General features: G+C 54.1%; 57 protein-coding genes (1 of these 57 running past the window's edge). 32 read left to right on the top strand and 25 right to left on the bottom strand.

Annotation, left to right across the window (positions count from 1 at the left end):
* Positions 1 to 304, bottom strand: partial view of a LysR family transcriptional regulator gene (locus tag JIN87_RS20340; protein WP_200357459.1) — the start only. Its footprint begins 590 nt before the window's first position; 304 of the gene's 894 nt are visible here — the first part of the coding sequence; the start codon lies at positions 302 to 304; its stop codon lies beyond the left edge, outside the window.
* 73 nt (positions 305 to 377) lie between these two features.
* On the opposite strand from JIN87_RS20340, the gene JIN87_RS20335 reads away from it, so the two are divergent.
* From JIN87_RS20335 to folK, 9 genes are read left to right on the top strand one after another with little or no spacing between them, the layout of a single operon-like run.
* Positions 378 to 1079: a YggS family pyridoxal phosphate-dependent enzyme gene (locus JIN87_RS20335; protein WP_200357458.1), complete on the top strand. Its 702-nt coding sequence runs from the start codon at positions 378 to 380 to the stop codon at positions 1077 to 1079.
* Between the two features lie 11 nt (positions 1080 to 1090).
* Positions 1091 to 2191, top strand: a complete 1101-nt coding sequence (locus JIN87_RS20330; RefSeq protein WP_200357457.1) for a Gfo/Idh/MocA family protein — start codon at positions 1091 to 1093, stop codon at positions 2189 to 2191.
* A 51-nt stretch (positions 2192 to 2242) separates the two neighbouring features.
* Positions 2243 to 2761, top strand: a complete 519-nt coding sequence (locus JIN87_RS20325) for an NUDIX domain-containing protein (RefSeq protein ID WP_200357456.1) — start codon at positions 2243 to 2245, stop codon at positions 2759 to 2761.
* 1 nt (position 2762) lies between these two features.
* Positions 2763 to 3335: an anthranilate synthase component II gene (locus JIN87_RS20320; protein ID WP_200357455.1), complete on the top strand. Its 573-nt coding sequence runs from the start codon at positions 2763 to 2765 to the stop codon at positions 3333 to 3335.
* Positions 3328 to 4650 carry an aminodeoxychorismate synthase component I gene (gene pabB, locus JIN87_RS20315; protein ID WP_200357454.1) on the top strand — a complete coding sequence of 441 codons (1323 nt, stop codon included), beginning with the start codon at positions 3328 to 3330 and terminating at the stop codon, positions 4648 to 4650. The genes JIN87_RS20320 and pabB overlap by 8 nt, the downstream gene beginning before the upstream one ends.
* Entirely contained in the window at positions 4640 to 5476 is an 837-nt protein-coding gene (locus tag JIN87_RS20310) for an aminotransferase class IV (RefSeq protein ID WP_200357453.1), read from the top strand. The genes pabB and JIN87_RS20310 overlap by 11 nt, the downstream gene beginning before the upstream one ends.
* A complete protein-coding gene (folP, locus tag JIN87_RS20305) occupies positions 5473 to 6318 on the top strand; it encodes a dihydropteroate synthase (RefSeq protein WP_200357452.1) in 846 nt (281 codons plus the stop codon). The genes JIN87_RS20310 and folP overlap by 4 nt, the downstream gene beginning before the upstream one ends.
* Complete coding sequence (gene folB, locus JIN87_RS20300; RefSeq protein WP_200357451.1) at positions 6311 to 6688, top strand: dihydroneopterin aldolase; 378 nt, start codon at positions 6311 to 6313, stop codon at positions 6686 to 6688. The genes folP and folB overlap by 8 nt, the downstream gene beginning before the upstream one ends.
* Entirely contained in the window at positions 6681 to 7523 is an 843-nt protein-coding gene (gene folK, locus JIN87_RS28845; protein WP_200357450.1) for a 2-amino-4-hydroxy-6-hydroxymethyldihydropteridine diphosphokinase, read from the top strand. Before folB ends, folK begins: the two co-directional genes overlap by 8 nt.
* Here folK and JIN87_RS20290 read toward each other — a convergent pair.
* Positions 7510 to 7980: a type II secretion system protein gene (locus JIN87_RS20290; RefSeq protein WP_200357449.1), complete on the bottom strand. Its 471-nt coding sequence runs from the start codon at positions 7978 to 7980 to the stop codon at positions 7510 to 7512. The genes folK and JIN87_RS20290 overlap by 14 nt on opposite strands.
* 208 nt (positions 7981 to 8188) lie before the next feature.
* On the bottom strand, positions 8189 to 10039 hold the full coding sequence (locus JIN87_RS20285) for an ATP-binding cassette domain-containing protein (RefSeq protein ID WP_200357448.1): 1851 nt from the start codon (positions 10037 to 10039) through the stop codon (positions 8189 to 8191).
* Positions 10040 to 10181: 142 nt separating this feature from the next.
* Here JIN87_RS20285 and JIN87_RS20280 point away from each other — a divergent pair, with 142 nt between their 5' ends.
* The 7 genes from JIN87_RS20280 to JIN87_RS20250 all read left to right on the top strand — a co-directional run bounded on the left by JIN87_RS20280 (position 10182) and on the right by JIN87_RS20250 (position 18081).
* On the top strand, positions 10182 to 12098 hold the full coding sequence (locus JIN87_RS20280; protein ID WP_200357447.1) for an AMP-dependent synthetase/ligase: 1917 nt from the start codon (positions 10182 to 10184) through the stop codon (positions 12096 to 12098).
* Positions 12099 to 12419: 321 nt separating this feature from the next.
* A complete protein-coding gene (locus tag JIN87_RS20275) occupies positions 12420 to 12956 on the top strand; it encodes a hypothetical protein (RefSeq protein WP_200357446.1) in 537 nt (178 codons plus the stop codon).
* A 14-nt stretch (positions 12957 to 12970) separates the two neighbouring features.
* Positions 12971 to 14299, top strand: coding sequence for a Gfo/Idh/MocA family protein (locus tag JIN87_RS20270; RefSeq protein ID WP_200357445.1), 1329 nt, complete (start codon positions 12971 to 12973; stop codon positions 14297 to 14299).
* A 10-nt stretch (positions 14300 to 14309) separates the two neighbouring features.
* Complete coding sequence (locus JIN87_RS20265; RefSeq protein ID WP_234033518.1) at positions 14310 to 14960, top strand: discoidin domain-containing protein; 651 nt, start codon at positions 14310 to 14312, stop codon at positions 14958 to 14960.
* A 37-nt stretch (positions 14961 to 14997) separates the two neighbouring features.
* Positions 14998 to 16482 carry a glycosyltransferase family 39 protein gene (locus JIN87_RS20260; protein ID WP_200357443.1) on the top strand — a complete coding sequence of 495 codons (1485 nt, stop codon included), beginning with the start codon at positions 14998 to 15000 and terminating at the stop codon, positions 16480 to 16482.
* A complete protein-coding gene (locus tag JIN87_RS20255; RefSeq protein WP_200357442.1) occupies positions 16469 to 17353 on the top strand; it encodes an FAD:protein FMN transferase in 885 nt (294 codons plus the stop codon). Before JIN87_RS20260 ends, JIN87_RS20255 begins: the two co-directional genes overlap by 14 nt.
* Positions 17353 to 18081 carry a glycosyltransferase gene (locus tag JIN87_RS20250; RefSeq protein WP_200357441.1) on the top strand — a complete coding sequence of 243 codons (729 nt, stop codon included), beginning with the start codon at positions 17353 to 17355 and terminating at the stop codon, positions 18079 to 18081. Before JIN87_RS20255 ends, JIN87_RS20250 begins: the two co-directional genes overlap by 1 nt.
* Here the strand turns inward: JIN87_RS20250 and JIN87_RS20245 are convergent.
* The 3 genes from JIN87_RS20245 to JIN87_RS20235 all read right to left on the bottom strand — a co-directional run bounded on the left by JIN87_RS20245 (position 18078) and on the right by JIN87_RS20235 (position 21966).
* Complete coding sequence (locus tag JIN87_RS20245) at positions 18078 to 20339, bottom strand: CRTAC1 family protein (protein WP_200357440.1); 2262 nt, start codon at positions 20337 to 20339, stop codon at positions 18078 to 18080. The genes JIN87_RS20250 and JIN87_RS20245 overlap by 4 nt on opposite strands.
* 135 nt (positions 20340 to 20474) lie before the next feature.
* Positions 20475 to 20930, bottom strand: a complete 456-nt coding sequence (locus tag JIN87_RS20240; protein WP_200357439.1) for a DoxX family protein — start codon at positions 20928 to 20930, stop codon at positions 20475 to 20477.
* Positions 20931 to 21036: 106 nt separating this feature from the next.
* Positions 21037 to 21966 carry a bile acid:sodium symporter family protein gene (locus tag JIN87_RS20235; RefSeq protein WP_200357438.1) on the bottom strand — a complete coding sequence of 310 codons (930 nt, stop codon included), beginning with the start codon at positions 21964 to 21966 and terminating at the stop codon, positions 21037 to 21039.
* A 149-nt stretch (positions 21967 to 22115) separates the two neighbouring features.
* On the opposite strand from JIN87_RS20235, the gene JIN87_RS20230 reads away from it, so the two are divergent.
* Positions 22116 to 22586 (top strand): hypothetical protein, encoded by a 471-nt coding sequence (locus JIN87_RS20230; RefSeq protein WP_200357437.1) that lies wholly within the window; start codon positions 22116 to 22118, stop codon positions 22584 to 22586.
* Positions 22587 to 22616: 30 nt separating this feature from the next.
* Here the strand turns inward: JIN87_RS20230 and JIN87_RS20225 are convergent, their stop codons facing one another.
* Together JIN87_RS20225 and JIN87_RS20220 are read right to left on the bottom strand one after the other, a co-directional pair.
* Entirely contained in the window at positions 22617 to 23858 is a 1242-nt protein-coding gene (locus JIN87_RS20225) for a LysM peptidoglycan-binding domain-containing protein (protein WP_200357436.1), read from the bottom strand.
* A gap of 10 nt (positions 23859 to 23868) precedes the next feature.
* Positions 23869 to 24450 carry an SET domain-containing protein gene (locus tag JIN87_RS20220; RefSeq protein ID WP_200357435.1) on the bottom strand — a complete coding sequence of 194 codons (582 nt, stop codon included), beginning with the start codon at positions 24448 to 24450 and terminating at the stop codon, positions 23869 to 23871.
* A gap of 233 nt (positions 24451 to 24683) precedes the next feature.
* Between JIN87_RS20220 and JIN87_RS20215 the strand changes: the two genes are divergently transcribed.
* Entirely contained in the window at positions 24684 to 25148 is a 465-nt protein-coding gene (locus tag JIN87_RS20215) for an ATP-binding protein (protein WP_200357434.1), read from the top strand.
* Positions 25149 to 25218: 70 nt separating this feature from the next.
* On the opposite strand, the gene JIN87_RS20210 is transcribed toward JIN87_RS20215, so the two are convergent.
* Both JIN87_RS20210 and JIN87_RS20205 read right to left on the bottom strand, forming a co-directional pair.
* Positions 25219 to 26046: an HDOD domain-containing protein gene (locus JIN87_RS20210; protein ID WP_200357433.1), complete on the bottom strand. Its 828-nt coding sequence runs from the start codon at positions 26044 to 26046 to the stop codon at positions 25219 to 25221.
* Positions 26047 to 26222: 176 nt separating this feature from the next.
* The gene (locus JIN87_RS20205; RefSeq protein ID WP_200357432.1) at positions 26223 to 27797 is read right to left on the bottom strand and encodes an HDOD domain-containing protein; all 1575 of its coding nucleotides are present in this window, start codon (positions 27795 to 27797) and stop codon (positions 26223 to 26225) included.
* A 240-nt stretch (positions 27798 to 28037) separates the two neighbouring features.
* Between JIN87_RS20205 and rny the strand changes: the two genes are divergently transcribed.
* Positions 28038 to 29573 carry a ribonuclease Y gene (rny, locus tag JIN87_RS20200; RefSeq protein WP_200357431.1) on the top strand — a complete coding sequence of 512 codons (1536 nt, stop codon included), beginning with the start codon at positions 28038 to 28040 and terminating at the stop codon, positions 29571 to 29573.
* A 9-nt stretch (positions 29574 to 29582) separates the two neighbouring features.
* On the opposite strand, the gene JIN87_RS20195 is transcribed toward rny, so the two are convergent.
* Together JIN87_RS20195 and JIN87_RS20190 are read right to left on the bottom strand one after the other, a co-directional pair.
* Positions 29583 to 30029, bottom strand: a complete 447-nt coding sequence (locus JIN87_RS20195) for a hypothetical protein (protein ID WP_200357430.1) — start codon at positions 30027 to 30029, stop codon at positions 29583 to 29585.
* A gap of 269 nt (positions 30030 to 30298) precedes the next feature.
* The gene (locus JIN87_RS20190; RefSeq protein ID WP_200357429.1) at positions 30299 to 31615 is read right to left on the bottom strand and encodes an MGH1-like glycoside hydrolase domain-containing protein; all 1317 of its coding nucleotides are present in this window, start codon (positions 31613 to 31615) and stop codon (positions 30299 to 30301) included.
* Between the two features lie 272 nt (positions 31616 to 31887).
* Between JIN87_RS20190 and JIN87_RS20185 the strand changes: the two genes are divergently transcribed.
* The 6 genes from JIN87_RS20185 to JIN87_RS20160 all read left to right on the top strand — a co-directional run bounded on the left by JIN87_RS20185 (position 31888) and on the right by JIN87_RS20160 (position 36715).
* Positions 31888 to 32880, top strand: a complete 993-nt coding sequence (locus JIN87_RS20185) for an aldo/keto reductase (protein ID WP_200357428.1) — start codon at positions 31888 to 31890, stop codon at positions 32878 to 32880.
* Positions 32877 to 33176, top strand: coding sequence for a VF530 family protein (locus JIN87_RS20180; RefSeq protein WP_200357427.1), 300 nt, complete (start codon positions 32877 to 32879; stop codon positions 33174 to 33176). The genes JIN87_RS20185 and JIN87_RS20180 overlap by 4 nt, the downstream gene beginning before the upstream one ends.
* A gap of 108 nt (positions 33177 to 33284) precedes the next feature.
* A complete protein-coding gene (locus tag JIN87_RS20175; RefSeq protein WP_200357426.1) occupies positions 33285 to 34595 on the top strand; it encodes a DEAD/DEAH box helicase in 1311 nt (436 codons plus the stop codon).
* Positions 34596 to 34967: 372 nt separating this feature from the next.
* On the top strand, positions 34968 to 35753 hold the full coding sequence (locus JIN87_RS20170) for a TSUP family transporter (protein ID WP_200357425.1): 786 nt from the start codon (positions 34968 to 34970) through the stop codon (positions 35751 to 35753).
* A gap of 15 nt (positions 35754 to 35768) precedes the next feature.
* Positions 35769 to 36236, top strand: coding sequence for a magnesium-dependent phosphatase-1 (locus JIN87_RS20165; protein ID WP_200357424.1), 468 nt, complete (start codon positions 35769 to 35771; stop codon positions 36234 to 36236).
* Positions 36237 to 36241: 5 nt separating this feature from the next.
* Entirely contained in the window at positions 36242 to 36715 is a 474-nt protein-coding gene (locus JIN87_RS20160; RefSeq protein WP_200357423.1) for an abscisic acid-deficient protein Aba4 family protein, read from the top strand.
* A 75-nt stretch (positions 36716 to 36790) separates the two neighbouring features.
* On the opposite strand, the gene JIN87_RS20155 is transcribed toward JIN87_RS20160, so the two are convergent.
* Positions 36791 to 37975, bottom strand: coding sequence for an AraC family transcriptional regulator (locus JIN87_RS20155; protein ID WP_200357422.1), 1185 nt, complete (start codon positions 37973 to 37975; stop codon positions 36791 to 36793).
* 71 nt (positions 37976 to 38046) lie between these two features.
* Here JIN87_RS20155 and JIN87_RS20150 point away from each other — a divergent pair, with 71 nt between their 5' ends.
* The 3 genes from JIN87_RS20150 to JIN87_RS20140 are packed head-to-tail and all read left to right on the top strand — an operon-like array spanning position 38047 to position 40873.
* Complete coding sequence (locus JIN87_RS20150; protein WP_200357421.1) at positions 38047 to 38835, top strand: D-glutamate cyclase family protein; 789 nt, start codon at positions 38047 to 38049, stop codon at positions 38833 to 38835.
* A 16-nt stretch (positions 38836 to 38851) separates the two neighbouring features.
* Entirely contained in the window at positions 38852 to 40162 is a 1311-nt protein-coding gene (locus JIN87_RS20145) for a Gfo/Idh/MocA family protein (RefSeq protein ID WP_200357420.1), read from the top strand.
* A gap of 3 nt (positions 40163 to 40165) precedes the next feature.
* Entirely contained in the window at positions 40166 to 40873 is a 708-nt protein-coding gene (locus JIN87_RS20140; RefSeq protein ID WP_200357419.1) for a ThuA domain-containing protein, read from the top strand.
* Between the two features lie 10 nt (positions 40874 to 40883).
* Here the strand turns inward: JIN87_RS20140 and JIN87_RS20135 are convergent, their stop codons facing one another.
* From JIN87_RS20135 to JIN87_RS20100, 8 genes are read right to left on the bottom strand one after another with little or no spacing between them, the layout of a single operon-like run.
* A complete protein-coding gene (locus tag JIN87_RS20135; RefSeq protein ID WP_200357418.1) occupies positions 40884 to 41852 on the bottom strand; it encodes a sodium-dependent bicarbonate transport family permease in 969 nt (322 codons plus the stop codon).
* Between the two features lie 3 nt (positions 41853 to 41855).
* The gene (gene mnhG, locus JIN87_RS20130) at positions 41856 to 42161 is read right to left on the bottom strand and encodes a monovalent cation/H(+) antiporter subunit G (RefSeq protein WP_200357417.1); all 306 of its coding nucleotides are present in this window, start codon (positions 42159 to 42161) and stop codon (positions 41856 to 41858) included.
* A 1-nt stretch (position 42162) separates the two neighbouring features.
* The gene (locus tag JIN87_RS20125) at positions 42163 to 42450 is read right to left on the bottom strand and encodes an MrpF/PhaF family protein (RefSeq protein ID WP_200357416.1); all 288 of its coding nucleotides are present in this window, start codon (positions 42448 to 42450) and stop codon (positions 42163 to 42165) included.
* Between the two features lie 3 nt (positions 42451 to 42453).
* Complete coding sequence (locus JIN87_RS20120) at positions 42454 to 42777, bottom strand: Na+/H+ antiporter subunit E (RefSeq protein ID WP_200357415.1); 324 nt, start codon at positions 42775 to 42777, stop codon at positions 42454 to 42456.
* On the bottom strand, positions 42774 to 44303 hold the full coding sequence (locus JIN87_RS20115; RefSeq protein ID WP_200357414.1) for a Na+/H+ antiporter subunit D: 1530 nt from the start codon (positions 44301 to 44303) through the stop codon (positions 42774 to 42776). Before JIN87_RS20115 ends, JIN87_RS20120 begins: the two co-directional genes overlap by 4 nt.
* Positions 44300 to 44647 (bottom strand): NADH-quinone oxidoreductase subunit K, encoded by a 348-nt coding sequence (locus tag JIN87_RS20110; protein ID WP_200357413.1) that lies wholly within the window; start codon positions 44645 to 44647, stop codon positions 44300 to 44302. The genes JIN87_RS20115 and JIN87_RS20110 overlap by 4 nt, the downstream gene beginning before the upstream one ends.
* Position 44648: 1 nt before the next feature.
* Entirely contained in the window at positions 44649 to 47474 is a 2826-nt protein-coding gene (mbhE, locus tag JIN87_RS20105; protein ID WP_200357412.1) for a hydrogen gas-evolving membrane-bound hydrogenase subunit E, read from the bottom strand.
* 7 nt (positions 47475 to 47481) lie between these two features.
* The gene (locus tag JIN87_RS20100) at positions 47482 to 48402 is read right to left on the bottom strand and encodes a universal stress protein (protein ID WP_200357411.1); all 921 of its coding nucleotides are present in this window, start codon (positions 48400 to 48402) and stop codon (positions 47482 to 47484) included.
* Between the two features lie 336 nt (positions 48403 to 48738).
* Here JIN87_RS20100 and JIN87_RS20095 point away from each other — a divergent pair, with 336 nt between their 5' ends.
* Positions 48739 to 49077, top strand: a complete 339-nt coding sequence (locus tag JIN87_RS20095; protein ID WP_200357410.1) for a hypothetical protein — start codon at positions 48739 to 48741, stop codon at positions 49075 to 49077.
* A gap of 215 nt (positions 49078 to 49292) precedes the next feature.
* Complete coding sequence (locus JIN87_RS20090; protein ID WP_200357409.1) at positions 49293 to 49616, top strand: winged helix-turn-helix domain-containing protein; 324 nt, start codon at positions 49293 to 49295, stop codon at positions 49614 to 49616.
* A gap of 92 nt (positions 49617 to 49708) precedes the next feature.
* Here JIN87_RS20090 and JIN87_RS20085 read toward each other — a convergent pair whose 3' ends face one another.
* Together JIN87_RS20085 and JIN87_RS20080 are read right to left on the bottom strand one after the other, a co-directional pair.
* Positions 49709 to 50017: a DUF1272 domain-containing protein gene (locus tag JIN87_RS20085; protein ID WP_200357408.1), complete on the bottom strand. Its 309-nt coding sequence runs from the start codon at positions 50015 to 50017 to the stop codon at positions 49709 to 49711.
* A gap of 128 nt (positions 50018 to 50145) precedes the next feature.
* Positions 50146 to 50787, bottom strand: coding sequence for a YncE family protein (locus JIN87_RS20080; protein WP_200357407.1), 642 nt, complete (start codon positions 50785 to 50787; stop codon positions 50146 to 50148).
* 248 nt (positions 50788 to 51035) lie between these two features.
* Here JIN87_RS20080 and JIN87_RS20075 point away from each other — a divergent pair, with 248 nt between their 5' ends.
* Positions 51036 to 51314: a hypothetical protein gene (locus JIN87_RS20075; protein ID WP_200357406.1), complete on the top strand. Its 279-nt coding sequence runs from the start codon at positions 51036 to 51038 to the stop codon at positions 51312 to 51314.
* Positions 51315 to 51396: 82 nt separating this feature from the next.
* Here JIN87_RS20075 and JIN87_RS20070 read toward each other — a convergent pair whose 3' ends face one another.
* Both JIN87_RS20070 and JIN87_RS20065 read right to left on the bottom strand, forming a co-directional pair.
* Positions 51397 to 51591, bottom strand: coding sequence for a hypothetical protein (locus tag JIN87_RS20070; RefSeq protein ID WP_200357405.1), 195 nt, complete (start codon positions 51589 to 51591; stop codon positions 51397 to 51399).
* A 181-nt stretch (positions 51592 to 51772) separates the two neighbouring features.
* A complete protein-coding gene (locus JIN87_RS20065) occupies positions 51773 to 52708 on the bottom strand; it encodes a polysaccharide deacetylase family protein (protein WP_200357404.1) in 936 nt (311 codons plus the stop codon).
* A 103-nt stretch (positions 52709 to 52811) separates the two neighbouring features.
* On the opposite strand from JIN87_RS20065, the gene JIN87_RS20060 reads away from it, so the two are divergent.
* Complete coding sequence (locus JIN87_RS20060) at positions 52812 to 54632, top strand: glycosyl hydrolase (RefSeq protein ID WP_200357403.1); 1821 nt, start codon at positions 52812 to 52814, stop codon at positions 54630 to 54632.
* Positions 54633 to 54641 lie beyond the last annotated feature (9 nt).

Raw genomic sequence — 54641 nt, 5'->3', positions numbered from 1 at the left:
CGATACTGTAGATGGTGGAGATGCGGATGGTGCCAGAGATGACTTTCCGCATTTCCATCAACTCGCTGAGCAGCTTCTCGTAACCGTGCAGGATTTCCTTGGCAGATTGGTAAACGCGCTCGCCTTCGCGAGTGAGTTGGAACTGCTTCTGGCTGCGGTCGATGAGAAGGGCTGCAAAGTGCTTTTCCATCGATCGAGCCTGCTGGCTAACGGCCGACTGGGTTACGCCGTTGAGGCGGGCGGCCTTGGAGAAGCTTTTGGTTTCGACTAAGTCGGCGAAGATCTTGAAGTTGTCTATTTGCATGAGGGGACTCTTTTTTTGTGTCTAGGTATATTATTCGTGCTTATTAAAGCAATACTAAACAGTAGGAATTTTAATGCTAATACGTTTCGAAGAATTTAAGACAAATTTATCGCAAATTAGAGCAAAAATTGCGGATGCCTGTAAAAAAGCGGGCCGCACGGAGGAGTCGGTTAGGCTTTTGCCGGTCACCAAGAACCATCCGGTAGATGTCGCCCGCTACTCTTGGGATGCGGGATTGAGGGCAGTGGGCGAAAACCGAGTGCAGGAAGCTTTGGGCAAAATGGACGACGTGGACCCGGCGCTTTCGTGGGAACTGATCGGACCCTTGCAGAGCAACAAGGCGAAGCGAGTGGCAGAGAAATTTGGCCGGGTGCAGACAGTGGATCGGGCAAAGATCGCTAAGGTCCTGGATAGGCATGCCGGAGAAGCGGGACGCGTGTTGCCAGTGTTATTGCAGATAAATGCGGGGCGCGACCCTGCGAAATCGGGTGCAGAATTGGAGGATGCTCCGACCTTGCTCGAAGCGGCTTTGGAATGCTCGAATCTGCGAGTGGACGGACTGATGACGATAGGGGCTTTGTCCGATGATTTGGATGTGGCTCGCCGATGCTTTGCCTCATTGCGAGAGTGCAGGGATGAGTTGAGCGAGCGGTTTGGTGTTGCTTTGCCGGAACTCTCCATGGGGATGAGTGGCGATATGGAAGAGGCTATTCTGGAGGGCAGTACCATGGTTAGAGTAGGGACGGCCTTGTTTGGTCGACGCGTCTACGCTTAGTTTTTTGTCATATGAGCAAACCGGTAGGAATTGGTATTATTGGCTGTGGGAACATCAGTCCGCAGTACTTCAAAGGAGCGACCTTGTTCTCGGAGATCGAGGTGGTTGTGTGCGCGGATTTGAACCTCGAGTTAGCAGCTTCGCGGGCGGAGGAATTTTCGATCGCGAAAGCGGTTTCGGTGGACGAGCTTCTCGCAGACCCCGAGGTGGAGATCGTTCTGAATCTCACCACTCCTCAATTTCACGCGCCGATCAACAAGCGAATCCTGGAGGCTGGAAAGCATGCTTATTGCGAGAAACCTTTCGCTACCAACCGAGAAGAAGGGCAAGAGGTGCTGGAGCTCGCTAAGGAGAAAGGCCTGCGGGTGGGCTGTGCTCCAGACACGTTTTTGAGCTCGCCGCTGCAAACTGCTCGGAAACTGGTCGATGAAGGCTTCATTGGAAAACCGTTTGGTGGCACCGCATTTTTTGCCTGTCCGGGGCACGAACGTTGGCACCCTAATCCAGAATTCTATTACAAGAGAGGAGGAGGTCCCGTTTTGGACATGGCCCCTTATTACCTGACGGTTCTGGCGAATCTATTCGGTCCGGCGGTTTCGGTGATTTCGTCGGCTAAGAAAGTGTTCGATGAGCGGACTGTTGCTAGTGGACCGCTGGAAGGAGAGAAGATTTCAGTCGAGACGCTGACTCATAACGTGAGCGTGATCGAGTACTCGAATGGAGCGACCGTGAACGCGATATTCAGCTTTGATGTGCAGGGCAGCCACGATTTGCCGATGCTGACCGTGTATGGAACGGAGGGAAATCTCTCTCTGCCGGATCCGAATGGATTTGAGGGTCCGTTAAAAGTGAGTCGAGCCGGGCAAGACTGGGAAGAGGTGTCGTGGCAGCACAACTACGAAGGGATGCGGGCAATCGGCCTGGCGGATCTGGCGGCAGCGATTCGGGATGGCAGGAAGCACCGTGCGAATGGTGAGCTCGCTTACCACGTCTTCGACACGATGCTGGCCTGTGAGGAATCGGCGGAAAGCGGCCAGCGAGTCCAAATCGAATCAACCTTCGAGAGCTTGCCTGCGATCAGAGCTTCGGATGGGGCAGCTCCTTTGTTTTGATGGCCTAGAAAAGCGTTGTCGCGGACGAATCACTTAGCAGGATGCCTGCACGTGGCTTCTCCTCCTGCCAGTCCAAATGAAACGAGCTCCCGATATCGGATCGGGACTTTGCTCTATTTTCAGGATGAAGGTGGACGGTTGCTTCTTATCAATCGGAAGCGTCCGCCTAATCTCGGCGCATGGTGCGCGGTTGGCGGCAAGCTTGAGATGTCCACTGGTGAATCGCCCTACGAGTGCGCGGTTCGCGAAGCCGCTGAGGAGATCGGAGTTGAGCTCGTGGCATCAGATTTGGCTCTGCGCTCTATCCTTTCCGAAAAGGATTACGAAGGGACTGGGCATTGGTTGATGTTCGTTTTTCAAGTGCTACGTCCGTTGGCTGACTTGCCTGCTGAAATCGAGGAAGGCGAGTTTCGCTTCTTTGACCGAAGGGAGCTTTCGGGACTCAACATACCGAGCCTGGATCGCCAGATCCTCTTTGAACGTATCTTGGACGAAGATGAAGTGCTGCACATCCTTCGCTCGGATGGGGAGGACGCTCCGTTAATAGAAGAGAGTAAGGTCGGAGGTTGAGATGATTCTGCTCATCGACAATTACGACTCCTTCACTTACAATCTCTCCCAATATCTGAGAATGATGGGGGAAGACGTTTTGGTGCGTCGGAATGATGATCTTTCAGTTGAGGATGTTCAGCAATTGAAACCCCGTTTGATCGTCATATCTCCTGGTCCAGGCGATCCTGGGGATACAGGTGTTTGTAGGGAAATATTGGATGCTGTGCACAGCTCCATTCCTGTACTCGGTATCTGTCTTGGAATGCAAACGATCGCGAATTACTTCGGTGGGAAAATCGTGCAAGCGGTTGAGCCAGTCCATGGGAAGGTTCGTTTGGTGAACCACAATGATTCTGGATTGTTTGCCGGTTTGGCAAATCCGCTTCAGGTGACGCGCTACCATTCGTTGATTGTGGAGGAGGAGAGTTTGCCGGAGTGCCTAGAAATCACCGCCCGATCGCAAAAGGGTGAGATCATGGGGTTGCGGCACAAGCTGTATCCAATCTCTGGAGTCCAATTTCACCCCGAGGCGTATCTGACGGAACAGGGTTTGGATCTCCTAAGGAACGCGTTGGAGGTGGAGTGTGTTTGAGCGAAAGCTTGAGGTTCCGTTCGAGCCCCTTGCGGCCGCTAAGCGGCTCGAAGGTTCTCCAGGCTTGGCTTTCTTGTACAGCGGTTTGCAGGCGTACGGTTTGGGTCGCTACAGCATCCTAGCCGCGAATCCGAAGGAGCAGATTGCTTTGTTCGGAGAGAAGAGTGATTGCTTCGGCGAGCTGCAAAAAGCGTACCCTGAGTTTGGAAAACAATCGGGTGGGGACTTACCGTTCTACAGCGGACTTATCGGTTACTTCTCGTACGATGCTGGTAGGCAACTCGAGAGAGCTAAGTTTGGGTTTAGGAGCACAGAGAAACCTCTGGGTCGCTTTGGGTATTATCAGGGCGGTATCGTTTTTGATCACTCAACAGAAGAGACTTGGTTGGTTGCTGAGAGCGAAGCGGCCAGTGCTGCTGTCGAACCAATTGTTGAGCAGGCTTTTGGCGCAACCGGATCGTTAAGTGGTGATTTTGAGTTGTGTTCGGAATTGAGGAGCAACTTCGAAAAGGAAGAGTATTGCGAGCGGGTCGAGTCCATCCGCAGTTTGATAAGCCAGGGGGAGGTTTATCAGGTGAACCTGTCGCAGCGATTTGAAGCTCAGTTTCGTGGCTCAGGTCTAGAATTGTTCTTTCGTCTGGCGGAGTATAGTCCGGCACCTTATTCTGCGTATTTGAGTTTTGGTGACGAAGAGATTGTCTCCTCGTCTCCAGAGCGCTTTCTGTATGTCGATGGAGAGGGGGCAACGACCCGTCCGATTAAAGGAACACGAGCGACGGGTGGGTCCGAAATTGAAGCGGGTAGGAATGAGGAAGAACTACGTGGTTCCGAAAAAGACAGGTCCGAGCTTTTGATGATTGTGGATCTCGAGCGAAACGATCTCGGCCGAGTTTGTGAACCGGGTAGTGTGCGAGTGGACGAGTTGTTTCGTCTGGAACGTTATGCGACCGTTATCCATCAGACGGCCGATGTGAGTGGCACCTTGGAAAACGGAGTGGATGCGATGGCTTGTGCGAAAGCGATGTTCCCGGGTGGGTCGATCACCGGAGCTCCGAAGATACGGGCGATGCAAGTGATCGATGACCTAGAGCGCGGCGAACGTGGCGTGTACACGGGTTCGATCGGGTATTTTGATATGTCAGGTCGTGCTGACCTGAATATCGCGATACGGACCTTGCGTCTCGCGGGGAATACTCTTTCTTATCAGGTTGGGGGTGGGGTTGTGTGGGATAGTGATCCAGAAAGTGAATACGAGGAGACTCTTTTGAAAGCAAAGGCGATGGTTAAGGCGTTGCATGGAGGAAATGATGAATAAGCTGTATTTAGACGATAAGCTACTGGATGCGGATTCGCTATCGATGCCACTTATGAGTCGAGGGTTTGCATTTGGGTTTGGTGTTTTTGAAACGATGAAGTTTCTCGAAGGGAGGCCTTGTTTCTTTGGTGAGCACATGACTCGTCTGCAGAGAGCGATTGCCGCTGCTGGATTGAGCGTTCAAATTGATGTGAGGGAGCTGAGAGAGCGTGCCGCTAAGTTGTTCGAGGCGGAAGGAGTTGAAAGTGGTGTATTCAAAATAATAATATCCGATGTCGATAAGGATACCGCCGTGGCAATGTTTGTTCGGAATGGCACCCTGCCTCCAGACCCGGAACCGATAAAGGCGATCCAGTCGGAAGTGTCGAAAGCTTCGAAGGCGTTTACCAGTCGTCACAAGAGTTTGAATTACATGGAGTCAGTCCTGGAGCTTGAGAAGGCGAAGGCTGCAGGTTATGACGAGTGTGTCTTCAGCAATGAAAACGATCACCTGACCGAGTGCGCGATCGCTAATCTTTTCTGGATTAAGCAGGGGGTGCTTCAGACCCCTAAATTGGACTGTGGCTTATTGGACGGGATCGTTCGCGGAAAGATTATTGGAATGGCTCATCAGATGGGGCTTAGCGTTGAGGAGGGTGAATTTGGCGTGCAAGACTTGCTGGAGGCGGATGAAGCGTTTGTTACGAGTTCCGGTAATGGGCCTCGTTCGATTTCGAGTTTTACTGACCTTGCTGGAAATAAGAAGAGCTACGTTGTGGAGCTGCTGCCGCGCTTGCGTTCGGCATTCCTTGAACTGGAGCAGGAGGAGGCGTTGAAGAGCGAATGAGTGCAAAACGAACTTGGCGAATCAGGGACGGGGAACTGGAGTTCGGAAACCGTTCGCTCATTGTGGGCATTCTCAATGTGACGCCGGATAGTTTTTCTGACGGGGGGATTCACTGCGACCGTGATTCTGCAGCTGCGAAAGCGATTGCAATGCTTGAAGAGGGTGCCGGCGTTATCGATCTAGGAGGCGAGTCCACTCGTCCCGGGTATGATCCGGTTGATGACGAGGAGGAGGTCAAACGTACCGAACCCGTCGTTAGTGCTGTTATTGAGCAACGGGCTGATTGTATCTTCTCTATCGATACAACGAAACCTCGAGTGGCCGAAGCTGCTTTGAAAGCAGGAGCCCGGATTGTTAACGATGTCTGTGGTTTTCAAACAAGTCCTGAGCTTGCGGAAGTGAGCGCCCAGTTTGGAGCAGGAGTAATCCTGATGCGGAATGGTCGAGATGGGGAAACTGACGGGTGTGTCTTGGACAGAATAAAAAAAAGCTGGGAGCGGTCTCTGACTATCGCGAAAGCGATCGGAGTTGCCGATGAGTCGATTGTCTTGGATCCTGGTGTTGGCTTTGGAACAACGCGGCAGGAGGATTTGGAAATTCTGCGTGGCCTGAGCGAACTAGTGAGTTTTGGGTATCCAGTGATGTTGGGAAGCTCACGCAAAAGAATTACGGCGCAACCTGCTGGGCTACCTTTGCAAGAACGTCTGGAACCTACCCTGGCGACTACTGTAGCTGGCGTGGCGGCAGGGGTGGATTTCTTCCGTGTGCACGATGTTGCCGAAAATGTGCGAGCGGTGGGATTGACTGACCTGATTTACCGAGGAGGACACTTGGATGAGTAGAGAGTTGGATACCGTATTTTTAGAAGGAGTAGAACTTTTTGGATACATCGGGGTTCTCGAGCATGAGAAGAGAGAAGGGCAGACCTTCTATATCGATGTTGAGCTAGGAGTGGATCTTCGAAAGGCGGGTCAGAGCGATGTGCTGGCCCAGACGGTCAACTATGCTGAAGTCTTCACTTTGGCGGAGCAGCTGATGGACGAGGCGCGCTTCGATTTAATCGAGAGCTATGCGGAGCAACTTTCGGAGGAAATCTTTAGCTACTTCGATTTGGTCGAGAAAACGTGTATCACGGTTCGTAAGCCTGAAGCGCCGATTGATGGGAAATTTCGATCAGCCGGGATAACGATAAGGAGGGAGCGAAGTGATTGAAGCGTTCATCGGCCTAGGGTCCAATATTGGTTGCAAGTCGGGCAATATCAGGCGAGCGGCGAATCGATTGCTCCAGTTTGATGGTATCCAGTCTCTGGAACTTTCCCCTTTCTACAGAACCGATCCGGTTGGGAATGTTGACCAAGATTGGTTCGTGAATGCAGTCGCTCGTGTTCAGACGAGTCTTTCAGCGCGAGAGCTTTTAGAGCTCTGTCTAGAAGTGGAACGCGAGCAGGGACGGGTTCGCAAGGAACGCTGGGGGCCGCGGATCATCGATCTAGATGTGCTGTTCTACGGAACTGAAATCGTTCGTGAGGACGATTTGGAGATCCCGCACCCGAGAGTACGCGAACGTGCTTTTGTGGTAGTTCCTCTGTTGGATCTTGCTCCCGAATTTTCAATTGAAGGAGAACCATTGCGTTCCTGTTTACCAGGTTTGGAAGAACAGGGGATTGTTCGCATGGATCCGGTAGTCGCGATTCTAGGTGCAAGCGAGAAGCCCGATCGCTATGCGAATATGGCGCAGAAACTTCTCGTGGAATACGGGCACGTGGTTCGGCCAATTGCTCCTCGTGGCAACGAGATTTTGGGAGAGCCGGTTTTGGCGAAGATGACCGACTGTAACGAGCCGGTGGATACCCTCACGCTCTATGTCGGTTCTGCTCGTTTACCGGCTATGCTTGAGGAATTATTGGAGCTCTGTCCGCGACGGGTAATATTTAACCCTGGAACGGAGAACGCCGAGGTGCGTCGATCCTTAGAGGAAGCAGGAATCGAAACGATTGAAGCCTGTACTTTGGTAATGCTGAAGGTCGGAACCTTTACTCAGCGATAACGTAGTAGTAGCGGTCGGAGGAGACCTTTTGGAAAACTCCGGTAGAGAGGTCGCCGTCGTCGATTCTCTTGTCGACCATAACAAAAAGCTCTTCCTTTTCGATTGGGCTGACCACTCCCACGGCGGAGGTGAAGTCGCCTACGTCGTCCTGCTCGAAATCCCATACGCCACCCAGCGAGCTGCCGAGTTCGAATTTGCGGCGAGAAACGTAACCTTCGAGTTCGTCGGGAAAGACGCCACTCGAGGTGTCGTCGACCCACCAGCCTGATTCTAGGGCGTATTGGTCTCCGGCGTTGGCGAGAATGCGAATGTCGTTGGCGAAGGTTGTGGCCTTGGCCTGATGAATGTACTTCTGGAAGAAGGGGATTCCGATCGAAGCGAGGACGCCGATTACGACGATAGCGACAAGTATTTCGATGAGAGTGAATCCTTGTTTGGATTGTGTCGCTTTGTTCATTTGGAAAGGAGTTAAGTTGTTCAGGGGCACAGGCCTTCGTTGATTGGTTCGCTCCTATTATCGGCTATTAAGGCGATTTATTGCTATAGGGGGCGGTCGAATTCTTATAAATAAGAAGTCAAAAACGGAGCCTGCAAAGGCGGGATAGAGTTTGGCGCCTATGACGTTAAGCGCTGCTATGGGTATCCTTACGCGGCTGGGGCTATACCTAGGAATCGGTAAGGGACTCCTTGAGAGTCTCTAATTCTTCCCATCGTTCGAAAGCGGTTTCCAGTTCAGCCTCGATTTCGCCCATTTCTGTTTTGAGGGGAATCACTTTCGCTTCGCCTTCCTGGTAGGTGGCGGGATCGGCGAGTTTTTCGACGAGCTGCTCCTTTCGCTCTTCGAGCTCCTCGATGCGTTTGGGCAAAGCTTCGAGCTCCTGACGCTGTTTGTTGGTGAACTTGGTTTTCTTCTGTTTCCAGGTGCTTTGGCTGGATTTGGCTGCTGGCTTGGAGGGAGCGGGAGCTTGCGAGAGATGGCGACTGGCTTGCCAATCGTTGTAGCCGCCGTGGTGCTCGATCACGTAGCCTCCTTTTTCGAGAACGAAGAGGGAGGTCACGGTGTTTTCGAGGAACTCTCGATCGTGGCTTACGAGCAAAAGGGTGCCGTCGAACTCTAGGATCCGTTCCTCGAGAAGCTCGAGGGTTTCCGCGTCCAGGTCGTTGGTTGGCTCGTCGAGGACGAGCAGGTTGGCGGGTTGAGTGAAGAGGCGGGCGAGCAGGAGGCGGTTTCGCTCTCCGCCGGAGAGGGTCTTTATCGATGCTCTAGCCCGGTCTGGGGTGAAGAGGAAGTCCTGCAGGTAGGTCATGACGTGACGCTGCTTTCCGTTAACCGGGACGGTCTCGTTTCCGTCTGCCACGTTTTCGAAGACGGTTTTTTCGTCATCGAGCTGGTCGCGCATCTGATCGAAGTAGGCGATCTCGAGTTTGGTTCCGTGCTCCACGGTGCCCTCTGTTGGCTGGAGCTTGCCGAGTAGCAGCTTCAGAAGGGTGGTTTTACCGGAGCCGTTGGGGCCGATGACGCCGATGCGGTCCTTGCGCATGATTTGGGCGTCGAAGGGCTGGAGGATTTGCGCGTCACCGTAGGAGAAGCCGGCGTCTTTGACAGTGATGACTTTGGCTCCGGAGGAGTTGCTCTGCTGGAGAGAGAAGGAGGCTGAACCGGAGCGAGTACGCCAGGATTTGCGTTCTTCACGCATTTTCTTGAGAGCGAGCACGCGGCCTTCGTTGCGGGTGCGACGGGCTTTGATGCCTTTGCGAAGCCACGCTTCTTCCTGCCCGAGCTTCTTTTCGAAGGCTGCTCGGTTTTTGGCTTCAATTTCCAGGAGCTCCTCCTTGCGGACAAGGTAGGTTTCGTAGTTGCAGCGGAAGCTGTTGAGTTGGGCGAGGTCGACTTCGACGATGCGGGTGGCGAGCTTCTTGAGAAAAGAGCGGTCGTGAGTGACGAAGAGAAGGGTGAGTTTGCTGCCGATCAGAAAATCCTCGAGCCAGAGGATGGATTCGATGTCGAGGTGGTTGGTCGGTTCGTCGAGGATGAGTACGCTCGGCTCGCATACGAGGGCTTTGCCCAGGAGGGCTCGGCGCTTGAGTCCGCCAGAGAGGCTTTTGAAGGGGGCGTCTGGATCGAGGTTTAGGTCCTTCAGGGTTTGCTCGATGCTGGCCTCCATCTGCCATTGGCGTTCCGGGTCCAGGTGCTCGTGCGGTTGGTCGGCGTGAAGAGCGAGTAGGGCTTCGCCATCGGCGCCGAAACCGGACGTGACGATCTCGCGTACGGAGGCGTCGAGGTCTTGGGGAATCTCCTGGGGAAGGGCGGTGGCGACCCCGCCTTCGGGGAAGGTGATCGAGCCCGAATTTGGTCCGTAGTCGCCGGAGATGACCTTGAGCAAAGTTGATTTTCCCGCTCCGTTTCGTCCGAGCACGCAGACGCGTTCGCCGCGATCGATGTGTAGGCTGGCGTTTTCCAGGACGGGTGGGCCGCTGAAGCTGATAGTCAATTCTGTGACGCTGAGGACGGGCATGAAGCAGGCTAGGTTTTGCCAGATCGTCCCGCTGGCAATGTGAAAATGTAGGTGCGTCCGCTCTGGTGGCAATAAGCGTGCCTTCTTGCTTGAAACAGATCCGGCCGCACCTCAGTGATAGTGGTCCCTTTTCTCCCCACTTATGACGTTTCAAGGTATTGCAGCAGACAATCTTGCAGAAGTATACCGCCTCGCGGCGGAGAAGTACGGCGACTTGCCTGCCTTTGCGACTCGGATTCGAAGTGGGGTATTCAAGCCGGTCAGCTATCGGGACTTGTATGATTTCGGTCTGTATTTAGGGACGGCTCTGATCGAGCTCGGAGTGGAGGCTCGAGCTCATGTGGGCTTGTTGGCTGATAATCGGGTCGAGTGGAATATCGCCGATTATGCGATCCTGATGTGCGGTGCAGCGGATGTTCCTCGCGGCACGGATGTCACGAATCAGGAAATTGAATACATTCTGGACCACTCGGACGCTCGCGTAGTGTTTGTGGAAAACAAGCGTCTGCTGGAGCGGGTGATCCGAATCATGCCGAAGCTCGGCAAGGTGCAGCATCTCATCTTGATGGATCCCAAGGCGGAAGCGCCGAAGGGAGTGCTTCATCTCTACGAGCTTGTTGAGCGTGGAAAGGAATTGCGAGGGGAGGGAGACCGTCAGATCGAGGAACGGATGGCTCAGATCACCCCGGACGATCTGTTTACTTTAATCTACACCTCAGGCACGACAGGTGTGCCCAAAGGGGTGCAGTTGACGCATGCGAACATGGCGTCGCAGGTTCGGAACCTGCCATTCCCTCTAGAGCCCGATGATCGCCTGCTTTCGATCTTGCCGGTTTGGCACAGTTACGAGCGGATCTTTCATATGATCGCGATCAGTAATGGGTGCTGTACTTATTTCACCAGTTTGCGCTCGATTGCGGATGATCTGAAGACGGTGAAGCCGACGATTATGGCTTCGGCTCCGCGCCTTTGGGAAAACCTATATCTGCGTATCATGAAGAATGTGCGGGAGTCGCACTGGATCCGTCGCGGGCTTTTCCGAGCGGCCTACTTCAGTTCTCGCATGGTCAAGAGTTCGACCTTCTTCTTTCAAGGCAAGGAGCTCGACCTGAGTGGGCGTGGGATCGGAGCTATCCTTGGAAAGTCTGCGTTGGGAGCTTTGAAGATTCTTTTGTTCCTCCCGCTCTACATCGCTCTCAATGCGGTGGTATTGGAGAAACTGAGACAAGTGGTCGGCGGGAGTTTCAAGGGGACAGTTTCCGGCGGGGGAGCTTTGCAGCCTCATGTGGACGAGTTTTTCAACTACATCGGAGTTCCCGTTTTGGAGGGGTATGGTTTGACCGAGACTTCTCCAGTCGCGGCGGTACGTACCCATGGGAAATTGGTGATTGGAACGGTTGGGCCTCTTTACCCGGAAACCGAACTCCGGATAGTGGATTTGAACACGGGCGAGATCTTGTATCCGAATTCGAAACACAAGGGTGACGGGCGAGGATTGAAAGGCGAGATTCACCTCAAAGGGCCGCAGGTGATGAAGGGTTATTACAAGAACCCGGAATCGACTGAAAAGGTATTGAAGGATGGCTGGTTCAATACCGGTGATATCGGCATGTATACCTTCAACGACTGCCTTAAGATCATGGGGCGTTCGAAGGATACTATCGTGTTGCTCAACGGAGAGAATCTGGAGCCGATCCCGATTGAGGCGAAGTTGTGCGAGTCGCCTCTGATCGACCAATGTATGGTAGTCGGTCAGGACCGGAAGCAGTTGGGAGCGTTGGTGGTTCCATCAATGGAAGGCTTTGAGGAAGCGGGCTTGAAGGCTGAATCCCTCGAGGAGCTTGCGGAGAGCTCGGATGCGCGGCGTTTGATCCAACAGGAGGCGAAGCGTCAGATCTCTGGCGAGAACGGATTCAAAGCGTTTGAACATATCCATGGGTTGCGGCTTTTGGACAAGGAGTTCGAAGTCGGGGACGAAATGACCAATACTTTCAAGATCAAGCGTCACGTGGTTGACGAAAAGTACGGGGATCTTATCGATGAGATTTTCCAAAGCTAATCGAGATTAGCGCGACTGCTTATTGCTCGAATGAAAGCGCGTTATATTAAAGGGTTAAGTAGCAAATTTCTCGGATTCGGATTGGATCTAGCTAAAGAAGTGCTTTTCTAGCTTAAGTTTTTCTAATACCAAACCCGCAACCCCCAAATTTACCCCCCCTGATGATTTTACAGTCGAGACGAGTTCTTTTGCGCGAACAGGGCGCAGACCTGGAAATCGACGAACAAATGCCTGTACAGTTTGTATAAGTAGCGTAAGGAAATTTAGCAGCTTAGGCGTAGCGATTAGGAACCACTACAACACTGAAAAAAGGATAAACTGATGAAAGATGAAAACTCTGGGAACGGATTCCAGGTTGATAGTTTAGGAGCGTCGTTCGCGTTCCTCGCTCTACGCCTCTGGCTCGGTGTCCGGTCACTGCTGACTGGTCTCGAGAAATTTGCGGGCGTAGAGACCGTGCAAAAACCGCTCTTGGACGAGTTTGGCGAGCCCGACATCAGCGGGGCGATGGTAAACGTGAAGGAGAAGGTTTATGGTTTCTCTCACTACCATGGCTTGCCGAAGCCGCTCTATGACAAGTTCGCTGCTGAACCGCTCATGCCGGTTTGGGCTCTCGATATTTACGGTGGTCTGCTGGGTTACATCTTGTTGCTCTTGGGTGGTTTGCTGATCGTTGGCGCTTTGCCACGCATCACGCTACTTGCGAGCGGCTTGGTTTATGTTAGCTTGTCGGTCGGTCTCATCCTGCTCAACGAGAGCGGTGGCATCGCATGGCTCGGTACACACATGATTTTGGTCGCCTTGGCGCTTGTGCTTGTGAAGTACAACAAGTGGGCGGTCGCTGGTAACAAACTTTAAGGAAGGAAGACATCATGTCTGAAGAAAATAAAAGCAGCTCCCTCTTCCGTCGGGACTTCATCAAGACTGGTCTGGTCGCTGGTGGCGGTATCCTCATCGCTCCGCACCTTGCCAAAGCTCAATCTGCTAACGGCGAAATCAACGTAGCCCTCGTCGGCGTGGGCGCGCAGGGGAGAATCCTCCTCAATGCGATGCTCAACATCCCAGGTCTGCGTTTCCGCGCGGTTTGCGACGTTTGGGAATACAGCCGTAGCTACGGGCAGAAGAAGCTGAAGAAGGAAGGTTTCGAGGTAAACGCCTACGAAAACATCGATGACATGCTCGAGAAAGAAAAGGACCTCGACGCAGCTATCATCGCGACTCCTGACCTCTGGCATGCTCGCCACACCAATGCCTGTTTGAAGGCCGGTCTTCACGTCTACTGTGAGAAGATGATGGCTCGTACAGTCGAGGAAGCTCGTTCGATGGTTTTGACTGCTCGCGAGACTGGTAAGCTTCTCCAGATCGGTCACCAGCGTCGTAGTAACCCTCGCTACCAGCACGCCTACAACAATCTCATCAAGAAGGCTAAGATCCCGGGCCGTATCACCAATCTCAATGGTCAGTGGAATCGCGCGGTGACCCCGGACCTTCGTTGGCCGAAGAAGTACGAAATCGATGAGGCGACTCTCAAGCGTTACGGTTACAAGAACATGCACGAGTTCCGTAACTGGCGTTGGTTCAAGTCGCTCTCGGGCGGCCCGATTTCCGACCTCGGCGCTCACCAGATCGACATCTTCAACTGGTTCCTCGACGCGTATCCAAAGACTGTGTTCGCAAGTGGTGGAGCTGACTACTTCCCGACTCGTGAGTGGTATGACAACGTGATGGTCATCTACGAATACGACACGTCCTACGGTCCGGTTCGCGCTTTCTACCAGACGCTTACTACGACCAGTGCGGGTGGCGGTTACTTCGAGTACTTCATGGGTGACGAGGGAGCGATCAAGTTCTCCGAAAATCCAGGTCTCTCAAAGATCTTCCGCGAGGAACGAGCGCCCGATTGGGACAAGTGGATCAATCTCCACTATCTCACTCAGGAAGAAGCTCCTGCTCCAGACGAGAGCACCAAGGTGGACGTTCGCGAAACGGCGCCACTTGCCAAGTTCGACATCCCAGTCGTTCTCGACAAGCCACCTCACCAGCCGCACTTGGAGAACTTCTTTGAAGCCATCCATGGCAAGGCCAAGCTTAACGCTGACGGTGAACATTCCTTCAAGAGCGAGGTCGGTATCTTCCGAGTCAATGAAGCCGTGGAGTCCAAGTGCCTCCTCGAAATCTCCCCTTCTGAATACGAAGTCTAACTTACTAACTATGATTAAGAAACTTTTGCCTCTAACTGCAGTAGCCGCCCTTCCATTTGTCGCAATGGCGGCTGATAAAGCTCCAATCGAGCTCGAATATCCAGCGCCGTTCCTCACTGGTACGCCAGTGCCGATCGTGCTGCCAAACCTTGAATCAGCGGGTGCTCCTCAACCAACTGTTATGGCTCCTGCAGGTGTTGAGAACATCGCTTACGAAAAGGAAGTAACGTCTTCCGACGACTTCCCAATCATCGGCGAGCTCGAGCTCGTGACAGATGGCGACAAGGAAAGTGAGGAAGGTTACTTCGTAGAGCTCGCTCAAGGCCCGCAATGGGTACAGATCGATCTCGAAAAGGAAGCGACTGTCTACGGTATCGGCCTCTGGCACTTCCACACTCAGAAGCGCGCTTACGTTGACGTTGTTATCCAGTTCTCAAACGATGAGAGCTTCGAAAGCGGTGTTACAACCGTTTATAACAATGACCACGACAACTCGCTCGGTAAGGGCAAGGGTACAGACCTCGCTTATATCGAAACCAACAAGGGGAAGCTTATCCCTGCGAAGGAAACGAAGGGTCGCTACGTTCGCCTGTATTCAGATGGCAATACAAGTAACGAGATGAATCACTACGTAGAGGTTGAGGTGTTTGGCGCCTACTAGAAACAAAGATCTTCTATTTTGGGTCCCAGCGCTGATTGTGCTGGGACTCGCTTTTTGGCTGCGAACCGAAAGTTCGCAGCTTCGTCTTTTTCACGCCGATGAAGGCGTGCAATCGTATCAAGCGTGGAGGCTGATCGAAGAGGGCGAGTATCGCTATGACCCAGGCGAACATCATGGTCCGCTGCTCTATTTCGTGACGAAATGGATGTATCCATTCATCAGTCGCGCGAATGGGGAGTTGACGGATGAAGGGATGCGTCGAGTGCCGATGCTGTTTAGTATGGGGACCGTTTTTCTTGGTCTGCTTGTGTTCCGTAAGTATGGAAGAGCGGATGCTTTGCTTTGGGGAATGATCGTGGCGGCAGCTCCTTTGTGCGTGATCTACGGTTCGTATTACGTGCAAGAAGCGTTGCTGGTTTGTTTTACGTTGGGCTTTGCCTTTGGGATCTACCGGTACTGGCAGTATCCCTCTATGGGGGCTGCGGTGGGCGTGGGGATCGCTTTGGGCCTGATGCACATCACAAAGGAAACGGCGGTTCTGCATGTGGCGGCGATTATGGGAGCTGGTTTGATCACTGTTTTGCTCCGATCTGAGAAACCGTCGATTGGGCTTTCAGGATTATTTAGGCATTTGGGAGTCGTCGCGGGAATCGCGCTACTGCTTCATTGCCTTTTCTTTTCCTCTTTCTTTCAGAATCCGAAGGGGATCGTGGATGGTTTCGCTACCTTCTTTAGCTATGCCGAGCGATCCCAAGGGCAAGGGCATGAAAAGCCGTTTTTCTACTACGCTTCCTTGTTGCTGCCTCAGCGACTAGAGGGCGTGCGGTGGAGCGAGCTGGCGTTTTTGATAGCTACTCTTTTGGGCGTTGTGGGTGCTGTTGCGAAGCTTAGGGCGGATGGGTTTCGCTTCTTTATCGTAGGAAGCGGGTTGTTGATGTTTTTTGTGTATTCAATTATACCTTACAAAAACCCATGGTTGATGCTCGCTCCCTATTGCTTTCTTGCGTTTTCTGCTGCGATTGGAGTGGTGGAGGTTTTGCACTATGGGCGTTCGCTTAGGAATGCTCCTGGCAAGTGGGGAGTGGTCGTCTGTGGTCTCGGATTGTTGTTTTGGTTGACTGCTGAATTGAGGCAGAATCACGACAAGGCGCTCGTCCGCTACGCGAGCGCGAGCCGTAATCCTTACCTCTACATGCATACGACTCCTCGCTATTCGAAATTGCTTGATCGTCTCGAGTCGGTGAAAGGGCTTGAAGAAATCGCAGTGTATAGCCCGGATGCAGCGTGGCCTCTGCCTTGGCATTTGCGGGGCTGGACTAAGGTTGGTTACTGGACGGATCTCAATTCTTATCAAGCGGGCGGTATAGATGTTTTCGATACTCGTTTGATGGAAGGGCAAGAGCACTTGGCCGCGTCGGGTGGTTTTTGGGAGCTGCATGGATTGCGTCCAAATACGATATTGGCCTTGCGGGCGACGGATGAACGCGGAGAGTCTTGGGTAAGTAGCAATGCTGAAGATTGAAGAAAAGGAAGGACTCTTCGCGTTTCGACACGAGGCGATGGCTACCGAGCTGACTCTCTCTTTGGGTGGTGTTGACCAGGAGTATGCCAAGGGGATTTCGTATGCTTTTTTCGAGCGTGTTGACGAAATCGAGTCGAAGCTAAGCTTGTATCAGGAAACGAGTGACGTGACTCGTATCAACCTTCTCAAGAAGGGCGAACAGACTCGGGTATCCGAGGAGTGCATCGATTGTCTGCAACTGGCGATGACTGCCAGTGAACTGACCAGTGGGAGATTTCACCCTTTTCTCGGTGTCGATGCTCTGAAGGTAAAAGGAAAGGCGCCCGCATACCTGAGATCTGTGTTCCAAGCCCCAGTTGGCGATCCATCCTCCCCTGCTATTCAGATCGACCCGAACACGCGGCAGCTCGTTAAAGTGGCGGAAGGCGTTATCCTTGATTTTGGTGGTATTGGGAAGGGCTACGCTCTCGATGTAGCGATGGAAGAAATCGAGGATTGGGATGTTCCTGTTGCAATGGCCAACTTTGGGGGGAGTACTTTGCTCTTTAAGAGCGAGGATGAGGACTCTCCTTGGAGCGCGACCTTGGATGGCGAAGGTTTTGTTCCGTTTCGAAACGGCGCGTTTTCGAGTTCGGGAGTTGGTTTTCAAGGCGAGCACATTGTTTCTTCTGTTGGAGAGACTCTGCTTTGGGAGCGGAGTTATGCTCGGACTTACTCCGCAGCGCTAGCGGATGCGCTTACGACGGGTGCCATGTTGATGGGACAGGAGGAGTTGGATACGCTTTGCCAAGCTCAGCCGCAGCTTGTGGTCGCGGCGAGTCAGGGTGGGAAATTGTGGGGCGGAGAACGATTTCGCAAGTGGGGGGGGTGATGATCGATTGTTTTCTAGTCATCCCTTGTTTTCACGAGAGTGGGCGAGTTCCGCACTTTTTGGGGGAGCTGTGCACGGAGGTTGCAGCGAGTGGCTACAATGTTCGAATTCAGCTTGTAGACGATGGCTCGGGGAAGCACGAATGTAGCAAGCTGGGCAAGGTAGCTGCCGAAGCTAAAGAACGGTATCCGTTCGTTGAGGACGTGCTGGCTCTTGAGAAGAATCGGGGCAAGGGGGGCGCTATCCGCTTTGGTTGGCTGTCTGCCCCAGAGGAGGTTCGATTGTTGGGGTTTGTGGATGCTGATGGTTCGGTCTCTGCGAAGGAGACTTTGCGGGTTATGGGTGAGGCGATTGAGAGTGGTTGTTCTTCCCTTGTTATGGCCAGCCGTGGCGCCGATGGGGCTCAGGTAGATCGCTCTGTTTTGAGAAAAGTGGTGGCGAGGAGTTTTGCTAGTTTGGTGCGATTCTCATATGGTGTGCAAGTTTTGGATACGCAGTGCGGTTGCAAGTTTTTGGGATCAGGATGGTTCCGGAAGCACGAAGGAGAGTTTGTAGAAAATGGTTTCGGGCTTGATTTGGAATTGATCCTACTGGCAAAGCAGAGTGGTTATCCGATGCGAGAGGTCGGAATCGCTTGGCATGAGGTTGCCGGGAGTAAGGTGGGGATTGGCAGCGCTTGGAATTTAGGCAAGGCGGTGCTTTTCAAGCGAATCGGAAAGGGGGCTTAGCTCTCTGATATTTGCGTCGCCTGATGGTAGCGATTGATGCGAGGAGACGTTAGCTCGCTTGTTTCGCCGTCGGGCCAGATGATGCGAATCCGAGATACGTCTTCGATTTCTCCAAGTCCGAAGTGGAGTGTCGGTGGTCGCTGTCCTGAAAAGGTTTCTCCGTGAGTGTAGATTCGTTCCGTTTGGAACTCTGGGCATTCGAGGATGACGCGGGTTCCTAGGAGGGCTTTGCCTCTTGCTTGTTGCAGGTCGATGCCGATCCAGTTGCCGGTATCGATCATTTGGTTACGGTAAAGGTGGACGCGTTCGAAGGATTTCGCGGAATTGAGTTCGATCAGAAGAAGGTCTTGTCTGCCGTCTCGATCGAAGTCGGCATCCACCACGGCCCGTCCGTCGCCGCCGTGGGACAGTCCGAAGAGGTAGGAAGCATTGACGAAACCTGCTCCATCTAGATTAAGATACAGGTGATCCTTTTCGAAGGGATTCCAGCCCATTTGGTCTTTTCCGACGAGAGCTTCGGGACCGAACTCGGTATAGAAACTGTCGAGCTGGTCTTGGGAGAAGCTTGTTCCTTCGTAGATGTCGTGAGTCCAGAAGTTGGTGCAGTAGTCGCGGGCGGTGGAGCGTGAGAGGTATCCGTTTGCGATGAAGATGTCGGGGAAGGAATCATTGTTGAAGTCGAATGTGCTATTGCCCCAGGACCAGCCTGAACGGGCGATGTCCTCGCTGGCTGGTTGCTGGCTGAGGTTTGGAGAGGTACTGCCGTAGTAGAGTCGATTCCCTTTGGCGATGCGCATCCGCATGGCTTGATGTTCGGGGAATTCTTCTCTGCCGAGCCCCATTTGTTCGAGGCGACGGGCTGTTGTGGAACTCATGCCGACGGCGAGCAGATCCTTGGTCCCGTCGCGGTCGAAGTCGGCGAACGCGTGACTCATGCCGAAGAGACTTCGATCGTCCAAATATTCGGAAGTCTTTTCGACCAGTGTTCCGTTTTGGTTTTCGTGGATGTCCACTCCGGAGAAGTCGGCGGTCACCAAAAGTTCCATACGTTGATCGCCGTTTAGGTCTTGGAAGGACGCGGTGAACGCGCGTCGACCTCGCTTTTCGGCGACTGAGCTTTGCTCGGTGATGTCTTCGAATCGTAGGTTGCGATCGTTTTTTAGCAAAAAGGCTGGGCGACCGTCGTTGGCGTCGAAGTAGGGGGTGGGGACTTTGCCGTTTTCGTAGGCGGGAGCGGATTGGCCGAGGTAGATTTCTGGGTATCCGTCGCCAGTGATGTCTCCTGCGGCGAGAAGTCCGACTTTGAGAGGTGTATCTGATTTCCAGATACCGAAGGGTTTTCCGTCGAAGGACTTGGTGAGGGGATTGAAGGTGTAGGCGAAGAGGTAGGTTGTATCGTGGGTAGCGACGACGTATTCGGTTTTCCCATCGAGGTTGAGGTCGGCGAAAAAGGCGGCGGTGGGCAGTCCGCGTATCATGTACTTGGCGAGAAGGGTTTTCTCGAACTCGAAATTTCCTTTGTTTAGGTAGAGGACATTGTAGCGAGGGAAAGCGATGTCGGGAAGTCCGTCCTTGTTTAGGTCTTCGACCAATACGATGCCGTAGGGTGTGGTGTTACGTTTCGATTCGAGCCATTCTGTGTGCTTGAAAGTGGGAGTAGGGCGGCGGGTGAGGATGTCCATGTCCTCTATGCTTATGGTATCCGGCTGGTAGATGCCGTTGGTCGCTTCGCTACGCCAAGCTACCTTGAGTTTTCCGCGTAGGATATAGCGTTGCTTTTGTGGGCTTGGACCTTGGGCGTGGAGAGCGAAGGTGAAGAGTGAGTTTCGGGAACCGTCTTGGGGCGCGTCGAAACGGGCGTGATGCCATTCGCTTTGCTCGATCTGAAAACCGCGGTCGCGGTAGGATTGGATGAGGGATTGGAACTCTGTTTTTGAGAGAGGGGCGTCGCTTCCTTGGACCGGTTTGTAGGACTTGATTCCTTCTTTGTAGCTTTGCTTGTGCTCGAAGTTAGGCAGCAGGAGTTGATCGAAGTCGAAGGCTTCTAGAGCTTTGCTCTGGTCGCTTTGAGCCCGCATCCGGTCCCAAAGTTGAATGAAGGCTGTTTCGTACTCCTGCGCGAGTCGCTCTTGCTCCCAGACCGAGCTGTCCAAGTTTTGACGTTGGCTTAGGATGGGATCGATGTCGGCTGCCTCGATTTTCGGGAGCGCGGAGAGCAACAAGAGTGAGATCGTCTGGAGAAAGCGTGGGGTGGGCATAGTACTTTTCTAACGTTGCTAAGATGCAAAATAATGCAACTAAACCTTTTGGTTCGCAAAGGAGTTTTGGAAAAAGAGAACGCCCTAACCTTGCGGTTAGGGCGCCAGTATAGGGGTAGGTTTGTAGTATGCGTCTTAACGCAAAGCTTCAAATTTGTTGTGTCTCACAAAGTATAGTGCGGCGGTGGTAAATAGCAAGTAGGTGCCGATTTCTGTGACTTTGTCGTGGTTGCCGAGCACCATTTGTCCGAAGGCGAGGGAGACGTAGGTGAGGGAGATCAGGGCGAGAGCCCATTTGGTCTTCACGCCTACGAGGAGCAGGAGGGCGAGGATTATTTCCACGTAGCCGATGCAGTAGGCGTAGAGGGAAACGAGGAATCCGGGAAGGTTGGTCTTTTCGAATTCGCTTACGATCCAAGTGACGACGCCGCTGTAGTAGGCGTCGAAGGAGTAGCCTTCCGCGTTCTTGAATTTGCCTAATCCAGCGAGCAGGAACTTTAGGCTAAGGAAGAGTCGGAGCGAGATGAAGGCCCAGCTTTCGGCTGACCAGTAGAGGGGAGACCCGTTGCGTTGCGTGGTCTTTCGTGGCATGGGGATGTTTGTGGGGTTGAGGTTGCTAAGGAGAGGATCGGGAGGAGAGAGGCTCCGCTCGATCGATTTTTGGGGCTGGTTTGTGGGGTAAGGGTGAGGAGGTTGGCTAGGGTTTGAGCCAGCCTTGGGAGAAAAGGTCGTTTTTAACCTCGTCGTTCTCGAAGTGGAACCACTCCTTGCGAGCGATTCGACGCATGAAGTAAGTGACGATTGTCGAGGTGTTTACGATGAAAAAAGAGTAGAGCAGGGCAGGCCAAAGGATGGCGGCGGCAATGGCGTCGTCTTTGAAGGTGAAGAGAATGATGGCGAAGGCGAGCGGGCCGTTTTGGATGCCGGTCTCGAGGGAGACGGTCCGGGAGGAGCGACGGTTCATGCCCAGTCCGCGGCTGACCCAATAGCCGAAGAGAAAGCCTCCGAGCCCGAGTCCGATGCTTGTGAAGAGGATGGCGATGTCGGCATTGAGAAGCTGTTCGAAATTTCTGGGAAGCCAGCTGACGATGAGGAAGAGGATGACGATGATGCCGAGGGCGGCTCCGGTTTCTTCCATGTTCTTAGCCCAGCGTTCGCTGCGGGAGCGCAGGAAGACGCCGCCTGCGACTGGCACGAGGCAGGCGATGAGGGATTTGATGACCTCTGCGGTTTCGACCTTGATGTCTGCGGTCTGGAAAGGGCCTGTGTAGAAGGCCAGCAGGAAGGGCATGGTGATCAATGCGGCAGCCGTGGTGATGGAGCTGAGCGAGATGGACAGGGCGAGATTCCCTTTGGCGAAGTAGTTGAAGAGGGAGGAGGTCGTGCCTGAAGGGCAGCAGGCGACGATGATGATGCCGATCGCCACGAAACGGTCTAAATTGAAGAAGACAGCCATCCCGTAAGCTAGGACGGGCATGATGATGTACTGCGACAGGAAGCCGACGATGACCGCCTTGGGGGTCTTGAGGGATTCCTTGAAGTCTTTTCCCGACAGGGAGCAGCCGAGGCCGAACATGATGACGAGAATCATCACGGAAAGGAGCGTCTTCTCCAGAGGGGTAATCATTGGTTCGCTAAGCTATTGGTAGGCACAGGGTTTTCCAGAAAATAATTCGTGCTCATAGAGCGTAGCGCTCAATTGAATTCTGATCATTGGTAGAGGGAATCTCGGCCCAATTGCTAAAAAAGCGGGCGGTATAGACGATTAGCAAAGGGATGAAGCGTCTTTTCATAGCGACGTTGGCCTTTGCCTGCGTTTGCGTGGCTCGAGAGTACGAGCCGAACGAGCTGGAGATTTCCGTCCACCGGAAGGAAGTCTATGGCTTGGCGCGTGACTACGTGGTGAAGACCTTCAATCTCGAAGTAGAGGACGAGGGGAACTTTAATCCGGTCCGTTTCAACTCGAATGGGGTTTGGGGCAATTTCGACGCTCGGATAAAGGAATTGGGCAATGACCGGTTCGAAGTCCAGGGCTGGCTCGATGCCAAGGGGCACGAAAAGGCCAAGATCCGCTGGGCGGTGCATATCCGCTACGGGTTGGTCGATCCGATGGCTTGGCGGTACATGAAGATCGGCGAGGAAGTCGAGAACGAGCCCGAGTTTTTGGGCTGGAAGTTTGGCGACTACTACAGTCTTGGCTACAAGGCCGAGTACGATCCGATGTTCGTGAAGCGAACTTTTCGTTGAGGGGGCGCCAGTTTGCTCGAAGCGAGGAGGCTACTTTCTGAGCTTCGCTTTGAAGGATTCGGTCGGGAAGTATTTGCCCGGACAAAGCGTGTGCTTGGGGTGAATGAGCGTGTGGGTGGTGACGCGATCCACTGGCACGGTGGTGGTCTTCATCAGGTCGCGGACGAGCGCTTCGAGGGAGCTGAGTTGTTTCGCGGTGGGCTTGTATTTTGAGAAGTCGCCCACGAGGCAGATGCCGATGCTGATTTGGTTGAGCGTGTATGAGGAGACGTGGCCGCCTTGGATTTGCTTCTTCCATCGGTCGCCGATGGCGATTTCACCGTCCTTCATGCCGCGGCCGTTGCCGATGACGAAGTGGTAGGCTAGGCCGTTTTCCATGTGTCGCTCGGTGCGGTGGTAGCGGTCCATGCCGCGGGCTGAGCCGGAGCGTGTGGCGCTGTGGTGGATGACGATGTGTCGCCACTGGTTTCTGCGAACGGAAATGCGGTCGAGCGTTTTCTTGAAGGAGGAGGGAAGCTGCGGGTGGCGCGACCGGTTGACGATGGCGGCCGAGGCCGAGCTCGAAGGGATGCGAATGATTTGTCCGATGCTGATGCGGCCTGGGTCGCGGATGGAGTTGAGGCTGGTGAGGGTGTTGAGGGAGACGCCGTGGTCGCGAGCGATTTCCGAGAGGATGTCTCCCGGGCGGATGCTGTAGTCGATGTAGCTGGGGCCGGCGGCGGGGATGACCAGCTTTTGGCCGACGGAGATTTGGTTCGGGTTGGTGAGGTTGTTGGCGCTTTTGATGGCGTCGAGGCTGACCTTGTAGGCGTCTGCGATTTCGGTGAGCGTTTCGCTGCGTTTGACGGTGTGGGTGGTGCCGCTGCGGGCTGTGGTCGAGCTGGAGGCGCTTTGGGCGCTTTTGAGGCCCGGAATGATGAGTTTTTGGCCGACGGCGATCCGGTTGGCGTTGGTAATCCGGTTGGCGGTTTTGATCGCCTGGATGCTGACTTTGTAGCGTTTGGCGATGGCGTCGAGGGTTTCGCCTTTGCGAACGGTATGCTTGGCTCCGGTTGCGGCGCTGACGCCTGGAATGGTCAGCTTTTGCCCGACGGAGATGCGGTTGGGGTTGGTGATTTTGTTGGCGCTTTTGATGGCGTCTAGGCTGACCTTGTAGGCCTTGGCGATTTCGGCCAAGGTTTCGCCTTTGCGTACGCGATGCTCCACCGTCGCTCCGGCGCTCGAGGCGAGCGTGGCGAGGGCTAGGCTGACGTATGCGAAAAGCTTATACATATTGGGTGGCTTAGCTGACCTTCTTCTTTTTGCGGCGTTTTTTAAGTTTCTCGAGCTTGTTCCAGTCTTCTTTGCGGACGATGTGTCCGACGCAATTGTCAGAGCCGCAGAGACAAGGGTGATCCTCCCAATGTTCCAATGCGTATCCGTAGTCGAAAGTGATCTCTTCGCCTTCTTCGATCTCGCGCAAGGAAACGAGCCATATCTCGCCCTCGACGTTTTGGGCTTCGCAGTTGGGCGAGCAGGAATGGTTGGCGAGTCGGGCGATGTTCCAGTCGAAGTTGCCGTCGATATCGGTCTTGTCATCGAGTTCGAAGATGTAGACGGAGCCGACGTCCTCGGTTTGGGAGAGGTCGTGCTGGGCGTTGGCGCGTTGGGTGGACTCCTTCTTTTTGATGATTTCTCCGAGGTATTGGATGACGTAATCGTCTTCAGGGATGTCGGTCGCTGCGAAGAGTCCGCGGTTGTGGATGCTTGAGGAAGAGGCCCTGACGTAGGGGAATTCAGGCGGTTCGCCGTTTTTGTCGAGCCCGAGGTAGACGGGGGCCTTCTTCTTTTTGGAGGATTTCTTCTTTTTGGAATCTTTGCCCATAATGTGGGAGAAGGGTGGTTTAGGGCCTCGGTAGCCGCTCGAATTGGCTAGAGGAGAGGCGTTCGAAGGCAATCACTTTCTTGTTGGCGGGTTTAACCATGAACGATGTGTGTGGATTCGTTCCCGATCGCGTTCGGGGTGGCTTTGACGGGGATGGTATGTTGGAGAGGAACTCGACATGTGGCGGGGAGTCCTTATTGGACAGTCTTCTATTAGCAGCGAGGGATCTGAGAATGTTGAATCAAAGAAATAGAGAGCCGAACTTCCTTGAGAAAAAGCGGCAGTGGAAGAGTAAGATGGAGAAGCCGCTTTCGCGCCGCATGCTTATGATGATGCTGCCTGCGGTCATTTTGAGCGTTTTTGTGATCATGTCGGCTCCTTATCTGAAGTTGATCATGGAGCAGTTTCTGGAGGATGGGGACATGATGAGCGCTCCGATGGAGCTGAATCTGAAGGAAGAGAAGGTGGTCGAGAAGAAGGGGCCGCCGCCGAATCCGGATGCGGTGATTCGGGAGGATTACCGTCGAAAGCTGGAGGCGGAAGGCTTCGACTGGCGGAAGAAGCCGGAGATCGAGGGACCGGATTTGGGCTTCGCCAAGGAGCAGGAGCATCCGATCGAGCCGATCGATGTGGAGCTTCCAAATACAATGACGGAGCTTCAGGCGCAGTCGAAACCGGCTGAAACTCCGTCAAAGTGATGTTGTTTGGGCCCGACCTTGCGGCCGGGAAAGTCATGTTTTTGGCGGCTCAGCCCGCCGCCCTTCAGAGCTAGCAGGAGCTGTAGTTGCCTTGCAGGACCGAGTCGGCTCGGTGGAGGCTGTCGCTTACGTCGGTGACAAGGTTCCAGAGGGTTTGTTCACCTTCTCCGAGTAGATTGAGGACGAGCACGTCTGGGCCCAGGGCTTGATCGGGAAGTTCGTCCACTTCTCGTACGACTCCGGTGATCCACTTTGCGAGATTGAGCAAGCAGGCCATTTTGCCGGTGGTTTGGCAATCGAGCGGCGAGTACTGGAAGCGGATGGGGTCGATGAGAGCAGAGGGGAGACCCCACTCGTTGAGTAGATTGTAGCAAAGGCCTGAGTGATTGTATTTCTTGAGGCGATTGTTGATGTGGGCGAGCTCGTCGGCTTCTTCGCTATCCTGTGATTCGGTTGCGATAACGGCTTCTGCGAGCGAGTGGATGAGGCCGATGGTGTAGGCTCGGTGTTTGTCGAGTTTGTGTTTCTCGGCCAAGTTTTCCATGCAGACGGCACAGGTGATGGCGCGTTTCCAGTGGTCGGACGAGTAGGCGAGGTCTTGGCTGCCGCCGGCGTATGAGTAGAGGCCGATGAGATCGTACATGCGTTGGAAGCCGATTGCTGTAACTGCTTCTTCAATGCTGAGATAGCCATCTGGCCGCCTGTCCGCCAAGAGATTGGCTTCGCGTAAAATTCGGGTCGCCAGTAGGGGCTCGAGTCGGATGAGGGGGAGGATCTCGTCCGGGTTCACGTTTCCTTCTGCTACGAGGGAGCGGAGGCTCTTGCCGATGCGGGAGGCGGGGGATAGGGTTTCGAACCGTTGCTGGAGATCGTCGAGTGTAGGATTGACTGGGTCCATGCCCCAGTTTTTCGCCTCGATGCGCCTAACGTTTAGGAGCTTGGGGGAGATTTGGTAATCAAGCTCAGCCGGCTACGTATACTGCTGGGAAACCATGGGGGGATGATGGCGGAATTCCTCTATGCTGGCAGAGGTGGCGGCGCTCAGCGAGGCTAGGCTGCCTTCGGGTGGCGCGGTCAGACGGTGGTGACGGCTTGGGTAGAGATCATCTCGTAGAGTTTGGAGATCTTGCCTCGGATGGAGCGGAGGTGTCGGAGATCGAAGGGGCTGAGGTCGATCTTCTTTTCGTGCGAGACGGTTCCGACGATGAGGGCTTTCAGCGTCTTTTCGTGGTTTACCGGGAGGATGATGAAGGAGCTGGTATCGCCTGCGGAGTGGATCCAGTCGGGGACGACGGAGCGGATCTTGCCTGCGTTTGTGTCTTCGATGAGGATATCTTCTTTGCGGGCGAGGCAGATGGAGAATATATCCCTTTTGCTCGGGCTGACGATGGGGCGGTTCTTCACTTTTGAGAAGAGGTCGCCGACTCCATAGCGGGCTGAAAGGCAATCGGGATCGAACTCCTCGCGTACGAAGATGAGGCAATTTTCCAGGTGGGCTGCCTGCTTGAAGGAGCTGGAGACGGTTTTGAAAACGTTTTCGAGGGCGACTTTGCTGCCTGGGACGAGGCAGGAGTCGATGGATTCTACGGCGGGGGCGAAGGTGGCGTCGGAGTAGGTCTTGCGTTCGTCCGGATCCATTTCGTCGACCGTCTTTTGTTTGAGGCGGGCGGAAATTCGGGCGTAAGGGGGCGGCTGGGGAAGGGCGACTCCGTTGATGCGGGCTTGGAGCTTCACGCTGGCGGGGGATTGGCGTTCGCTGAGCCCTATGGTCCGGTTGAGGGTGCTCATGGTTTCGTCGACGCTCAAGAGCGCTTCGGTCACGCTTTCGATGCTGACCGGGTAGGCGATCGAGTAGCGGGAGAGCACGTTGGATATGGAGTCGTTGAAGCGGTCTGGGCCGATGGATTCGTCGAAGACGACTGTGGACAGCCCGACCGCCATGTCGGAAAGGATAAGGGTTTCTTCGTCTTGGCTGACCGCTGCCCGCATCAGGTTTTCTCGGCGGACGGGGCGAAGGGAGGCCATGATATTTTTGGGAAGGTTGGTGCGCTGGAGGATCTCTTGGCCGAGCTCTAGGGTGGTGAGGCCGAAGATCTCGCGAAAGGCGTCGTCTTCGGGCATGTCGAGGGCGTGGGAGCGAGCGAGCCGGTAGCGCTCGACCATGAAGGTGGAGAGCAGAAGGCGTCCGTAGTTGCGCAGGGAGGCGCAGACGAAAAAGAGCTCGGTATCGGCGTCTTCGCCCAAGGGGCGGTTTTTGAGGCGCTCGGCCAGCATGCCGCTGCAGACGCTGAGGGCGGCTGCGTTTCGTTGCTCGTAGGTGTTTCGGTTTTGGGCGGCGTTTTCGGCCAGCATAAGGGAGATGGCCAAGTTTCGGATCTTTTCGAAGCCGACGGTGTGGATGGCGTCGGAAATGGTGCTCACCGCGAGGCCTCCGGGATTGTAGCCGAGCGTGTTGGCGGAGCTGATCACCTTTTCGGTGATGGTGGGGTCGCGCCCGACGAGCTGCGACAATTCGCCGATGGAAATTGAGAACGCTTTAGCGGCCAGCTGCTGGATGAGCTGGATGATTTCGGTTATCGCGGCGGTTTGTTTGTCTTCGAGAGCGGATTGGATCTCGATGATCGTCTTGCGGGCAAGTCGGTTTGGCATTGCTGAGCGTGTGAGTCGGTGCGTTGAGTCGACTTGATTAAAGGAACCTGAAATGGGGCTGTGGCAACCATTGGGCTGAAATCGGGCGGTCGGGTTGAGCAGATTTACATTCGATTTGTAGTAAAACCGCTAATAGGGCCTTGGGAGAGTTCGTAACTTGTTGTTGCCATGCCCGTTATTTTATTTTGATCTCAGAACCGAGAGACCCCAACTTGGGCGTCTCTATTTTTTTTCTTACTTATGAGCAATGGCATATGGATAGCGTTAGCGGCCTTGTTGGTCGGGTTTGCCAGCGCCTACGTTTTTCTCCGCTGGAATATGAGTCGCTCCCGCCAGCGGGCGAAGGAGGAAGCGGACGATTTGCTTGAGTTGGCGCGTCGCAAGGCGGAGATCGAGAGACTGGAGGCGAAGGCCAAGGTCGAGCGGGAGATCGAGGGATTACGGAGCGATTTTGAAAGGGCGGAGCAACGGTCGGAGTTGGAGATCGAGATGAAGCTGAAGGAGATCCGCTCCCATGAGGAGTCGATCGGCTTGCTGGATCATCAGCTGCAGCTGCGTCAGAAACAGATCGAGAAGGAGCTGGAGGAGCTTCAGGAGAAGCGGGAGGACCTGTCTCAGATGTCGGCGAACATGCAGCGTACCATGGCGAACCTCGCTTCGATGGACGTGCAGGAGGTGAAGGAGTCTTTGCGGGAGCAGGTACGCCTCGATTGCGCGGACGAGCTCAAGAAGCTGCGCAAGGAAACGTTGGAGCGTTCGGAAGCGGAAATTCACCGGGAGGCGAAACGTACGATTTTGGCGGCGATGCAGCGGATCGCGAGCAAGCCGAGCAACGATATCACGGCGGCGATCGTGCAGCTGCCTAACGACGAGATGAAGGGCCGGATCATTGGTCGCGAAGGGCGAAACATTAAGTGCTTCGAGACGGCGACGGGGACTTCGCTGCTGATCGACGAGTCTCCGAATATGGTGATGGTCTCGTCTTTCGACCCGGTGCGTCGCGAGATCGCGAAGACGGCTTTGGAGCGTTTGGTGGCGGACGGAAGAATCCACCCGGCGACGATTGAGGAGTTTGTGGGCGAGGCTCGCAACGATGTGGATCAGATCGTGGAGAACGCGGGGGATGCGGCGGTGTCTCACTTGAAGATTTCGCGGTTGCATCCGGAGATCATCACGGTGCTGGGCAAATTGAAGTTTCGTACTTCCTATTCGCAGAACGTGCTCGAGCATTCGGTGGAGGTCGGTTTTTTGGCATCGATCATCGCGTCGGAGCTCGGTCTCGATCCGAACATCGCGAAACGTGCTGGCTTGTTGCATGACATTGGCAAGGCGATCGACGGCGACTTTGAAGGAAGCCACGCAACTGTGGGCGCTGACTTCGTGAAGGCTCGTGGCGAGAGCGACGTGGTGGTCAACGCGGTGGCGGCCCACCATGAGGAGGTGCCTCCGGAATCGCTCTACGCGGGGGTGGTTATTTTGGCGGACACGATTTCGGCGGTTCGCCCGGGAGCGCGTTCCGAGACCTTGACGGCGTATGTCGACCGCTTGAAGGAGCTGGAGGAGGTCGCTCTTTCGTTTGACGGAATCAAGTCGGCTTACGCGATTCAGGCGGGCCGTGAGGTGCGTGTGATCGTGGATCCGAAGCGCGCGGGCGATGAGCAAGCGCGCAGCTTGTCGCGAGAAATCAGGGACAAGATCGAGTCGCAGCTTGAGTTTCCCAGCTCGATTCGCGTGACGGTTATCCGCGAACAGCGTTTTGTGGAGACGGCGAAGTAGAGGAAGCGGCTAGCTTGCCGTGAGGCAATTCTTCAGGCTCTGCTCCATGCGCTCGACGGTGTAGAGGTACTCTTTGATGCGCCACTCGCGCCAGGCGGCGGCGTGGCGTTCTGTCCACTCGAGGGCGATTTGGGCGCGGTCGTGGTTGCCCTGTTCGCCTTGGATCCAGATTTCGGACTCCATCGCTTTGAGCTGGTCGAGGCCTTCGGCGATTTGGTCGACTATCTTGTTTTGAATGACGAGGATTTTGGCGGCTTCGATGAGGTCGTCGTCCTCGTAGGTGGAGCTGAGAAGTTGGCGGAGTTCTTGATGCTTCTTGCGGTAAAATCGTTCCAGGGCCTTGGCGTGTTGCTGGAGCTTGCCGGAGTCCCAAAGGCGCTGGAGGCGTTCACGCTCTTCCGGCGGTGGACGGGACAGGTCCTGTGGTTCTAGGTATTGATCTGAAATCTGTACCATGACGAAAGTGGTTGAGTTGGAGTATCGCACGAAGGCGACAGGTGTTATATCGGACTTTGAGCGTACAATGTTGCCTCTAAGGACTTGGTGAGCGGGTGTTTGGCGATTGCTTTACAGTTACTCGGGGTGATAGGGGCAAAAGGCTCGGGAGAATCCCTCTGTATAGGCTGGAATCCTCTCCCGGGGAGGGGATTAGGGGAGTTGGGACTTGGAAGGTTTTTGAGCTGTGGAGCGCTTAGAATTGTCTAGGTCCGCCCGGCGGTCGGACCCTACCTTTGGCAGCCGTCGGTCATGGGGGATGCCCAGGCGAGCCAGATGGCGGCGGTCCAAGTGAAGTGGTTTCCGCCAGAGCCTTCCCCGGTGATCGGGTCGAAGTATTCGTAGAAACCTGAGTCTTGGATGACTTTTCGGGTATCGAGTCGGATACGGCTGGCTTTTTCCTCGAAGCCATATTCCTCAAGCCCGCGGGCGATGAGGTAGTTGACGATGGCCCAAGTTGGTCCACGCCAGTAGCGGCGGGAGTCGAACTTGGGATGTTCGGGATCGAAACTAGGTACGGAGTACGGTGCCGCTTTCAGGATGCGGCTGAGAGTCTTTTGAAGTTTGGCGTCGCGTTTGGGTTTGGTGATGCCGGCGTAGTAGGAGAGGAAACCAACGCTAGAGACGCCATCGGCGTGTTGGCCGGTGCGCAGGTTGCGGGCGGCGTAGGCGTTGATTTCGTCGTTCCAAAGGTAATCGGCCGCGATCCGAGAGCGATACAACCAGGTATCGATCTCGTGCACGGCGGATTCCTTGTCCAAGTATTTTGCGAGGGCCTGCAGGTCGCGGTCGGCTCGCATGAGGATGAATGTGATTCCTGGGTCGGCCACGGCGAACGGGCCTTCTCGAGTGATGTGCGCATGGTCCCAGCCGCAATCCCGCCCGTACTCGACGAGCTTGATGTAGCGGTCGTATTCGGCGTCGGTGGGCCGCATGGCGGCGTCTACGTGGCCAAGATCCTTGCGTTTATAAGGGGTGACTCCGGTGGGGTCGACGGCGGCAAGGGCGTCGTCCCAGTCAGGCGAGTTGTCTCGTCCGGATTCCCACGGATGGGTTACCGCGATGGCAGCTCCTCCAGAGATGACACGCATGGTGTGGAACCAGCGGTGCCAGCGCATGAGGCGGGGAAAGAGTTCGGTGAGGCGTTGTTTTCCGAGCTTCGGATCCTTTTCGTAGAGGTCCCGTACTATGGTGGCGGCGACTGGAGGTTGGGAGCAGCCGGAAGTGGGTACTTCGTGAGTGCCGCCCCAGACTTTGGGACCCGGAAAGTAGGTCGGACTGTCTTTGCGGAAGACGATGTGGGCCGCCATGCCGTTCTTCCATTGGCCTTGGAAGAGGGATTCGACTTCGGTCCATGCCCGGTCGAGGTCGATCTCCGAGAAGCCGAGGGCAACGAACATGGAGTCCCAGTTCCACTGGTAGGGATACAAGCCCTTGGTGGGCAGGGTGTAGTCGCCCCAGGAGTTTTCGCGGAGGATTTCGATCGCGCGTTTGTCTAGGTCGACCTTTTTAGCGGTGTAGTAGCTGTCGTCGTAAAGGGAGCTCATGAATCTGTTCGGCTGGCGATTCGTGAAATGAGGGTTTCATCGCTAGCTTGGCTTTGGATTAAGCAGGGTGCGTGCCGAAACGGATGTGCTCAATTTTGGGCGGGCAAGGAGAAATTGTCGATTGGTAGGGTGTGACGGCCCGGCACGCCGCGGAGCTAACTTTCGCAAGCGGTCCGCCCGGCGGTCGGACCCTACCTGAAGCGCAGCCAATGTCGGAGGTGTCGCCCCTCCGGAGTTGCGTTCGAATGAAGCAGTTCTAGCGTTTTGGGCATATGGAAAAAAGACGTCTTGGTTCGAGTGGCTTGCTCGTTTCTCCGATTTGCTTGGGTACGATGACTTTCGGTTCGCCGGTGGGAAAAGAGGATTCGATTCGGATCGTGCATGGGGCGATCGATCAGGGTATCAATTTCATCGATACCGCAAACGTCTACGAGGGCTATGACCGCTTCATGGGATCATCGGGTGGAGTCGCCGAGGAAATTTTAGGCGAGGCTTTGAAGGGGCGCCGTGAAGACATCATCGTGGCCACAAAAGCAGGTTCGCCCAATGGCACCGGACCGCAAGATGCCGGACTTTCGCCAGTAACGATTATGCGTGAACTGGAGGGAAGTTTGCGTCGGATGAAGACCGACTACATCGACCTTTACCACATTCACTGGCCGGATCCGGACACGCCGCTCGAAACGGTGCTCAGCGTCATGGAGACGGCGTATCGCCAAGGTAAGGTCCGTTCGTTTGGAGTGTGTAACCATCCAGCCTGGCAATTGTGCGAGCTGCTTTGGATCGCCGACAAACGGGGTTGGCCGCCGGTAGTGGCTTCGCAGATACCGTTCAGCATTTTGAGGCGCGACTACCAGAACGATCTGGAGTTTTGCGTTAAGCATGACGTCGGCGTGACGCCTTACCAGTCTCTCCAAGGTGGATTGCTCACTGGAAAGTATCGTCGGGGAGCGGATTTACCAGACGGGTCGCGCATGAAGGAGAATCCCAAGTGGTTGGGAGCCCCGGACGAAGCGACCTTCGACAAGCTTGAAGGAACTGCGGCGTTGGCTGAGGAAGCGGGATTGAGCATGACTGAATACGCTCTTGCGTGGACTTTGGCTCAGCCGGCGATGAGTTCGCTCGTGGTTGGGGTGAAGAATCTGCAGCAGGTAGAGGACGCCGTACGCGGTGCGGCAGCGGACTTGGCTCCTGAGCTGCTTCGCAAGCAGGACGAGATCACCCCTCCGCCTCCGACTAATCCGACTCCGTTTAGTCGTCTATGAGCGAGGCGGCCAAGTCTGACCCGATGCATGGGAAGACGCTCAAGGTGATCCTGACCGAACTGGTCGATCGCTACGGGTGGGATGAACTGGCATCCCGGATTTCCATCAATTGCTTTGCCAACGATCCCAGCCTCAGCTCGAGCCTGAAGTTTCTTCGAAAAACGCCTTGGGCTCGCAACAAGGTGGAAGCCCTTTACCGGGAATCGATTGGGCTGCCCCCACTGAGGCGAAAACCGCCCAAGCCGAAGATCAATCCGTGGACTGGCAGGGCCTACGAAGCGTCTGAGGAGGATTGAGTTTTCTCTGCGGTCGCGTACGAGATCAGCTATCTCGTCTACAATTGGAGTTGGGCAAATGGACTAGCCCTTGCCAGAGGCGGTGTTTCGGTGCACTGGTGTTCGGCTATGTCATTCGCTTCGCTCGCACTGTCAGACTTTTTGCTCTCGTCCCTGGAACGCCTCGGTTACGAGAAGCCGACTCCTATCCAGGAGGCCTCCATCCCGGTGATCCTAAGTGGACGCGATCTACAGGGGGCGGCTCAGACTGGCTCCGGCAAGACTGCGGCGTTTTGTCTGCCAATGGTGCAGTGCCTCTCTGAGTCCGAAGAACAGCCAAGGAAGCCAAGACACTTGATTCTCGTGCCGACGCGTGAGTTGGCTGTCCAGGTGGGCAAAGCCTTGGAACGTTACTCGGAAGGCGCTCCCAAGCGAGTCCGCGTAATGGTCGCGTACGGAGGGGTAGGCTATCAAAAGCAAATGACCGCTGCGGCAGAGGGGATCGATGTGGTGGTGGCCACACCCGGCCGGCTGATCGATTTGGCGGAGCAAAGAGCGGTGGAGCTCGACGAGCTGGAGTTGCTCGTGCTGGACGAAGCGGATCGCTTGCTGGCTTTGGGCTTTGCTGACGAGCTCAACGCGATTTTGGATATGCTGCCGGAACGTCGGCAAAACCTGCTCTTTTCAGCGACCTTCCCGCAAAACGTGATCTCGCTGGCGAATGCCCTGCTCAACGACCCAGAGAAGATCGAATTGGAAGCAGCTGCTCGGCCGGTAGAGAAAGTCGTGCAGCGGGCGATCGAAGTGGAAGCTAACAAACGCACAGGCTTGTTGCGTCACTTGCTTGATTCCGAGGGCTGGGAACGGGTGCTCGTATTTGTTGGGTCAAAGCGACGTGCCGAAAACGTAACCGCGAAGCTGCAGAAGTATGGGATCAAGGCGGTGGCCTTGCACGGCGACATGCCGCAGGAAAAGCGGGCGCGTTCCTTGGAGCGATTCAGGGCGAACCGGGTGCGAGTGCTCATGGCAACCGATGTGGCGGCCCGAGGGATCGATATCGCCGGTTTGCCGTGTGTAGTGAATTATGACCTACCGCGCGGCGCGGCTGACTATGTCCACCGAATAGGGCGAACCGGTCGAGCGGGCGAAGAAGGTGTGGCGATCAATTTCGTTTCCGATGATGTGGACGCTCACATGAAGCTTCTAGAGAAGCGCAATGGCCTCAACCTCGAGCGGGAACGCGTTGAAGGATTTGAACCGGAAAACTGGGATCCTAAAAATCCATCCAAGGGAAAAGCTCCCGTCAAAGGTAAGCGTCCGAGCAAAAAGGATAAGCTTCGCCGAGCTGCGGCTGAGAAAAAGGAAAGCCCATGGGGAAATGCTAAATCAGACGTATCCGATCCGTGGGGACAGGCGAAGCGTAAGGAAGGAAGAGGCTAAACCGGCTCATCGTTCGGCGTTTTCGGGGCTGAACAACTTTTGGAATACTTCCAGAAACAAGTAAGCCACAAGGTTGCTGAGGCCTTGTGGCTTGAAAGAGTGTCATCGAGATTAATCCTGCTAATCTTTTGAACTGAGACCTGTCTAAAGAGTGGCTGGCAAGATGCACCCAAGTTGGAATCGGTAATCAGATGCGCTTTTTTCGAATTAGAAAGCGTAAATTGGGTGATTTACTCAATTTCTACAAGTTTGGCACTTTGACTCGGGGTTTTGGTATGTGTGGCTGCGGCAGACCCTAGTAGGCAGTCTAGTGATTGACCCTTTTATTAGTAAAATTCATAGATGTTGCACTTGTTCAGCGGATACGGCTGAATGCCCGTAATTACGGGTCGTGTCATGGAAATAGCGAATGAAGTATTGCTGGTTTTATTTACGGTAGCAGTGGTTGCCGGTTTCTTGGATACCCTTGCTGGTGGAGGTGGCTTGATTGCTTTGCCTGCCCTTTTGATGGCTGGGATTCCGCCTCTCGCCGCTTTGGGAACCAATAAACTGCAAGGCACAATGGGCACTGCTACGGCGAGTGTAATGATGCTGCGGACACGACGAGTTGCGTGGAAAGACGTTTGGCCGTTGATGCTGATCGCGTTTCTCGCGTCAGCTGCGGGGTCTGTCGCGGTCCAGTTCGTGGATGTGGAAGTATTGGGTTTTGTGATACCGGTTGTACTTGTTGGAACCGCGGTTTACTTTCTGTTTGGTTCGGTCGAGGAGAAAACGGATCAGGCCCCAGGGCGTGGGAATTCTCTCTTTCGTTGGTTAGCCGTTCCTGTTGTAGGCTGGTACGACGGAATGTTTGGTCCTGGTACCGGCTCCTTCTTTTCACTCGCTGGGGTGAGCCTGAGAGGGCAAAGTCTAGTGAACGCCACCGCTGTGGCCAAGACTCTCAACTTTGCCACGAACATCGCATCGCTGCTGGTTTTCTTGGCCGCCGGCAAAGTTGTCTGGTTAGCGGGTGGGGTAATGATAGGCGGGCAGCTATTGGGAGCGTGGCTGGGAGCTCATTGTTTGCTGCGAATAAAACCTCGGCTGTTGCGAAGTCTAGTCGTTGTCATGTGTTGCGCGATGCTGATCAAATATGGTTCGCAACAAGGATGGTGGTAAGATGAGGTCGAGGCTATGAGGTACAAGCTAGTCGTCTTTGATTTGGACTTTACTGTTTGGGACTCAGGTGGCGTTTGGTGCGACTGCTTGCTGCCGCCCTTTCGCAAGCACGAGGGCAGGGTGCTGGACGCGGAGGACTCTCATGTTCGGGTGTACGAGGACATTCCTTGGGCTTTGGAGACGCTGGCTGATTCAGGGGTGGAACTAGCGATTGCTTCGCGTACTTCACAGCCCAATTGGGCGAGAGAGCTTCTAGACCTTTTAAAGCTAAGGCATTTCTTTGAGTACGAAGAGATTTATCCCTCGTCGAAATTGCGTCATTTCGCTGAACTGAAGTCGAATACTGGATACGATTATTCGGAGATGCTTTTCTTCGACGATGAGCTCCGAAACGTCGAAGAAGTGGGTGAGCTAGGAGTACGGGTCGTGCACGTTCGCAACGGATTCCAGCGAGATCACCTTGCGTCGGAGATGGACGTTTAGAGCGTATGAGCACCTGGATGGTCGAGTTTTGGGGAAGCGAGGAGCTCAACTTGCTCTTCTGGATCGCGACTGCGAGCTCGGCTCCGTTCTGGGTTTTGATGCTCGTTTGGCCGAAGGCAAAAGTGACCCGTGTGCTATGCCGGCTTTGGCTCGCGCCTCCTTTGCTGGGGCTATTCTATTTATACCTGCTTTATTTGGCGAACGATGTGACGGGCCTGCCGAAGCTGGAAGGTGTAGAGATGAAAAACGTGAGGCGGTTTTGGGCTCATCCGATCTTATTCATTGCCCTGTGGATGCATCGCTTGGTGATGGACTTGTTTGTTGGAATTTGGATCGCCCGCTTTGCTCGGTTTCGGGCTTGGGAAGTGCGGATTGAGTTGCTGCTGGTTTGGTTGCTCGGCCCTTTGGGAGCGATGGTGTTCGCAGTGCGATACTGGATATCGGTCTTGCTTGGAAAGATAGAGCGGAAGAGAGGGTAGTGAGCGGAAACTGTGGGTCGTCGCGGCGAGGTGGCAGGGGATGGCGGGTCGACGCCCCGCCCTACAGAAGGGCTTTTATTGGATTTGGCTTTTGCGCCATTTGCCAGGGGTGGTACCGAGTTCACGCCTGAAAACTTGGGAGAGGTAGATCGCTGATTGAAACCCTGAGTCTTCCGCTATGTCGTCGAGTGTGCGATTGCTGTTTGCTAGAAGGTCCTGGGCTTGTGCGATTTTTGTGCGTAAGATTTCTTTGAATACGCTGCGACCGAGCGTCGCCTTAAACTCTCTTTCCAACAGAGTGCGACACACGGGGGATCGTTCGACAACTTGTTCCACCGAGATGGGGTCGCATGCGTGCTGCTTTATGAATTCCAAGGCGCGAGTAAGTGTTTTGGACTCGGTGGCGAGGATGTCGGTAGAAGCCCGGGTGATAACTTGACTTGATGGGATCAGTGTTTCGTTGGGAACCTTTTTGTTGGGATTCCGCATGAGTTCGTCGAGCAACTGGGCAGCGGAATAGCCGACTTGGGCGGCATCGGTTACGATACTTGAGATAGGTGTTGGGGAGAGTGTGCAGAGGTATTCGTCGTTATCCACACCCAGAACCGCGAGGTCCTCTGGGACTGAAAGTTCGACTCGGTTGGCAGCATCGATCGTCTCTCTCGCGATCTGGTCGTCAACGCACAGGACTGCGGTATTAGCGGGCAAGCTTTGTAACCATTTCCCGAGTTTGCGTTGCTGGGCTTCCCATGTCGCCTTCCTCTTTCCGAATCGTGTATCGGTAAACTGAAGACAGGTGTGGCCATTGATGTGCACGATTTCTTTGAAGTACTCCAGGCGCTGGTCGAGGTGAGGATGGTATTCGCTAGGTGCCCCCACGATAGCGAAACGCTTAAAGCCTTTGTCTTGAAAGTGCTGATAAGCGAGTTGGGCGATGCTTTGATTGTCGATTCCTACAAAGGGAACGGGAAGGTCGCTAAGAATGCCTCGGAGGTCCACCAGCGGAAGCTTCTTTGAAAGCAAAAGGTTGGCTGTGCTACGATCGCTGATGCGGGCGAGTATGCCATCACCAGCCCAGTCTTTAAGCCAAGGCGGTGGATTTCGCCCTAAGCCGGCAGGCTCAAAGTAGGCTGACCAAGCAAACTTACTCTGGTTGAACTGAGCCACCCCTTCCAGTAGCCCCCGCCCGTAAGCTCGGGAGGTCTCGATAAGAAGAGCGACCTTCTTGGGCTTGGTCTTTGCAGTGTGTCTTTGCGGCATACTGAAAATCTTAATAAAAATAAGAGAACAGGTAATGTCGGCAAGCTCTCAATTTGCTATGCTCTGAGGCCATGGAAGAGCTTGTTGGAGATGCGGAGAATGACTTTGCGAGAGAGTCTCGTCTGGCGATGCGTAAGGGAGAGTGGACGGGGGTGACTCAGTTCCGGGCACGAGACCAGGTGTTGGCGAATCTTGTGGTTATCCCGAAAAAGTGGGCTTATGACTTCGTGGTTTACTGTCAGCGGAACCCGAAGCCATGTCCCTTGATTGAAGTTCTTGAACCCGGCGACCCAGAACCACGTTACAGTGCTCCCGGAGCGGATATTCGCACCGACCTAGCGAGCTACCGTGTTTTTAGGAACGGTGAGTTTGAGGCGGATGTGCGTGAGATAGGCGAGCTTTGGCGGGAAGACAGTGTGGGTTTTTTGATCGGTTCGTCGCTCTCCTTTGATAATGCCTTGGTGCGGGCGGGAGTTCCATACTCGCCTGACGTATGGGTATTGAACTCATCGATACCGACGCGTCCTTCCGGACAATTCTCCGGAAACATGGTGATTACAATGCGCTGGATGAGTGCGGAGCAAGCGGTCATCGCAACGCAGTTAACGGGACGCTACTATAATAATCACGGAGCGCCTGTGCATATCGGAGATCCAGAAGCGATAGGGGCGGATTTGATGAACCCAATTGTAGGAGCTCCGGTCGAAGAGATTCCCGATGGAGTGGTGCCAGTTTTTTGGGCCTGTGGAGTGACTCCCCAAGTGACCCTATTGGGGGCGAAGCCTGAGCTGCTGATTACCCATACTCCCGCTCACCCCTTTATGTGCGACTTGAAGGTCGATCGCATTTGCCTGCCGTAACCCTAGAAAAACTAAGATGAGAAGAAGAGATTTTATTCGTGCAGCCAGTGGAGTGAGTGCCGGTTTGGCTCTCGCTGTTAAGGGTGGCTCAGCCCCAGAGAAGAAGAAAAAGCGTTCAGCTAATGATCGGATTAATGTCGCTCTGATTGGCGTTAAAAACTTAGGAAGCTCCACGCACTTGCCATCGGTGGTCGGTTCGGAAGAGTGCCAGCTTGTAGGAATTTGCGACGTAGATTCCGCAGTGTTATCTGATGCTGTAGGCAAAGCGGAGTCCCAATACGCTGAGCAAACCGGAAAAAGTGGATACAAGGGAATCAAGGCGTATGGCGACTTTCGGGAACTGTTGCAGCGGAAGGATCTTGATGCTGTGATGATCGCCACACCAGATCACTGGCACGTGCCAATTGCCAAAGAAGCTGTTAGAGCTGGTTTGGATGTTTACGTTGAGAAGCCGCTTTCGCTTCACATTCAAGAAGGACGCGAGCTGGTGGATTTGTTGAAGGAGCACCCAAGTATTGTGCAGGTTGGAAGCCAGCAGCGGTCAGGGGATCGGTTCATCATCGCGAGCGAGTTTGTTCGGAATGGTTTGCTCGGAGACATCAAGCATGTCGATGTCTCTATCAAAACGAGAGCGGGGAGCGCAGAAAAGTGGGAGCCTGAGCCCATCCCTGCTGAACTGAATTATGACATGTGGCTGGGGCCTGCCCCCTGGTCAGAATATCACTCCGAGCGCGTTCACTATAACTTTCGCTTTGTCCCGGAGATCTCGGGTGGAGAAATAGCCAACTGGGGAGCCCACTTTCTGGATACTGCTCAGATGGGGTTGGGAACAGACCTAACAGGTCCGGTTTCTGTGAGGGGGATGGGACAGCGCAATCCGGTTGGGTCCCGTCATACAAGCTTCTTCGATTTGGACGTGGATTACGAGTACGCGAATGGAGTAACCATGAAGCTCCACTCAGGCGGGAACGGAGTGACCTTTTTCGGGACTCGTGGACAACTGTTTGTGAATCGCAACAAGTTGGTTACTGATCCGCCGGAGTTGATTCGTGAATACAAGGAACACGAGGACTTGGCGATCCGACTCAGAAAAACAAAGGGTAGCCATTTTCAGAATTGGTTGTCCTGTATTCGTTCTCGGAAAGCGGAGGATTTGCACGCACCAGTAGAAGTGGGGCATCGCTCGGCAACGATCTGTCACTTGGCCAACATATCTATCGATCTCGGTAGACCTTTGTATTGGAATCCCGAGCGAGAGAGTTTTGTAGCCGATGCTCATGCGAACGCCCTAGTAAACCGTCCGTCGCGGGCGGAATGGACATTCTAAAAGATGAAGCACCTCGTTCTCATTTGTTTCGGCCTTATCCTATCGCTCATGGGAGGATGCTCGAAGTCGCTCAAGGTCCACATGCTCTCAGGTTCGAAGGAATACAATTCCGCTGAATCGCTAGCCCTTTGGTCTGAGCATCTCGAGAATCGTTACGGGATCGAGTCAAGTTTCACCTGGTCCGAGGACAAGGCGAAGACTGTGACCAATCTAGAGGCGTTGAAAGACGCAGACGTCCTCGTTGTTTTTTGTCGCCGTTGGGAGCTCGAGGGCGAACAAGCCCAAGCGATTATTGATTGGTGCGAGTCCGGAAAACCGGTGCTGGCGATTCGAACGGCAAGTCATGCCTTCCAATTTTACAAGGAGTTCGATTCAAAAATCCTCGGAGGAAACTATAGTGGGCATGGGCCAGCGGAGGACGAGGTGAGTATCCAGATAGTGGATGAAAATTCCAGCGACCCTCTCCTTGAAGGATTGGCTCCTTGGCAGCGCCCCGGAAAGGTCTACCGAAACCCGGAAATCGCTCAAGACTGTCAGGTTCTTCTACGAGCTCAATCGCCGCTCGAAGATCAAGCAGTAGCCTGGAAACGAGTGAATGGGGAGCAGCGTGTTTTCTATACCAGTCTCGGCCTGCCCGACGATTTTCAGAATCCTAAGTTCGTGGGATTATTGGACCGAGCTCTGCATTGGGTAGCAGAGGCTCGGCCCTAGGGTCGTTCAATCAGCCGCCGATGATCTGCTTGGCCGCCATGTGGTAGATGGGTATGCCAAGAGCTAGGTTCAGCGGAAAAGTAATCCCGAGACTGGTAAAGACGTAGTAGGCAGGGTTTGCATCAGGTAAAGCGATGCGGGCCGCAGCGGGAGCGGCGATATAGGATGCGCTGGCTGCTAGGGTGGCGAAGAGGGTTGCTCCGCCGGCAGAGAGTCCAAGGTATTTCGCGATGTAAACTCCGATGATTCCTTGGACGAGTGGGGCGATAATCGCAAAAGCGATGAGCTTCCCCTTCAGATCCGTGAATGATTTCAAGCTCTTGCCTGCGACGAGTCCCATTTCTAGTAAGAAGATTATCAATACGCCGTAGAATGGTTGGATGAGGAAGGGTGCTGCCTTTTCGGCTCCCAATGGTCCGGCGGCAGCTCCAATGACCAGCCCCGCAACCAACAAGTAGACGCTCTTTCCTGTGAAGGCTTCTCTCAATGCGGGACTTAGGTTCCCGGAACTCGTCCCGCCGTGCAGTTTGGCTAACATTATGGCGATTACGATCGCCGGGATTTCCATCAATGCCATGACCGCCGGGAGGAAGCTCTCGAATGGAACGTTGCGTGACTCGAGGAAAGCAAGGCAGGTCATGAACGTGACTGCGGACACGGACCCGTAGTGGGCTGCGATGGCAGCTGCGTTCGATACCGATTTGAATATCAGGTATTTTGAAATGTAGAAGGCGGCCGCGCTTAGGAGCGATCCAAGTAGGATCGCGGCAATCGCGACGGGCGCTACGGTTGCGAATTTCGTTTCAGCGAGAGAGGCTCCTCCTTTGAAGCCGATCGCGAGTAGAAGGTAGATTGCGAGGCCTTGGTAGACCTGTTCTGGTATTTTTAGGTCGCTTCGGGCGAAGACGGCAATGACTCCGGCTCCGAAGGCGAGCACTGGTGGGGAGAAGAGGTTGGCGTAGAGGGCTGCGCTTTCCATGGCTTATTTTCTCAGTGTGTGTTCTTTCGTATCGTAAGAAGAGGGATTGCGAGCGCTGTGACCGATGAGTTGTGCTGCGATCGGTGCAGTTAGGTAGAAGAGTCCGATTATGAGTATCGACTCGACGACTACGGTTAGCGTCTGGAAGTGGAGAGCGGCCGCGACCAGTAGGAGCGATGCTCCGAATGCCCCTGCTTTTGTCGCCGCGTGCATGCGGCTCATCGTATCGGGAAGGCGAATCGTTCCGATGGCGGCAATGAGAGCGAAGCTTGAGCCGACTATAATAGTGATAGCGATCAGATAGTTCATGCTAGTTCTTGTTTTGCATGTGACGGGTTGCGAGGTAGCGGGCGAATGCTGCTGTACTCATGAAGGCGAGCAGGGAGATGCAGACTGCTACGTTGAGGTAGACGCTCTTGTCTGCTGAGACTGCGAGTAGCGTGAATAGGGCGAGGCAAATGCCTGCCAGTAGGTCGAGCGCCACCACGCGATCTGTAGCTCGTGGTCCTTTGAAGGCACGGTAAAGCGCGATGAGAAGCGCCAGCGACAGAAGAGCGAATCCGACCTGAGAGGCGAACTGAATGACTTCTTTTTCCATTTCCTAAAGAGCGAGCCGGATGCGGCGCTCGTACTGGTTAGTGATTTCCTCTTGCAAGGTATTGGATGACCGTAGGTAGAGAGTGTGCAGAAACAGGGTTCGCTTATCTGAAGAGAACTCTAGGCTGAGAGTGCCGGGTGTCATCGTGATCATATTGGCGAGAGCGAACCGCTGTCGGTCTGTGAGTTGGCCTACCTGAACGGATACGATACCCGGGATTACGTCCATTGATGGACTGAGTACATCGCGGGCGACTTTCAAATTGGAGACGAGCACTTCCTTTAGGAAAAAGGTTAGAAGCTCTAGGATGTAGTAGATACGTTTCATGGTGCTGCTTGTGTGACTGCGACAACGTAGTCGGTTGAGAGGAGCTGGTTGATGTAATGCTCGGGGTTTAGGAGCTGGTAGGCTGCTTCTTGGGCGAAGGAGAAAAGTGGCTGGGAATGGAAGCCAATCCCGAGAGTGATGAGTGCGAATGCGATTGTGGGCATGTAGGAAGCTAGACCACTGTATCCAAATTCTGATTTCTTGGTGTCAGTTGTGTTTGGAGACGCTTTCCAGAACGCCTCGCCCCAGATCTTCGTCATCGAATAGAGTGTCATGATTCCAACGAGAAGGGCGATTGCGGCTGCCCAGTAGTGGGCCTCGTTGAGCGTTGCCTTGATGAGGGCGAACTTGGCCCAGAAGCCGGACAAAGGTGGGATGCCTCCGAGGGAGAACGCAGGAATAAAGAAGAGTAGGGCGAGGTAGGGGGCAGTTTTATATAGACCGCCAATATGCTTCAAAGAGTGCGATCCAGTTCTCCGGGCGATGATGCCTGAGATCAGGAACAAGTTGGTCTTAACGATGATATGATGGATCGTGTAGAAGATGGCCGCTGCAATCGCGAGTTGGCTGAAGATCGCGAGTCCCAAGGTCATGTAGCCGATCTGGCTAATGATGTGGAAAGATAGGATCTGTTTTAAGTCGAAGCGAGACGCTGCTCCGAGCACTCCGGTTACCATAGTGGCAAGCGAGAGTACGAAGATCGAACCCAGCAGAAAACTCGTGTCTTGGGTGAAAACCAAGGTGAAGCAGCGAAGAAGGGCGTAGACGCCTACTTTCGTTAGAAGCCCAGCGAAAAGGGCGGAGATTGCGATGGGGGGAGTGTGGTAGGATGCAGGCAGCCAAAAGAAGAAGGGGAAAAGTCCCGCTTTAATTGAAAACGCTACCAGGAACAAAACCGCAGAGCTGTTTACTAGGCTCGCATCCTCCAACTGGGAGAGTTTCAGGGCAGCGTCTGCCATATTTAGTGTACCCAGTTTCCCGTACAGAAGCCCAAGTCCTGCAAGGAACAGGGCGGATGCAACCAGGTTGATTGCCACGTACTTGAAACCTCCTTCGAACTGCGGCTTGCTGCCGCCAACTGTCATTAAAGCGAAGGATGCAATGAGCATTACCTCGAACCAGACATACAAGTTGAAGAGGTCTGCGGTAAGGAAGGCTCCATTGACTCCCGCAATGAGAAAGAGCGTTAGCGGGTAGAACCATTGGCTTCGCGCCGATGCTTTTAGGTCATCGATCGAGTAAATGGATATGCCGAGAGCGACCAGGGCTGAGACTCCAACCATGAGTGCAGCAAGCTTGTCGGCTATGAAAGATATGCCAAAGGGGGCCTCCCAATTTCCAAGTTCCAGGCTTATGATGTTGTGAACGCTCACCGTGTGCAGGAGCAGTCCAGCGACGAGTACTCCAAGAGCGCTCGTGGCGATGCCGATAAAGCTCTGGATCTTGCTCCGTTTAGCCAACAACAGTCCAAGGATGCCACCGGCAATTGGCAGCAGTATTGGCAATATGATGACAAGGTCGTTCATGTGTCCGTATTTTTGAAGTTGTTTAGGTCGTCGCTCCCGACTGCCTCTATGGCACGTCTCGAGAGTGCTAGGGTGAAGACCAGTAGGCCGAAACCGATCACGATGGCGGTAAGCACCAAGGCTTGTGGAAGTGGATCGGCGATGGTCTCAGGCGGGGCGCTCATGCCTGGTTCGATGATGGGAGGAGCTGCGGGCGTGAGTCCCGCGGATGTGAAAACGAGCAGGTTTACCGCCTGGCTGAGAAGAGCGATGCCGACGATGAATTTCAGGAGGCTACGCCTTAGCAGTGAGTAAATGCAGGCTGCGGCGATGGCTCCGATTGCGATTGCGTTGAGTAATTCCATTTTAAAGACAGTTAGCTGGTTCCTTCTTTTCGACCTTGGCAGAAGTCACGGCACGTTTTGGTAGATCGCTTGATGAAGCTTGTAGGTTGAAAACAACCTGTAGTGTAAAGCCGACTACGCAGAGAAATACCCCCACGTCGAAGAGGAGTGGTGTTCCGAGGTGGACCTTGCCAAGGAGCGGAAGGGTGAAATCGGGTAGCCAGAGGGCGCTCATGAAGGGCTTTCCAGTCATCGGACCGAAGAATCCGCTGACGAGTGCGAGGGCTAAGCCGAATCCTATGTAGTTTATCGGTGAGGCTCTTAACTTGGTTCGGGCGGCCTTTTCGCCGAATGCCATTGCGTAGAGAATGAAGCCTGCCGCAAGGATCAGGCCGCCGATGAAGCCGCCTCCTGGTTCGTTGTGGCCTCTGTAGAGAGCGACGATCGATAGTGCGATGCAAGTTAGCAGCAATGCGTTTGCTCCAACGCGGAAAATGAGATTGTCATCCGCGGAGAGCTGTCTGCGATCAAGGTGGGGCCGTAGGCAGATGGATACGCCTAGAGCGGCGATGCCGAGCACTGCGATCTCACCAAACGTATCCAGAGCGCGGAAATCCACCAGGATTACGTTCACTATATTTCGACCTTTCGCTAGTGGGTAGCTCCACTCGCTTAGCTGGTTAGATATTGTCGGTGCGAGTTCGAGAGCGGAGGATTTAAGCACGAGCAAAAACACGATGATGCCTCCGCAACTCGCGAAGATCGCGTCCTGGATGCGGAGCGACTTTTTCGAATACCTCTTGAAGGAGGGAAGCTTGAGAACCGCGTAAAGCATGAAGGCAACCGTCAGTGTTTCGACGACGATTTGTGTGATCGCTAGATCAGGTGCTCCGTTGAAGCCGTAGACGAGCGCGATTCCGAACCCAACCACGCCGAGACCTGCGAGCGCGTTGACGATACTTCGCGCTGCTGCAGCGACGAGGGCTCCCAGCACGATCGCGATCGTGATCGTTGTATTTAGAATTGAGATACCCTCGGTAGAAGGGAACGCTGGGAGTCCACCAAGAGCCAACAATTTGTAGGAAAGAAGAAGGCCGGAGACTCCCAGTATCACCCAAAGGTAGAAGCGCATGCTTCCGTTTTGCAGAAGAAGGGTGACCTCCTTTGACTTCTCGACGAACTGATGAAATGCGAACTCGTAAGCACGCTCTGTGCTGCGTCGTTCGATACGAGTGCCTATTCTCTGTTTCTTCCAGAAGTGCTCACGGGCAAGGTAGATTAGGATTCCCAGAGCCATTGTTACTAGGCTCAGTAGCAAGGGCAGGTTGAAACCATGCCACAGTGACACTTTTACAGTGGTTGCAACTCCGCTCGAAATTGATAGTGCGGGTCCGATCAAATTGCTTATCCACTCTGTTGGAAGGAAGCCGAAGGTGAGTCCGAGGCTGGCCAGGATGATGGGGCCGATCCACATCGAGAATGGAACTTCGTGAGGCGTGTGCGGTAAGAGGCTTGAGTAGGATTTTCCTAGCCCCGGTTTCGCAGCAGAGGACCAATAAGGATGCACGCCAGCTTTGAACGCGAGCGCGAGCAGCATAGCGTTTCCGACGATTGCGATGCCAGTAAGCACTGGAGCGAGGGAAGCGAGATCGATGCTTGCTTTGTAAACGTACTCTTTGGATACGAATCCCAGTAGTGGTGGAAATCCCCCTTTGGAGAGAGCGGCCAATCCCGCCGCCAGAGCTGTGAGAGGCATGGCTTTCCTAAGTCCGCCAAGTAGCGTGACCTCACGAGTGCCAGTGCCGTGATCGACGTTCCCGGCTGTCATGAACAAAGTCGCTTTGTACAAGGCATGTCCCAGCATGAAGAGTATGGCGGACTTGAGAGCGAGTTCTCCGCCGATCCCAATTAGCAGAACCAGCATGCCGAGAACGGACATTGTAGTGAATGCCAGAATACGCTTCAGGTCGCGTTGAAATAATCCAGTGACTGCACCCAGAAGGAGTGTGATCGTACCGCAGGTGATGAGGGTAATGCTCCAGGCTGGTGTGCCTCCATAGATTGGTGATAGCTTAAAAAGGAGAAAAACCCCTGCTTTAACCATCGTCGCTGAATGGAGATAGGCGCTCACCGGCGTAGGTGCAGCCATGGCATTCGGCAACCAGAACTGGAATGGGAACTGGGCGGATTTGGTGAACGCTCCCAGAAGCAATAATGGCAGTGCAGCCTGGGCCAAAGGGTTTTGTGCTAGGCTCGCCCCTTGAGCGATCAGGGTGGAGAACTGGTAGGACCCGCCGGCGGTCGCGAGTAGGATGAAGCCAGCGAGCATCGCGACACCGCCAAATCCAGTGACGAGCAGAGCCTGCAGCGCCTTTTTGCGTGCAGCTTCGTCCTCATGGTTGAAACCGATGAGCAGGTAGGACGAAATGCTGGTGAGTTCCCAAAAGACGAAGAAAACGATCAGGTTATCGGACAATGCGATACCCATCATGCCTGTCATAAAAAGCATCAGGAAGGTGAAGAACCGACCGGACAGCGGGTGCCCGTGCAGGTACCCTCCTGCGTAGACGAAGATGAACGCCCCTACGCCAGGTATCATCAATGCGAACAGGAGTCCCAGCCCATTAAGCTGAAGCTGGAAGTCTACGCCGAGTGAAGGTACCCAAGCGAAGGATACGCTTTCGGCTTGCAGGCCGTTGAGCGAACCAACCTGAGTCAACAGCCCGACGAAGATCACTGCAGGTATAGAGGCAAGTATCCATCCCGCTTTTTTCGGGAAGGCTTTGCATAGGGACGCAGCGATCAGGGCCCCGAGTACGGGGCCGATTATGGCGACGAGGAGCAGCATGGTTTTGTTAGGTAGTGGCTCCTGCTATTTGTAGCAGGGACTCCAGGAAGGTTTTTCCGGTCCCTTTCTCTTTTACCGCTAGAACTGCGGAGGCTTTGGCTCCCTTGAGCACATCCTCAGCGTTGCTTCCAAGCAGTGTGGAGGTAAGCGCGTCTTTTCCGCGGCACCCAACCACGATTAGGTCGTATTCTTCCTTTTCGCTCAGGCTGAGTAAGGTCGACCCCGGGACAGGACTGCTGATTGTTTTAGGAATTGCTTCGACTCCTTTGGTATCGTGCGATCGTAGGAAGTCTGTTAGCTGGTAGTACGATAGCTCTCTTAGTTCCTGTTGAAACTTCGCTCGTGGCAGACTCGTCTTGTGGAAGCCGCTTGGTATGGAGTAGAAATTGACGCAGGTAAGGTTGTCGAGATTGTGGGCGGAAGCGAATGCGGTTGCGCAGTCCAAGACGTATTCAGAATATTTCGACAAGTCCAAACCGAGACACACTCTTGAGAATGTTCCGGAGCTCTTCGCTGGTGCGAGCAGGACGGAGCAGGGCGCTTTGCGAGCAAGTTTGATAGCCAGAGAGCGGTCCAAATCGAAGTCTCCCGTTACGACAAGATCGATGTCGTGGGTTAGCGTTAGTTCTAGAAGAGCCACCGCAGGAGACTGGTCCTTGAGGAGGAGTTCTGTAGTGCAGTCTTCTGGTTCCGTGAAGAAGTCGCTGATGAACTGCTCGGAACGGATGCGCGCTGACTCCTCCAGCGGAGCCATGAGCCATGGGTACTCCCTTTTGAGTGGCTCTGGTATCTCGATCGATTCCCGGGCGTAAACAAATGTGACTGTTTTCGAGCGGGCAAGCTTAGCTACAAGGCTAGCGAGTTTGAGTGTAGGAATATCTGTTTCAGTGAGGGACAGGTTTACGAGAAGTCTTTCGAATCTGTACATGGCGTGAAGTGGTTGTTGGTTGAATGAGAAATATAATACACGAAAATATATTCGTGAAAAAGTTCACTTGAGTCTTGACTGTCAATTAAAAATGCGAAAAAAGAATCGTGTATTACATTACGTGAAAGGAGGAAAAATGAATATCACTACCAATGAAAAGCCGTCTACCTCGGGGAATGTCGCCCGGGCCGCTAGGCGTCCGCGTCGTGTATCGCGGCTTACTGGATCTGGTTTCGCAAAACGTGTCTGGAGTTCAGTCGGTGACCGTACGGTCTCGCCGGGAGCGACCTCTAGATGGACTAGTTTTAACCCATTCAGCTGAGGAAGGAGTTTTTGATGCACGTTCAGACTATTGACGGGCGACTGCCCATTCAGGTGGAGACTGTAAACCTCAAGCTGAGGAACCATTTCAAGGAGGCATTGCTGGGCAAGGCATGTCGCCTGTTTAGACGCCACTCCCAATTGCTGGGCGTGAAACTGCGAGTTCGCCGGGAAGAAACCGGTACGTCTCCCTCTCGCTACCTTGCGACCGTGCAGCTTGTGCTGCCCGGCTACGACCGAATCGTAGTCAAGAAGGGCGAGCGGCTCCCAAATCTGCTTTCCGAAACTTTAGAAGTCGCGGGGCGTCAGCTTCGTCGCCGTGCACGTGCTTTGAGGGCTAAAAAGAGGAGTTAGCCAACTAATAGACAGGAGGGGCTGCCGTTCCGTGTGGGACGGCAGCTTTTCTTGGGCTCTATCGGAGCGAGGGGTTCGCGCTGCGGTTCGCCCGCGGGTCGAACCTTAGCTTGATCATCAGTCGCTCGTGATTTTTTGTTTGGATGCTACGAAGAATTTTGCCTGAATTTAGAGGCGCGAAACATTTTTCTTAAACTTTAAATTCCAGATCTGCCATGCCAATTCAGACAGCAAAAGAACCTGAAACTGCCAAGAAGGAAGCTTCGAGTTGGACCTTTTTCTCGAATCACGCCCATGTCTTGCTGAGCTTGGATGCTCCAGAGGACAAGGTGCTGCGCGATGTCGCTCTCGAAGTTGGGATCACGGAGCGTGCAGTACAGGGGATCGTGGCGGACCTCGAAGCGGCCGGTGTGATCACCCGCTACAAGGAAGGTCGCTGTAATCGCTATAAGATCAACCGCAAGGTGAAGCTGCGTCACGCGATCGAGTCTCACCGCTCGGTGGGGGATCTGCTAGATTTCGTCCACAAGGATAAATAGGGGCGGCTCTCTGCTCCCGGTCTCCTTTGAAGGTAGCGGCCGTTGTCCCAACGGCCAGTTTGTTCAATGGTGCCCGTTGGGGACAACGGGCTCTACCTTTTTTCTGCTGGGATAGAGTGCACCTGCGAAACGAAGTCCTCGATCTCTGCTTTCGAATGAGGAGAGTGGACCCGTTTGGTAGACGGTGGCTGATGGGAAAGGCTGACTCCGTCTCGTCGCTCTGTTTTCGGTCTGATGGGGCGAGGGACAAATCCGCCTCCACAGTTTGGGCAAACGTCTTTCAAGACCGTATCCACGCAATCTTTACAGAATGTGCATTCGTAAGTGCAGATGCAGGCATCGGTAGACTCTGGCGGGAGATCCTTGTCGCAGAGTTCGCAGTTGGGTCTTAGTTCTAGCATGGAGTTGGAATTGAGAAGGTAGGGCTCGACCGCCGGGCGAGCCGCGTTGGAAGAGTGTCTGCTTTCGGCGTGCCACTCCTTCGTCAGAGGCTACGGCGGCGTGCCCGGCGGTCACGCCCTACCTCTGTTTAAGCGATCTTAAAGCGAACAGTCTCGCCGGCGGCACGGTGGTTGGTCAGGAACGCCTCGCCGTCGAAGGCGAGAGCTCGAGCCTGAAAAGGCACTTCGGCTAACTCTTCGTATTCGCCTGTGCAGCGATCGATGCGGCCGATGTAGTACTCGTTCGTTTCCTCGTCGGCGGTGTTGATGAGGTAAATGTAGCTGTCGACGATGGTTTGCCCGCAGATCCCGCGTGGAGCATCGTAAGCACGCTCCACTTCTCCGTCCGAGTCGAGGGCGAGAACCTTTTGGTTGTACCATTGGCTAACGTGCAAATTTTTGGCGTCGTAGCTCAGTTGGGAGCCGGTGTCGTCGGGGCACATGTAGCCCGAGTCTGAAACGGCTGCATCTCCAGATGAGAAGGAGCGCACGTAGCGGCTATCTTCTTCGGTTTCGCCGCGGATCAGGCGGAAGCTGTCGCCGGTTGCGACCAATCCCCAAGGAAGGCCGTTGACTTCGACTTCGGACTTAACGGACCAGTCGCTAGTATCTATCTGGTAGATACGCTTGGTATCGAGGGAGCCGATCCAGAGGTCGGACCCATCAAACGCAAGCGCTTGCGGAAGATCAGCAGGCGCTTTGTGGCGGGAGAGTTCGGTGATTGTTTTCATGGAATTGACGAGAGAAGTTGGGCTTTCTTGGTTCATGCCCGAATCATGCCAGAATCTGGCAACTTTGGGAATTTGGAGTTTTTAAAGGGGGTGTTTGGGAATGCTTAACGTTGCTCTGTTCTGGGGGCTAGACGAGAGATTCGGTTCTGATCGGACTTTGGTCGTACAACCAAGGTCTCATTTAGACGACGCGTGGATGTTGGTACAGTCAAGAGGTGAAAGAAGAGAGGATTCCAGATTGTCAGAGAATGAAGTTGAGCACTGAAGTGTTGTTCTACGCCGGGGCACTGGCGATTTTTTTAGTACTTTCGTTCGGCATAGTCTCTAGTTTGAAATCGATCGAGATTTCAAAGAGAGATTGGGCTTATGGTGGCAGTGCGATCGCGGTTGAGAAGTCGGTTGATAGCGTTACTCCCGCAGAGGTGGCCGCGGCGAGTGGACTGTCGCACAGCGAACTCAAATTGTTGGTCGATACTTCTGTTGCTTACGAGATCGATGCGGAAAGACCTGGTACGAGTAGCCTTTAGATATGAAGACTCTCTGAGTGCGAATGACTCGGCTAGCGGTATCTGTATCCAGATTTAGGAACTTATTTTCAGTATTTCGCAATCAACGCTCTTTCTTCGATTCTCTTGGCTTAGGCTTTTCTATGAGGATGGTGTGGCCTTGGATGAAGAGTTTGAAGCCTGGGACCGACATGTTCTTTGCGTAGGGCGAAATGGTCGGAAGGGAGCGGTTTAGAGATCGTAGTGGTTCGAGAATACGAACGAGGGCCTTCTTGAGTCGTGATGGATTCTTGGACATGGCATGAGTATGCCACAAGGGTTCCTGTCTGCATATTTGCCTTTTTCGAAGAGGGGACTCGGGAAAACTTAACACCTCATTGGGGGAGGTGACGGAGGCTGCTTTGCTAGCACTCTAATTGCTCCCAGAGTGACTTGGTTGCGGTTGTGCCTCTTGTTGGCAATGACGGAGCATTGCCCTCCTATTTGTCGAATAGCTTGTCTTGAACGAGGCCCCAGTCGACGAGGATGATCTTTTCCTCCTCGATAATCTTCTTCGTTTCCTCACTCATCGTCCAATCGAAGTCTTCTTGACGCCATGCCGCTCCCCAGAGCGGGTGGTTCACGGTGATGGCCTGCATTTCGGGGTCGTCGAAACCGAGGTGGAGGACGAGAAGGTTGAGGCCTGGGCCGATGGAGCGAAGGTAGTTGTTATAGTTCTCGGCGAGCTTACCGGGGAAGTCTTCGGGGATCGCTCCGTGGTTGGTGGTGATTTTTCCCGGCATCTTCGCAACCGCGTCCTTAAATTCTGGGGACGTGGAGTCCTGGCCATGATGCTCGTGGAGGCGGACGGGCATGCTGTATTCTTTGCCGAGCCGGAAGTAGAGTTCGGCGATGTCCTCGCGAGCGAGCATCGAGCCCATATGTCCATCGAGGTGGGTTGATTCAATGCCGGCCGCTTTGGCGGCTTCGATCTGGGCGCGGACCTCTTTTTCGATTTCCTCGATATCGGCCGCTTCGGCGAAATCGGGGATGTTGCTGTGAAAGTGACCGTGCTCGTTTACGAGGGAAGGGACGTTGGCGGGACCGGCGAGAGGACCCCATTTGTACAAGTCCCATTCAGCGGTGAGGGTGATGTGTACTCCGAGATCGGCTTCAGGGTTTTCTTGAGCGTAGTCGCTGACCTCCTTCACCCAGGGCGTGACCATCATGACGCTGGCTGAAGTGAGCACGCCTTCTTCCATCGCCTGAAAGGTGGCTACGTTCTTCGAGTGAGACATGCCCAGATCGTCACCATGAATGATAAGAAGTTTGGCATCGGCGGGATAGCCGAGCTGCTCTTGGATGCTGTGATGCTCGTGGGCGTAAATCTGACTAACGAGTGCGAATGCGGCGAAGAGGCGGATCGATGGGTTCATATTGGGGTGGGGGCTGGGTAATTGAGTGAAGGAATTATACTCTAAAACTCATTATCAGACAGAGTATTTCGGCTAAACTTAGCTCTCTCATAATTGTCTACCCGTGAGTTTATCCTACCCCGCCATTTTTACGAGTCGCTGCGTGTTCAGCGTGATCTTTCTTTTTGTTGTTGTCGCTGGTCATTCAGCAGAGCCGATTCGGTTCGAGGCGGAAGATGGGGCACTTACAGGTACGGTCGTGAGCAGCTCTGCGAGTGGCTTCTCTGGTACTGGATATGTGCGTGGCTTCTCGGATCAGGCAGATCGAGTTGTTCTCAGTTTCAATGCGACAGAAGGTATTTATGACATCGTCGTAGGATTTCGGACGCCGGGAGGGGAGAAGGGATTTAATGGAGCTCTGAATGGGCTTGGGTTCTCGGGGCATTTCGAGGCGAGTGATGTTTGGCAACGTTATGAACTGGGAGTGATGGCGTTGCAGGACGGGGAGAACGAGATTTGGATCGGCGGAGGCTGGAGCTATTACGAGATCGACTACGTTGAGATCCGAGAGAGCGAACCTTTTCCACGTCCAAGTCGAGTGGACCCGGTTCCCGTTGACCCTCTCGCAAGTTCTGAGGCCAAGGAGTTGCTATCGTATTTGTCTGACCGCTACGGACGGCTTACCCTTTCTGGTCAGCAGGATATTCCCGAACTAGACATTGTAGAAAACCTGACCGGAGTGCGGCCAGCGATACTCGGGGGTGACTTGATGGACTATTCGCCGAGTCGGGTTGAGAATGGGGCTGATGCGCAGAATGAAACGGAGAATCTGATCGCCCAATACGAAGCGGGTATGATCATTACGGTATCATGGCACTGGAACGCTCCGACGGATCTGGTTGAGTCCGAAGAGTATCCCTGGTGGAGGGGATTCTACACGGAGGGGACGACTTTTGATTTTGTGGCGGCATTGGACGATCCGGAAGGGGATAACTATCAGTTGATTCTTCGAGACATCGATACGATTGCGATTGAGTTGAAGAAGCTGCAGGAGGCAGACGTTCCGGTGCTTTGGCGTCCATTGCACGAGTCCGATGGAGGCTGGTTCTGGTGGGGAACCAAAGGGGCTGACAATCTGAGACGACTCTGGGTTTTGCTGTATGATCGTTTAACGGAGCATCACGGGATCCATAATTTGATCTGGGTGCAGACGATCGAGGATCTCGATTGGTATGCGGGTGATGAATACGTTGATATTCTGGGAATTGACTCCTACCCGGATGATCCAAGGGATCCATTGACTGGAATCTGGAAGCGTTTTCTGGATCGGTTTGATGGAAAGAAGATCATCGCCCTCTCGGAGTTCGGCAGGGTGCCGGATATCCCGATGATGCAGAGTCTGGGGGTTTGGTTTTCCTACTTCATGAGTTGGAATGGAGATCTCGGGGCTGGAGGAATGCCGGACACGCAAGCATTGCAGGCTATCTATACATCTGATGAGGTTGTCGACTATGCTGAACTGGGCGCTCCTGATGCGGATGGTGATGGTCTGGATAGCGTGCTCGAATTGGCTTTTGGCAGCAGCGATGATGAGTCCGACTCGAACGGTGACCTCGTGTCGGATGGTTTGTCGGTACGACTTGGATACGAACCCTTATTCGACTTGAGTGGGCTTGGGGCGTTTTACGGTGCTGAGGATCGTCGGCTTGAGTTCTGGAGTTCCGAGGGAGTGATGTTTGCCTCAATGCCGCTAGGATTGGACTTAAGTCTGTCCGACCTCGAGAGCATGGAATTGGTAGGAACGAGGAGTTCGGACTTAGTTGTCTGGGATGATCTGGATATTCGAGCCGAAGACTTCGTTGAAACGAGCGATGAATCGGCCGTGCTAAAGGTGTATTCCGATGACAACGCGGTATTCCTGAAGCTGACGGCTCAGCAACGATAACACCTTGGT

The organism is Pelagicoccus mobilis, from assembly GCF_016595505.1.
GTDB lineage: Bacteria > Verrucomicrobiota > Verrucomicrobiia > Opitutales > Opitutaceae > Pelagicoccus > Pelagicoccus mobilis.
This window is presented reverse-complemented; position numbering and strand designations above follow the sequence as displayed.

Excerpts from the sequence above, each read along its gene's own strand:
- JIN87_RS20235 (WP_200357438.1), bottom strand. The coding sequence starts at position 21,966 with ATGATTACCCCTCTGGAGAAGACGCTCCTTTCCGTGATGATTCTCGTC.
- folP (WP_200357452.1), top strand. The coding sequence starts at position 5,473 with ATGAGTGCAAAACGAACTTGGCGAATCAGGGACGGGGAACTGGAGTTC.
- JIN87_RS20140 (WP_200357419.1), top strand. The coding sequence starts at position 40,166 with ATGAAGCACCTCGTTCTCATTTGTTTCGGCCTTATCCTATCGCTCATG.
- JIN87_RS20190 (WP_200357429.1), bottom strand. The coding sequence starts at position 31,615 with ATGAGCTCCCTTTACGACGACAGCTACTACACCGCTAAAAAGGTCGAC.
- JIN87_RS20205 (WP_200357432.1), bottom strand. The coding sequence starts at position 27,797 with ATGCCAAACCGACTTGCCCGCAAGACGATCATCGAGATCCAATCCGCT.
- JIN87_RS20280 (WP_200357447.1), top strand. The coding sequence starts at position 10,182 with ATGACGTTTCAAGGTATTGCAGCAGACAATCTTGCAGAAGTATACCGC.
- JIN87_RS20125 (WP_200357416.1), bottom strand. The coding sequence starts at position 42,450 with ATGGAAAAAGAAGTCATTCAGTTCGCCTCTCAGGTCGGATTCGCTCTT.
- JIN87_RS20135 (WP_200357418.1), bottom strand. The coding sequence starts at position 41,852 with ATGGAAAGCGCAGCCCTCTACGCCAACCTCTTCTCCCCACCAGTGCTC.
- JIN87_RS20285 (WP_200357448.1), bottom strand. The coding sequence starts at position 10,039 with ATGCCCGTCCTCAGCGTCACAGAATTGACTATCAGCTTCAGCGGCCCA.
- JIN87_RS20160 (WP_200357423.1), top strand. The coding sequence starts at position 36,242 with ATGAGCACCTGGATGGTCGAGTTTTGGGGAAGCGAGGAGCTCAACTTG.
- mnhG (WP_200357417.1), bottom strand. The coding sequence starts at position 42,161 with ATGAACTATCTGATCGCTATCACTATTATAGTCGGCTCAAGCTTCGCT.
- JIN87_RS20065 (WP_200357404.1), bottom strand. The coding sequence starts at position 52,708 with ATGAACCCATCGATCCGCCTCTTCGCCGCATTCGCACTCGTTAGTCAG.
- JIN87_RS20215 (WP_200357434.1), top strand. The coding sequence starts at position 24,684 with ATGTTGAATCAAAGAAATAGAGAGCCGAACTTCCTTGAGAAAAAGCGG.
- JIN87_RS20080 (WP_200357407.1), bottom strand. The coding sequence starts at position 50,787 with ATGAAAACAATCACCGAACTCTCCCGCCACAAAGCGCCTGCTGATCTT.
- JIN87_RS20110 (WP_200357413.1), bottom strand. The coding sequence starts at position 44,647 with ATGGAATTACTCAACGCAATCGCAATCGGAGCCATCGCCGCAGCCTGC.
- JIN87_RS20240 (WP_200357439.1), bottom strand. The coding sequence starts at position 20,930 with ATGCCACGAAAGACCACGCAACGCAACGGGTCTCCCCTCTACTGGTCA.
- JIN87_RS20195 (WP_200357430.1), bottom strand. The coding sequence starts at position 30,029 with ATGGTACAGATTTCAGATCAATACCTAGAACCACAGGACCTGTCCCGT.
- JIN87_RS20225 (WP_200357436.1), bottom strand. The coding sequence starts at position 23,858 with ATGTATAAGCTTTTCGCATACGTCAGCCTAGCCCTCGCCACGCTCGCC.
- JIN87_RS20330 (WP_200357457.1), top strand. The coding sequence starts at position 1,091 with ATGAGCAAACCGGTAGGAATTGGTATTATTGGCTGTGGGAACATCAGT.
- JIN87_RS20115 (WP_200357414.1), bottom strand. The coding sequence starts at position 44,303 with ATGAACGACCTTGTCATCATATTGCCAATACTGCTGCCAATTGCCGGT.
- JIN87_RS20145 (WP_200357420.1), top strand. The coding sequence starts at position 38,852 with ATGAGAAGAAGAGATTTTATTCGTGCAGCCAGTGGAGTGAGTGCCGGT.
- JIN87_RS20275 (WP_200357446.1), top strand. The coding sequence starts at position 12,420 with ATGAAAGATGAAAACTCTGGGAACGGATTCCAGGTTGATAGTTTAGGA.
- JIN87_RS20075 (WP_200357406.1), top strand. The coding sequence starts at position 51,036 with ATGAAGTTGAGCACTGAAGTGTTGTTCTACGCCGGGGCACTGGCGATT.
- JIN87_RS20185 (WP_200357428.1), top strand. The coding sequence starts at position 31,888 with ATGGAAAAAAGACGTCTTGGTTCGAGTGGCTTGCTCGTTTCTCCGATT.
- JIN87_RS20175 (WP_200357426.1), top strand. The coding sequence starts at position 33,285 with ATGTCATTCGCTTCGCTCGCACTGTCAGACTTTTTGCTCTCGTCCCTG.
- JIN87_RS20085 (WP_200357408.1), bottom strand. The coding sequence starts at position 50,017 with ATGCTAGAACTAAGACCCAACTGCGAACTCTGCGACAAGGATCTCCCG.
- JIN87_RS20210 (WP_200357433.1), bottom strand. The coding sequence starts at position 26,046 with ATGGACCCAGTCAATCCTACACTCGACGATCTCCAGCAACGGTTCGAA.
- mbhE (WP_200357412.1), bottom strand. The coding sequence starts at position 47,474 with ATGCTGCTCCTCGTCGCCATAATCGGCCCCGTACTCGGGGCCCTGATC.
- JIN87_RS20270 (WP_200357445.1), top strand. The coding sequence starts at position 12,971 with ATGTCTGAAGAAAATAAAAGCAGCTCCCTCTTCCGTCGGGACTTCATC.
- JIN87_RS20255 (WP_200357442.1), top strand. The coding sequence starts at position 16,469 with ATGCTGAAGATTGAAGAAAAGGAAGGACTCTTCGCGTTTCGACACGAG.
- JIN87_RS20180 (WP_200357427.1), top strand. The coding sequence starts at position 32,877 with ATGAGCGAGGCGGCCAAGTCTGACCCGATGCATGGGAAGACGCTCAAG.
- JIN87_RS20310 (WP_200357453.1), top strand. The coding sequence starts at position 4,640 with ATGATGAATAAGCTGTATTTAGACGATAAGCTACTGGATGCGGATTCG.
- JIN87_RS20100 (WP_200357411.1), bottom strand. The coding sequence starts at position 48,402 with ATGTACAGATTCGAAAGACTTCTCGTAAACCTGTCCCTCACTGAAACA.
- JIN87_RS20090 (WP_200357409.1), top strand. The coding sequence starts at position 49,293 with ATGCCAATTCAGACAGCAAAAGAACCTGAAACTGCCAAGAAGGAAGCT.
- JIN87_RS20170 (WP_200357425.1), top strand. The coding sequence starts at position 34,968 with ATGCCCGTAATTACGGGTCGTGTCATGGAAATAGCGAATGAAGTATTG.
- JIN87_RS20245 (WP_200357440.1), bottom strand. The coding sequence starts at position 20,339 with ATGCCCACCCCACGCTTTCTCCAGACGATCTCACTCTTGTTGCTCTCC.
- rny (WP_200357431.1), top strand. The coding sequence starts at position 28,038 with ATGAGCAATGGCATATGGATAGCGTTAGCGGCCTTGTTGGTCGGGTTT.
- JIN87_RS20120 (WP_200357415.1), bottom strand. The coding sequence starts at position 42,777 with ATGAAACGTATCTACTACATCCTAGAGCTTCTAACCTTTTTCCTAAAG.
- JIN87_RS20290 (WP_200357449.1), bottom strand. The coding sequence starts at position 7,980 with ATGAACAAAGCGACACAATCCAAACAAGGATTCACTCTCATCGAAATA.
- JIN87_RS20265 (WP_234033518.1), top strand. The coding sequence starts at position 14,310 with ATGATTAAGAAACTTTTGCCTCTAACTGCAGTAGCCGCCCTTCCATTT.
- JIN87_RS20220 (WP_200357435.1), bottom strand. The coding sequence starts at position 24,450 with ATGGGCAAAGATTCCAAAAAGAAGAAATCCTCCAAAAAGAAGAAGGCC.
- JIN87_RS20250 (WP_200357441.1), top strand. The coding sequence starts at position 17,353 with ATGATCGATTGTTTTCTAGTCATCCCTTGTTTTCACGAGAGTGGGCGA.
- JIN87_RS20320 (WP_200357455.1), top strand. The coding sequence starts at position 2,763 with ATGATTCTGCTCATCGACAATTACGACTCCTTCACTTACAATCTCTCC.
- JIN87_RS20155 (WP_200357422.1), bottom strand. The coding sequence starts at position 37,975 with ATGCCGCAAAGACACACTGCAAAGACCAAGCCCAAGAAGGTCGCTCTT.
- JIN87_RS20095 (WP_200357410.1), top strand. The coding sequence starts at position 48,739 with ATGCACGTTCAGACTATTGACGGGCGACTGCCCATTCAGGTGGAGACT.
- JIN87_RS20335 (WP_200357458.1), top strand. The coding sequence starts at position 378 with ATGCTAATACGTTTCGAAGAATTTAAGACAAATTTATCGCAAATTAGA.
- JIN87_RS20165 (WP_200357424.1), top strand. The coding sequence starts at position 35,769 with ATGAGGTACAAGCTAGTCGTCTTTGATTTGGACTTTACTGTTTGGGAC.
- JIN87_RS20230 (WP_200357437.1), top strand. The coding sequence starts at position 22,116 with ATGAAGCGTCTTTTCATAGCGACGTTGGCCTTTGCCTGCGTTTGCGTG.
- JIN87_RS20070 (WP_200357405.1), bottom strand. The coding sequence starts at position 51,591 with ATGTCCAAGAATCCATCACGACTCAAGAAGGCCCTCGTTCGTATTCTC.
- folB (WP_200357451.1), top strand. The coding sequence starts at position 6,311 with ATGAGTAGAGAGTTGGATACCGTATTTTTAGAAGGAGTAGAACTTTTT.
- JIN87_RS20150 (WP_200357421.1), top strand. The coding sequence starts at position 38,047 with ATGGAAGAGCTTGTTGGAGATGCGGAGAATGACTTTGCGAGAGAGTCT.